Here is a 57,671-nt window from a genome sequence, read left to right as displayed (position 1 = left end):
TTTAGGTGCGGAAGTATCCGCGACAACACTTAAATTGTAAGAAACAGAAACAGTCTTGCCAAAAGTATCGGTGATAGCAACTTGCACCGGCCCCGTCGTACCGACATCAGTTGCTTGAGGCATCCAACTAATGCGGCCGAATTCATCAACAGTCATTCCAGACGGCGACTGTATCAGAGAATAAGCAAGCAAATCCCCCTCAGCATCAGTCGCCCTTAAATCGTAACGATAGGTAGAACCAACAACCGCCGACTGAACAACAGGAACAGCAGGAACAATCGGTGTAGAATTTGCCCTTGCAGTTAATGTAAAACCTTGCGCCGCCCCCAAACCTCCAGCATCCGCAGCGCCTACAACTATTTGATGGTTTCCAGCAGTCGGGTTATCCCAAGTTAGCAATCCAGTTGCGGCATTTATTGCCATCCCCACTGGTGCTTTTAATAACTGATAAGTTAAACTACCACCCTCGGGGTCAGTTGCTTGTACCCGATAGCTGTACTGAGAACCCAAAGATGCTGCAAATACAGGAGTTGAAACTACTGTTGGAGGCAGGTTGACGGCAGCAGTTCCCACAGACACCGCAAACTTCTGATTTCCCACAGCCCCTTGAGTATCTGTTGCCAAAACTTCTACTTCATTGGAACCTACAGCATTAGTACCGGGAGTCCATTCAATTAAACCAGTCCGGGCATCAATCTTCATGCCTTCGGGTTTGGTGCCCAAACTGTAACGCAGGGCATCGTTTTCCGGGTCAGTTCCGAATACTTGATATTTGTAGGTGCCGTTGATTCCGGCAACAGTAACTGGAGTAGAGGCAATCTCCGGCGGCGTGTTAATCCCCGTCACCTTCAAACTAAATTCCTGACCCACATAGGAACCGAGGGCATCAGTCACTCGCACCGCAATAGTCTGTTCCCCAATTTGTTCCGGAGTAGGCTGCCAGCTAAGACTGCCTGTTTTAGCATCGATTACCATACCCTTGGGAGCATTATCCAAACTCCACAGCAAATAGTCTCCTTCGGGGTCGGTAGCAGCTAGCTGGTAGCGGTAAACCCGATCTAAATTAGTCACTGTATCCGGTGCCGAAGTAATGCTTGGAGGGCGGTTAACGGCCGAATTAGAGACATTAACAGTCCACGATTGGGTGTCGGTTCCCCCGAAGCCGTCGCTGACGGAATGTTAGAGGAGGGTGTAAAATAGTTAATATTGTTACGATCGGTCATTGCAAGCGGATGCCATCGAACTCTTGAATAAACCAACAACTAGATTAGAATATAAATTGCGATCGCATCTTTTCCTAAAGTAATTGAGCCAAAAGATTCAGGTACGATCCTGAAAATCCACAGCTATTAAAAACTGACAAGAAAATTGTGTTAAAATGTAAAGGTGTGAGGGCATGATTCCCGAATTTGATGAGAACGGCAACTTGCCGCCAGGAGTGTATTGGGCAGAGTGGGAAGAGTTCAAAGAGCGATTGGGAACAACTCCCCTTCGCAGTCGATCGAGAATAATTTGGCAGCCAAGCATTTAGCATCATCAACCTTGGTACTCTATGATGTATCGAGCAGCCCCAATGAAGGCAAAACTTGCCCCCTAGCTCGATACGGTTACAATCGAGATGGCAAGAGAGGTAAATTGCAGATTGTATTTGGGTTAATCTGCGATGCAGAAGGCTGCCCGATCGCCATTGAAGTATTTGAGGGCAATACAGCAGATCCGACAACCCTCACCAATCAAATTGCGAAACTTAAAGAAAGATTTGGGATTGCCAAAATCATTTTCCCACTTTCCATAACGTTCTGGCAAGTCTCGCCACGGAGCACCAGTTCGCTCGTATCCAGAGAATGCCATTCACCACTTGTCGGTGGTCGTGATTGGGTTTACCTGTTCGGGGTTTGAGTGGTGGAAGTAGCGGTTTTAACATCTCCCACTGTTCGTTACTTAAGTCTCCAAGGGTTCATGAGCGTTAAGAGCTTGCGCTCGACATATTTTCAAGGATACAACGAGTTTGAAAACATGCCCTAGGGGCAAATCGTAGCGGTAACTCCTGCCCAACGGGTCGATAACTTCAGTTAAAAAGGGTGGCTTCTCGTCAGTAGTCAAAGCATAGTTACCATCAAAATTTAGCATCGGTTTACTATTCACCAACACGCAATATACCTAAGCTCTCCAAAAACTCTGCCCACCAATACATTCGAGATAGTGCACCATGCTGTTTCAGTAATTCAATTGTGTCTAAAGAATTGGCAAAGTACAGCGGTGTCCAGCCTAAAAATCCAAACCTAGCATTGAGGTTTGCACCGTTGACAATCAGCAATTCTGCTACAGAGGTATTGCCGTTAGCCGCTGCTCTTTGTAATGGAGTCATGCCCGATCTGTCCCCCAGATTAACATCAGCTCCACTGACAATCAACAACTGTGCCGTCTCTGTATAACCCGCTTCTGCTGCTCTGTATAAAGGCGTTCCTCCGTTGCTCATAGCATGAATATCAGCTCCATTTTCAATCAATAATTGTGTTAAATCTGCACGACCACGCGCGACTGCTAAGTGCAAGGGAGTTGTGAAATCCTTTGCTTTTACATTGACCTGCGCTCTGTTTGCTAACAAAGTCTCGGCAGCACTCAGATAACCGGATGATGCCGCAAAGTGGAGTGGAGTCCAACCCAAAAAATTTTCTTTTGCATTGACCTCAATACCACGCTCGATTAGCAATTGAACTATAGGTTTGTGTCCTCCAAAACTTGTTGCCAAATGTAATAAATTCTCTCCATTTATCACATTAGCAATACTATTTTGCCTCATGTACTCTTCAAAAAAATCAATGTCTCCTAACAAAGCAGCGGCCGGTAACTCCATTGCAGCACCATTGGCAACTAATATTTCTGTTATCGTCTTAGCTCCCCGTATAGCTGCCGCATTCAGCGGAGTTTGTTCGTATTTATTTTTGATGTTAACATCAGCACCATTAGCAATTAGCATTTCTACCACATTTTTTTTTCCTCGATCTGCTGCCCAGTACAACGGAGTTTTGCCGAATTCATCACGGATATTGACATCAATTCCTTGGTCTAAATGTAGCCTTACAGTATCGATGTCGCCATCGCAAGCAGCCATATGTATTCCTTTTAGCGAAGAAGATGCACCACAACTAATGACTTTATCTATCATATTAACCAATGGAGAAATTACGAAGACAAAGACTGCTACAATCGCCACTGCGAGCCAGATATCATGTTTGAACATCTCTCTTTAACCTCTTATTTTTAGCCAAAATGGGCGTCCATAGTTGACCAATTGCTCAACGAATAGTTTTCAGAACAATCCTGCTCATAACCAACATTATACAAATAAATTTTAGCAGGATAAAACTAAGGTTCTGGAGTTGGGTTGCCAAATTCTGTCCGAACGGAGCCATACTGTAATAACGAAAATCCACCACTTATAGAAGCGGCGATAGCAGGTATTGCTGAAGGAGGCGAGACAATGGTTGCAACCGCAACACCCATGAGGAAACTTTCAACGCTACCACCACTAACGCCATCAATAGAATTACTGAACCTCAATCTTGCAGTAAACGGCGTTAATAGATTTGGGTTTGCTCCAAGTTCAGCTTTTGTGTATGCTCTGAATTTACCTCCTGATAGTGGAAACGATATGCTGGGAGCGTAACTGCTACCAGGACTACTAGCTGTCAGTCCCATGCCTAGAGTACCCACAGTCCACTTCGCAGACGTTCTGTGCCAACGACCTAAACCAAATAGGCCCAGAAATAGCGAAGCTGTCACCTGGCGCAAAGTAGCAATTAAAATCTTTGCTCCATAAGGCTTACAGCCATTTTGTCACATCACCGAGCGTGCGATCGCCCCCACTCCAACAAACTGAAACTCAGTTACCCACGGCAGAGTACAGTCAATACTCTGCCACAGCCAACCCGCAGGCTCAAAAAATATATGATTCGTACAGCCTAAATCTAGTCGAACGCTCGCTCTTCTTACTCGGCTGAAGTTAAAAACTTTAAAGCTTTTTGTGCCACTTCTTGAGCCCTGAAAGAAGTCACCTTTTGATATCTTAATGTAGTCTGAATGTTTTCATGCCCCATCAAAGCTCGCAGCTCTTCAACAGACATCAAGCCAACTCTTTCCGTAGCAAAAGTATGCCTCAAGTCGTGAAGGCGGGCACCTTTTAAGAGGAGACTATTTTCGATCGCCTCGCACCAATTAGTATAAATTCGGCGGTAAGACAAGCGCGTCACCTCCCGAGTAAAAGGGTTTTGTGCAGTAAATAATGCAGCAGAACTTGCATGTCGGTAATACCTAACATACTTATCCAAAACAAGCGCCGCATCCTCACTATAAAAGCACCACCGCCGTTTGTTCCCCTTACCGACCACCTGAAATTTACGCTCGACAGTATCTACTTGTTCTAAATCCATCGCCAAAAGTTCGCCAATTCTCGCCCCGGTGCGGTGCAACAACCGGACAACAGCATGCAGGCGCGCATCTTTACAGACAAGCCCGTACAACTCTCCAAGCTGCTCTTCATTCAAATAGCGTACCACTTCATCAGTACCGTGTTCTCCTTTCTCCAAGTTAGGCTTGCGGCGTTTTTTGCCAGCAATTGGATTGCGTTTGAGATAGCCAGCAGCCACCGCATAATTGAACAGCGCTTGGATAATTGCTTGATGTCGGTGGTGGGTAGCAATCGATAAATTTTCTAAGCCTTCCAAATAATCTGATATAACCTGGTGGCTAATAATTTCCACTGGCAAACGACCGCATTCAACAAGCAACGGCAGTAACGCTACCTCATAGGAGCGCCGCGTACTTTGAGCCAAACCGGGACGTTCTAAAAACTCTGCAGCTAATCGAGCCAAAGTAACAGCCAAAAAACAAACTTTCCTGAAATCACACTTCAACTAATGCCTTTCTCTCTTACGCACTTTACTTCAGGAAAAATTGACAGTTTTCTATGTATACTTTTGACCAGCAAACCGTTCCCCAACCCCAAGAATCGCTCCACAGCTACATCAAAAGACTGCGAAACCATTTCTCTCTGGAGCCAGCAGCAGCTAGCGACAGCAGCAGGCATACACCTCCAAAGTCTGGGAAAACTAGAGCGAGGTAAAACAACCCGACTCAATGAAAAAACCAAGAAGGGTTTAGCAGTTGCCCTGAATATCCCTGAAGAATACCTGGATGCAGTTGTTTCAGGACGAACTGTAGAAGGCTTGCAGCAGAAACGATATTGTCCCTGCTGCTTTCGGGCAAATGCGAACCCAGAACCAGCATGGACGCTGCCCAGGGCTAAATATTGTTTGCTCTGCGGCACCCAACTTCTGAGCAATTGCATTAGCTGTTTTGAACCGATCGCATCATTTAAACATAAATTTTGCCCCCACTGCGGCACTCCTTACTCCCAGTCGGGTCAAAAACGCTCTGCTGGTTAAGTTTTGTTGTAAAACTAGAATTCTATCGGTTTGGGGAGGAATCTGCGTGAAACGCCATTGGGAACCAGAAGAATTAATCGAACATTTTACCCTGCTTGAGGGAGAAAGGACGCTGCTGGTAAATAAAACTGGAGCCACTCGCCTCGGTTTCGCCGTTTTGCTGAAATGTTTTGGTAAAGATGCTCGGTTTCCAGTTAAAAAGCAAGACATTCCCAAATCAGTTGTCTCGTACATTGCTCTTCAAGTAGAAGTATTGCCCGCTCAATGGCAATTTTACAAGTGGAGCGGGCGTACAATGGAATATCACCGAGCGCAGATTCGTGCCTATTTCGGATTTCGAGAACCTACAGTTGCCGACGGGCAAGCTTTGAGTGAATGGTTGGTCGAACAAGTGCTGGTCCGCGACCTCAACGAACAGCATTTAACGGAAATTGCCTATCGACGACTGCGAGAATTAAAAATTGAACCGCCTACCAGCAGGCGAATTAGCAGATTAATTAAGTCGGCAATTCATACAAGCGAACAAAACTTTTGTGCTGCCATAGCAGCTCAAATTTCACCAGAAAGCGCAGCTAAAATTGATGCGATTTTAAATTGCGATCGAGGATTGGAATCGCCTACTCCTGAATCTGGGGTTAGCGATTTCAACAACCTGAAATCCGACCCGGGTCGCGTGGGTCTTGATAGCTTGCTCAAAGAAATTGACAAATTGCAAGCTATCAGACAATTAGAATTACCAGAAAACTTATTCGCTAATGTTGCTCCGAAGATTTTACATCATTACCGGCAGCGCGCTTCGGCCGAACCGCCCAGGGAGTTGCGCCGCCATCCAGAACCCATACGTTACGCGCTAGTTGCAGCTTTCTGCTGGCAAAGAAGTCAAGAGATTACAGATAATTTAGTCGAATTATTAATTCAAATTGTTCACAGGATTGGCATCCGCGCCGAACGCAAGGTAGATAAGGAGTTAATTGCCGATTTCAAGCGAGTCAGCGGCAAGAATCACATTTTATTTCGCATGGCAACTGCTTCTTTAGAGCAGCCAGAGTCAGCGGTCAAAGATGCTATTTATCCCGTAGTTAGCCCATCTACTTTAAGCAATTTAGTAAAAGAATTTAAGTCGAGCGGTCCTACCTATCGAGAGCGGGTTTACACCGTAATGCGAGCTTCTTACCTGCACCATTATCGCCGAATGGTGCCACAAATCCTCTCTTGTTTGGAATTTCGCTCGAATAACGAACTTTACCAACCCGCAATCGAGGCGCTAAAGTTGATCGAGAAGTATACGGGCAGTTCCCAACATTATTATGCGCCAGAAGATGAAGTGTGCGTCGATGGGGTGCTGAAAAATAGTTGGCGGGACATTGTAGTGGAAGTGGATGAAGAGGGTTGTGAAAAAATCAACCGCGTCAATTATGAAATTAGCGTTCTGCAAACGTTAAGGGAGCAACTGCGTTCTAAAGAAATTTGGGTTGTTGGTGCCAAACGTTATGGCAATCCAGAAGAAGACCTACCCAAGGATTTTGAGGCGCAACGACAGGTTTATTATCAAGCTCTAGGTCAGCCAACTGATGTGTCAGATTTTATTAGTAACTTGCAGCAAAAAATGGCAGCAGCTTTAGAGCAATTAGATGCTCAATTGCCCAAAAATCCCCGCGTAAAAATCCTCACAAGGGATAATGGATGGATTTCAGTTTCTCCTTCCGAATCCCAGCCGGAACCGTTAAACTTGCAGCGCCTCAAGATAGAATTGAGTTCGCGCTGGCCGATGACCAGTTTATTGGACGTTTTGAAAGAAACCGATTTGCGAGTGGGATTTACGGAACAGTTTCACAGCGTAGCATCTCGCGAGACTTTGGATAAGAAAATTTTGCAAAGACGGCTATTGCTCTGTTTGTTCGGATTGGGAACTAATACAGGCGTGAAGCGGATTAGTAGTGGAGGAACTGGGGAGAATTACCCCGATTTGCTTTATGTCAAACGGCGTTACATTCACAAAGAAAACTTGAGAAATGCTATTGCACAGGTAGTTAATGCAATTTTTCAGGTAAGGATGCCGCATATTTGGGGTGAAGGAACGACTGCTTGTGCTTCTGATTCTAAAAAATTCGGTTCTTGGGATCAGAATTTGATGACTGAGTGGCACATCCGCTATGGGGGACGCGGGGTGATGATTTACTGGCACGTTGAGAAGAAGTCTGTTTGTATCTATTCTCAGTTGAAGACTTGTTCTTCTTCCGAGGTGGCGGCTATGATTGAGGGTTTGTTGCGCCACTTTACGGATATGAAGGTGGAAAAGAATTATGTTGATACTCACGGACAAAGTGAGGTGGCTTTTGCTTTCTGTCACTTATTGGGGTTTCAGTTGTTGCCTCGTTTTAAAAGAATTCACGTAACTGCTCACCGCAACTGCGTTGCAGTATCGCAAATGGAGCCACAAATGGTGATGGAAAAATTTGCGCGTTTTGTAGAAACGGGAAATTTCCCAAGCTCAAAATGCAGGCTGCCACTGAAAATAGCTACCGTCACAAGCCCACAATTAAGTTCAACTGAACTGTAAACCCGGAGGACTACGACCTGCTAAACAAAGTAACTGATAAAGTTGCGCGATCGCTTCATGTCCTTGCAACCGAACTGTTTCGAGAAAGCTGAACATTTGAGCCACCAGTTGAGCGCCCCAATCGCTGCGCGCCCCGCCAGTTACTTTCCGATGTACAACTACTGGACGTAAAGCTCTTTCGGCATCATTGTTATCAGGTTTCACTTGTGGATAATCTAAAAAGGTGAACCACTCTGTCCAATGACGTTGCATTCGGTTGGTTAATCGTTGGGCATCGGCAGGCCATCCCGTAACTGGTGGATTGTGCAAAACTGCTTGCAGTTGAGCTTCAATTACCGAACGATTGCCAGCGAGTTGAAGGCAACTCAATTTCCCAGCATGATAGTCCCTGTGCAAAGTTCTGGCAGTGGTTAAAATCTCACCCACGCCTTGGGCAAACAAACGATTAGCTTCAAATCGACTGAGCTTGAGTGCTTCTAAATCTCGTTCCAGATGTGTTAAACATTTCTGTTTCGCCGCTGCTGATTGTCGGTTGTAAGCACTGAAACAATCGCTGCTGAGAATGCCTTCAAAGTTTTGTCCCAATAACTGCTGAAGTTCGGCACTACTCCGAGTCGGAGCTAATAATAGTACACAAACTCGATCGCTGGTGGCTACCCACAACCAATACTTGATGCCATCAATACAGTAAGTTGTTTCATCTACGCAGCGCACTCCCGGCTGTTGCACGTAGGTGAGCCATTGTTGATAAATTGGCTGCAAACTTTGCTGAAAGTAGCGCTGCATTTTGGCTAAACTTCCTTGAGAGATGGGTACTCCTAAGACGTGTTCCACAAAATATTCTTGTTTTCTCCAGGGTAAGTTACCACCATATCCCAGCCAACCCACCACGCTACATAACCTGCTACCATAGCTAAACCCTTCGATGACGGAGGGTGGTAGTTGAGAGTATCCCGACCAGCCACAATCAACACACTGACATAATGGGCGACGGTATTCTCTGATTTCTACTGGTTGCTCTACCAATTCGGCTACTTGTTGCACTTTGGTTGGTGTTGTTGTGATCGCCTCAACTCCTGCCTGACAAACTGGACATCGCTCGGGTTGTAACTCAATGATGTGGTCGGGTTCGCCAAATCCATTTCGTGTCTTGCCCGGATGGTCGTATTTTGGACCGCGTTTTTTTCCTTTTTTTCGCTTGCTTTTGTCGCTAGGTTTTTTAATTTGGTCGGCTGATGGAGGGATAGAACTGTTTGATGAGGAGCGGTTTTTCAGCTTGGATAATGCTTCTTTTAACTGTTCGATTTCCTGTTGTTGTTCTTCGATAAGCTGCTGTTTTTCTGCCAGTTTTCGCTGTTGCTGTTTGAGTTGCTGTTGTTGCTTGAGCAGCCATTCTCCTAATGACAGCATTGTCTGTGCCATCTGCTCTACTGCGATGGCTATCTCTGGTGGTTCGCTGGTCAGTGCTGGTGTTTTAAGCATGAAAGCTACTATACTCTATTTTCGTCGGCTTTGGCTCAACCCCTTACTACACTTGCAACAGATGCAACAGAGGCCAGCTCGATTGCCATCATTAGCAATACCGCAACGCAGTTGCGGTGAGCAGTTACGAATTCACAAGCAAAAATTGTATCGGGATGCTGCGGGTCAAAGTAATACTTATCCTAATTTGCTACCCGTGCTGACAAGACCAATAAATTGGGATTTAATTCGCAATCAGTACGACCAAATGGTTAAGTATGCTACAGCTTTGAGGTTGGGTACGGCGGAGACAGAGGTTATTTTAAAACGATTCAGTCGCTCTAATTTGGTGCATCCTACTTATCAAGCTCTGGCTGAGTTGGGTAAAGTTGTGAAGACGATTTTTCTGTGTGAATACCTTCAGAAGGAGGAGTTGCGTCAGGAAATTCATGAAGGGTTGAATGTGGTTGAACGGTGGAATAGTGCTAATAGTTTTATTTTTTATGGCAAGAGTAGTGAAATTGCGACGAATCGATTGGAAGACCAGGAGATAGCGGTGCTGTCGCTGCATTTGTTGCAAGTCAGTTTAGTTTATATCAATACTTTGATGATGCAGCGGATTTTATCGGAGAAAGAGTGGTTGAAGCTGATGCAAAAAGATGACTTGCGGGCGCTGACGCCGCTAGCTTGGGGACATATTAATCCTTATGGAACTTTCCGGTTGGATTTGGACGAGCGATTGTTGATAGATGGCGCGGCTTCTTGATGCGGGACGGTGTTAGGCGCTCAAACCCTTATCTAGCAAGGGTTTTACTTGCTACTTTGCGCCAGGTGACAGCTTCGCTATTTCTGGGCCTAGCTGAATTAATAGTCATTCCCGGAGGAGATTGCAGTAACTGGTACTGCGAGATAGTACCGTCGGCATCAGTTGCTTGTACCTGATATGTATAAGGGCGTCCTGGCGATGCTGTAAATACAGGTGTGGAAGTAATTGCTGGGGGAAGGTTGATAGCAGTTTGAGAAATGGTTAGCGCGTATTGCTGTGAAGCTGTAGCCCCGCTTGAGTCAGAAACCAACACCCCCACGTTCTGCACGCCCACCTGTGATAAAGAAGGAGTCCACTGAATCAACCCGGTTTTAGGGTTAATTGTCATTCCGTTTGGTGGCGAAACCAAAGAGAAAGTTAGGGGGTCGTTTTCGGCATCTCGTGCCACTATCTGGTACTTGTATGCTTTGTCAGCAGCAGCTAGGGTTGGGGGACTGGAAATAATACCCGGAGGGGCGTTAACTCCCCGCACGTTGAGGGTGAAGGCTTGACCGACATAAGCCCCCGATGAATCCATGACCCGCACGGCTACTTCTTCCTAGTCCTGTTGTAGCTCCTGAAAGTGTTCCAATAAGAGTTCCTAATATTAATACCCAACATTCCGAGTAACACCACCCTCATTATTGGTTTAACTCCCAAAACAGTCGCATTATTAGCATTAATATACTGCTTGGCAACAACACTATTCTTGTCATATTAATCAGAATTATGTTTTTTCTGAAGGCTATCAATCCATAAGTCAACTCTTTCTATTCCTGTCTTAACAAATTCACTTGCGATAGCTGCATCGATTTCTTCCTCCACTTCTGCAAAATCTTCTTCAACAAAATATCTGTCAATTCCCCACCATTTATCAAAAATTTCCAAAGAAACGTGATTGTCTTCAAAAAATATTTGATATAAATTAGCGCCTAAATAGAGAGACTTAATATTAGCTAAAAATAATAATTTTATTTCAGCTATATCTCCTTCAGATTCGATAGGACTTACTCGATTGTGTTCCCATAATTGAATTTGAGATATACTTTCTAGTAAGTCAGGCTCAAGGTCTAACATCGTTAATTTATTTTTAAAAGCCTCGCTTGGTTTAATTACATAGTATCCACACGTCATGAACATTTTGTTTCTCCTCACTGATTTTACTATTAACTAATGCCAGATTTCTCGATAAGTTTGGCTTGCACCAAATCGCTAGAGAAATACCCACTAGGGTCAGTATTGTTGCTGGCAATTAAATTAATTTGATCGGACGATAGCCCATTTTTGTTATGAGCGATCGACCAACAGTTTCTGAGAAAGTTTTAGCGATCGCATGAGGAGCCTACAACTTCCTAAGACAAGAGTAAAAAATCCAGTGTGTCAGCTAAAGCGATAAGTTTTCTAACTGAGTAATAACCTGTTCGGCATGATAGCGCTCAGTAAAAAACTTTGGTGCGACTTTGGTTAGACTATTACAAATAATAGAAGAGTCTTCTGCAATAATTAGAGGAGTTTTGCGGTCTGCCAAATCTCCCAAAATATTAAGAATAACTTCAACTAAATGTTCATCAGCATTTTCTAGTAATTCTAGCAATGGATATAAAGCATTTTGCTTACCTAATCGGTACTGTGCAGCTAAAATTTCAGCTTTTGTGTCTAGAGACTCCTCTGATTCAAAATAGTTTTGAAGTTTCGGAATAATCTTCGGTGTTCCTAAGATGCCAAGAGTGCAAGCTGCATAAGCTCTGACTGGCTCAATGGGATCGCTTAAAGCTTGCTCAAGTCCTTCTAAAATTTTTAAATCTCCTACCTCAGCTAAATCGGCAAGTGCTTCTGCTGCTGATACTCTAACGAGCCACTCTGGGTCTTTAGTAAGCGCAGACAAAACTTCTTCAATTGCTGGTTTATATTGCAATCTAGCGAGCCCATCTAACGCATCAGCCCGAACGCGCTCTTCTGAATCAGCAAGCATCCTCACAAGTACAGGACCAACAGTCTCCTTTTTTTCTTCGCCCAGCCATCCTAATGCTTCTACTGCAAGTCCTCGGATATTTTCTTCTGGCGAAGTGAGCAACTCAATCAAAATCGGAACAGCTTTATGCACTTTTAAATCTTGGAGCTTCATAATTGCTAATGTTTGTTTACAAGAATCGCCAGAACGACAGTCTTCTAACAATTCTCTTACAAGAAGATCGTCCATAAAAAACCTCTCAATTAACTTCCTGAATTGATGATATAGTAATCCTAAATGATTTGCAAGATCATAGGCGAGCAAGATGCTCACACTACAATGATTCTGGTCTCGATCGATTTTGCGACTGATTTAGGACTGCTATAGATTATCAATATTCGTTTCTTTTGCTCTTGTTTCTGTTTTTAATGGCTTTTTGTGTTTTCTCAATGCGTTTAATTTTTGCATTATCTTTGTTTTTCTTGGCTTCCCTCATTAACTCAGTAAGCGCTTCCTCCATTGTTTGAATTATTTTTCCATTAGAACCCGTTTCGCCTATCAGTCCTCTAGCCTCCTCTAAAATTCCTGTGTCGCCCTGATTACCTTGATGACCCCGTTGTGAGGCAAAGTAAGGAACATATAAGTCCAGAAAATTATTGATTGATTCTTCTGTTGCCAGCTTAATTGTGGGTGCGGCCCAATAAATCGCAACTAGAGCACTGATAGCTGCTATCAGCGAGGTAAGGTCACCTATCGTCGTCGTAGATAATCCAGACGGATCGATGTAATTAACTGGATTGGCATGAGCGTAAAGATACTTATGCAGTGACATCGGATCTTCCAAGGTGCCCTCATAAGTATCCCGCCGAGTAAATCTTCCAGTCTCAGTATCGTAATACCGCTGTCTGAGATAATAATCCCCTAAATTCGGATCGAACTGCTCTCCAGCAAAGCGGTAATTATTAGCAGTAGCGCCAGCAGATGCAATTAAATTGCCAAACGCATCATAACTGTAAGTATCAGTGACAACCCCACTAGCATCAGTCAACCCCCTCGTACTGCCCAACCCATCAACCAAATAATACGAATCAACATTCCCCCGTTCTTGAGAAATCAAATCTAACCCGTGCACGTAACTAGCGATCGCACTATCATTAACCAACTCCTCCAACACTTGAGCATAAGGCAAATTCTTATCAACCAAAAACTCAGTAGTCACCCCATTAACAGTCTTGCTTGCCCTCACCCCATCCGCATCGTAAGCATAGCTAATACTCTCACCCGTCGGAGTTTGAACGCCAACCAAACGTTTTTCCTGATTCCAAGTATAAACCGTCTCTTGAGTACCGTTCTCAATCTTGCGAGTAGTATTCCCATTCGCATCGTAACGATACTCAGTCGCCTTCACTAAAACGCCATTCTGCCGCAATTCCTCCCTCAACAACCTATCATTATCATCATAACTATAAGTCGTCACCCCACCAACAGAATCAGTCTTCGTCAGCCGATTTCCCACGGCATCGTAGCCATAACTAATCGTGCGGTTCCCATTAACCGGATCGGTAATTGTTTCCTTTGTCAAACGGTACAAATCGTCATACTCGTACTCAACCTTGCGCCCGTTTTGTTCGGTAACAACCTTGCGGTGGCCGACCGGATCTAAGGAATGAAAAATTAATAACTTGATTGCTTAGTGATTTGAGGTACGGCTCGATAGTTCCATTTTGGTAAATATTCATCAAAAACAATTTTCAGATTTTTCTTGAAATCATCACTCACCTTTCGACCAATTTCATAGATTTTATCGACCACATTTACAACTACACATAGACCCTGATTAGTGTGAGTTTTTTCCATGAGATTTTTGACTAAATTTAGGCTTGTAAAAATCACTCCTTGACAAGCTCTGGTAATATGAGGAAAGAGTCGATGTTCAATGGGATTATACTTAGATGTATAGGGAGGATAATGAGCAATTCTGATCTCAATTCCAATTTCATCGACTAATTTTTGTAAATCTTGTTTAAAAATATAATGATTAGCATTATTGCTGCCGCCGCCATCACACTTAGCTAAAATCGAATTGGCATTAGGATAAGCAGCTTTTCCATAATTATTCCACCAGTTTTTAATAGACTCACAAGCAAATTCACTGGTATCTTTACTGTTCCCTAATGTTACATACCCTCTATTTTTTTGGCAATCGTAAATTCCATGTGGAATCACTTTCCCGCAACCTAAACTCCAAAAATCATGATCCAAAGTAATAAGAGGTTCGGTTGTATAAATTGGAGTTTAGACTAAGCAGGTCAAAAAGTACGATCGCTGTGAGACTAGCGAACAGTTCTCAAGAACGGCAACGGTTGCTGGCGCTCAGCTATCAGGTTCAACAATAAGATAGATGCCAGCGACCGTTGACGTTCTCGGAGACTTGCAATTTGAAAAAAAACTGCCTGCGATAGTTTCAACAGACAGCATCAGGGTAGAAGATTGAGTATTCAGCTAAAAATCTCAAATCTACCTGCCATGAAGTTAGAACAATTACAGGAATTTCGTCAACTAGCTTATGAATGCCTCGGCCAGGCAAAAGATGCCACCTTTGAGCTGGCAGATGCAGCGATGACGACCCGCCACGTCTCATGTTTAGGAGATTTTGCCCTCAGTCCTTTATTTCGACGTGAATGGTCAAGCGTCTACGAAGCCCTGCAAGATTGCAGCCCAGACCGAGAAAAGTTGATGCAACTGTATAGTCATTTCAAATAAGTATGAGACACTCTTTCTGCACAATAAGCACGAATAACTTCATCAAGAGATGTGCCAGGAGACGCATACATTTTAGCTCTCTTTAATGCACTAAAATCATGCTCAATATCATTTAAGTCAGGAGAGTATTTTGGTAAAAAAAGTATCTGATGGCCTGCTTCCTCCACCAGGAGCCTAATTGCTGTCTTACGATGAATCGGTGCATTATCCATGATTAATATTGATGGTATTGTTAAAGATGGCAATAAATATAAAGCTAACCACCCTTCAAAACTTTCTGCATTCAAGCTCCCTGTAAAGACCATAGGTGCAATCAAGTCCTTGTTGCCTTTTCTTCTTCCTGCTACTAAATTTTCTCTTTTTCCGCGTTTTCCTTGTCTCTCCCCATATACTTTTCTCCCTTTTTTTGACCACGCATAAACACAAGCATGAAACTCTTCAAACCCTGACTCATCAATAAATACAAGGCTTTTACTCCCATGAACTTTAATTAAAGTTCTCAGTGTTTGGTAGTATTGTATTCTTTCTTCTCTATTCCTTTCTCTATAACGAAATTCTTTTTTTTTATCGTAATTTTCATTTTCTTTAAGGCATAGCATATGGCACTCGCTCTCACCCCGAATTTCCTTGCTCTTTCTATTAATCTTGCTTCGGGATTTTCTTCTACATCTTTTCTGAGCATTTCCCAGTCTATCTTTCGCTCACGGTGTTCTACCTTAGTGGCTCGAAGGTCTTCCCTCCCTAGCCATCTGTATATTGTTGCTCTTCCTACTTTAAACAGGGCGGCGGCTTTGGTTATACCCCCTCCATTTTCCACATAATCCACTACTCTTTTTCTTAAATCTAGACTGTATGCCATTTTTCGGCTCCGAGTTAACAATTTTTCTTGATTTTACATCATCTTGCATTTGTCTCACATTTATTTGAAATGACTATACATCCAACAGATGTCACAAGTAGAACGTCCAGTATTGGCGATCGATCATACAGCGTGGTTAAGACCCCATGCACGTACCCTCAAAGAACGCACCTATGAACATCAACCCACGGCCTTACCTCACGGCATACCTGTCGGCATCGGTCAAGGATATAGTACGATTGCCTGGATACCTGAAAGTAGTGGCAGTTGGGCGCTGCCCTTGAGACACGAACGTATTACGAGTTGGGACAACCCAATCGATAAAGGCGCTCAACAATTGGCGCAACTGTGCCAATATCTTCAGAATAGACCGATTGTTTTATTTGACAGTGAGTATGGGTGTGCGCCTCTAGTTAAAGCAACCGCAGCCATCGCCGCCGATCAAGTGATGCGTATTCGTTCTAATCGTTGTTTGTGGTCAGCACCTCTATCTTATAGTGGTAAAGGAAGACCAAGAATTCATGGGAACCAGTTTAAACTTAACGACCCTCAAAGCTGGTGGGAACCAGAACAAACTCTGGAATGTGTTGAGCCAAAACTCGGAAAAATTCGGTTAAGAAAATGGGATGACTTGCACTTTCGAGGCAGTCCCAAACATCCAATGACTCTAATTTTAGTCGAACGTTTAGAAACTGTAACGGGTCGATTAAATAGTCAACCTTTATGGTTAGTGTGGGTTGGTATCCAAATGCCATCTCTGGCTGAAATTTGGCAACTATATCTGCGTCGTTTTACCATCGAGCATTGGTATCGGTTAGTTAAACAAACCTTACATTGGACTGTGCCGAAGTTGAGTACCCCAGAACAGTGCGAACGATGGAGTGATTTGATGCCTTTACTAACCTGGCAATTATGGTTAGCTAAAGATGTCGTCAGAGAAATTCGTTTGCCCACAGCAATTGGCTCTGCCGGAATTGACCCCTGGAAGGGTTGCACAATCAATGCTTCCACTTTTAATTAAGATTGGGACTCCCACTGTTGCTCCCAAACGTCGAGGAAACTCGGATGGATGGCAAACGGGAAAACCTCGCACCCGAAGATGCCGATATCCTGTGGTCAAAAAGGGTAAAGGTCGGTTCCAAAAATCCACAAAATTCGTAAGTTAACCTTGAGAACCTCTCGCTAATTAACCATTTTTTCCACTCAGCTCATGCTGAGTCAATTTGTGCTTAGTCTAAACTCCAATGGAAACAAATTTGGTAAAATGGAGGTAACATTTTCTATAGATGGGGTTGTTTAACGATATTGACCCCATCTTTTTTTACCATAAATCGGTCAAACCTTTGTTAGCTATGGGTTTTAACGGGGTTGTCACCCCGTCAGAGAAGTTACTTTAATCTCGTCGCATATAATTTAAGTTCGATCGATCGCTCTCATTCTCGCGTCGCAGCTCTTCTTCCTCCTTAAGTATTTCAGAGTCATACCAACCCTTACCCTCGATATAAGTTTCGTAAGCCAAAAGAAACATTCTACGATCTTCAGCAGCAGCACTAATTACAGACCAATTATTCCTATTAAAATTCATCGAATAAAGCTGCTTGAGGTCGATTTCCCACGCGGGAATAGGCAGAGGCGGCCTATAAGAGGGAGGTTGCAGTAGCCACTCTTTCCTTGTAGCAAAAAGCTCTCTGCCCTTCTCGCCCAGACGGTTTTGATGAAGGGATGCTAGATCGAGTGCTTGCATAGCTTCATCGAACCGTTCAAAGGCTCGCAGCACAACCGCAAGTTGATAGAGCATTACTGGGTCAGTCGGATCGTACTTGAGGGCTTCTTGATAAATTGGTAGAACAAGGTGATAGCGTCCTTCCTTAAACCAGAAATGATTGGCTTTCTCAAATAGCTGTCTGGCGGACGGTCGCATATTGTTTAACATTGCTCGATCTCTGTGATTATTAAGTCGCGCATTTTCCCCTTCCCAAGTCTTTTGAGACTCAGAAAAGGGCAGGCTCCGATCGTAGGCAATTGCCGCCAAAAGAAACATTCTCCTCTCACTAGCAGCAATAGCAATTTCTAGCCACTCATTACAATGGAAACTCTCTGAGAGAAATTGTTTCAGGTCGATTTCTATTGCTGGTATGGGCAAAGGCGGTATGTTATAAAGATGTTTCAGCAACCATTTTTTTCTTCTATCAAACTGTTTTCTGCCTATTTTGTTTAGAAGGATTTGGTGAAGGGATGCCACATCAAGTGCAAGAGCTGCCTCATCGAACCGTTCAAACGCCCGCAGGACGACAGCAAGTTGATAGAGCATCACCGGGTCAGTGGAGTCGTACTTGAGGGCCTCCAGATAAAGCGGTAGCACTTGGCAATAGCATCCTTCTTCAAACCAGAAATGATTGCCTTGCTCAAACAGCCGTCTGGCTTCCACTGGGTTGACTGCTTTTACGTCCAGTAGCGGGAAGGAAAATTCAGTCATGGTAATAGGATTGGCTTGGGGTTGAAACGTTTTATGGGAGGTTTTGATGGTAGTTGATTAGGTAGGTATCCAATATTGGTTGAACCATCTCTCTAACACCGCGATTAATCGTTGATTTAGCTGAATTTAATAATTCATCCAGCCTATCAGCTTGGTTTTGATTGGGTTTCAATAAGCCATCTGAAGTTTCTTCAAGCTGTGCTGCAAGTGTTCTTAATTCAGCAGCTATTTGCTCAGGTGTTTTATTCACCTCGCCTCCTACTCCCGGTAGAAGACTATCGATAATGTCTGCAACGTTATTGAGCATTGCTTCAGCATCATATGTTCTAAGGATTCGAGTAGGTACATCTTGAGTAGTCAAAGCAGATAGAATCGCTTCCATGACAGCAACTTGCTGGTTAACTTGTGCTTGTAGGGTGCTGAAAACAGGTGTGATAGCCTCCATCGCTTCCATGTTACCAAGAGCCATGAAATAGTTAAATGCGCGTTTTGCCGCCTTGAGATATTTGCCATCGGGCTTATAGCCTGATTGCGGGTTTTCTTTGTTATTGAGTACCAGATCGAGTACCTCTTTACGCATTGTACTGGCATACCAACCCAGTTTTTCCTTTGGAAATGTTTCGGGCTGTTTAAGGATAAAGGCAGTCTGAAACTCCGCTCCCCCCGGTCGAGTTTCCAAAGGAAGATTTGTAATGCTTGTATCTTCTTCGATTAGGTAAAATTCTGCATCCTCAGAGAAAGGCTGGGTAGAGAAAAGCATCTCTCCCGTCGTTGCGTGTTTAGCGGAGATGCCTAAAACCTTAGTAATGCCGATAAAACGGTCTCCATCGACCTTCGCCCGCCAGAAGGTATTGATAAAATCCCGATCGGTTCCATTTAATCCTTGTAACGCCTCCGAAATTGTACTGCGATTATTTACAAGTTCGCTGAGACTCTTATATACTAAGCGATCTCCTTCGGAATTTCTGATTATAATCTTGTCAAATTCAACTCTTGGGTTTGTTTGATTGCGTGTTACAAACTCAATAAGAGTATCGACAATAGCCTTCGCTGCATTTTGAGCATTGGGAGCGGATACGTCAAACGTTTCCACATAATCGATATCGCCTGGGTAAGGTTGAACAAGCCCTTGAGCGGTAGTTCCGCCAAAACCCAACATGGTCTTGAGCTTAGTACCTGCCGGTAAATTTACTCGTTGGGAAGCAAGCTCTCTACCAATATCGAATACAGCTCGTTTTTCGAGCGGTGCGATATTCCATGCAACAGAGCTACTACCATAAAAAGTTTGAAAAAGATTTTCGTAGTTGATTTCAAAGATTAATCTGCCTCCCTCCAGCTCAACGGGACTAACATTCACTTCATCTCCATATTTATCTCTTTGAACCTCAACTGAGATTTTTCTTAACAGTCCATCCCGTTGTCTAATAGGTCTTTCAAGAAGTTTGTCCACGTCGTTGGGATTGTCTGCTGTATCGCGCATTTCGACCAGCTCTGCGAGCCTCTGGCTTAGCTCCTGCAACCTTTCCTTCTCATCTTCTTGGATACTCAAGCTTGCTGCCATTCCCCAAGGGCTTCCAGCCGTTGCGATCGGACTGTGCTTGCTATCAAACACACCGTATAAAAACTGGTTGGCAGGCCAATTCCCCGTAACAATCCCATAGTCAGCAGCGATACTAATTGCTGGGTTAATATCGTCAATTGGAACGCTCTGGAAGTTACTAAAGCTGACCGGACGGCTCGCAGCAGGATTGGAGTTGAAGTAAGGCGATTTGACACCTCTGTCGAGGTTGTCGATTCTAAAATCTCCTGGATTTTCCAAAGTTCTGATAATTTCCTCGACATCAAAGACATACACGCCCCCGCCGCCGCTCTCGCTGGGATAGGAAGCATAGAGGTATTTGTTATCGTTAGAAAGTACCAAATCAGTGGTTGCCCCTTTTGGTATCGGTCGAGTTGCCGCCACCAGTTTCGGAGTGGGTCCAAACGGGTCTTTAATGATGCCGATATTGCTTCCTGCTTGCACCCCGTCTATGCTTTCTACTCCGGTTTGCAAACTGTCGTTTTTCGCGGCCACAAACGCATAGGACCCATCGCGCATCACCGTGACAGCCACCGCCCGATTGACATCAAAGTAATCTAGGGAACCGCCCATTAGGGGGTCACCCAAACTTAGCGCCACATAATCGTTGGCAGTAGCGACAAAGCTAGTGGGATCGTCGTTGGTAATTGTTAATACGCCAAAGCCCTTACTATCATTACCGGTGTTAGTAAACGTCATCCGATTCGGATAGACGGTAGCAGCCATTCCCTGCACCCCAGCAAAAGTATTTACCACACCAATCTCCTGATGCCACTTGCGGGGGTTCTGGCTTGGATCGAGGGGTTGGTCTTCAGGATCGATATTCACCGCGAAAATCTGGTTAGTTAGGGGGCTTGGTGCAGCGGCGAAGAGCTTGCGTCCGTCACTGCTAATAGCTATTTCATTCAACCCACCCGTTACTGAGCTTAGGGAGATAGTCTGGATGACCTGATGGTATTCTTCGGAGAAGGGGTCGATGTCCAGGACATAAATGTTTCCTAGCTTCCTATCAGATATATAGGCGTATTGGTTGCGGGGGTCGATCGCAATTGACCGAGGCGTTGCACCGCTAGGCAAATCGATCGGGTTGATGCCGGGAGTATCTGGTTTGGTGTCCACCTGTTGCAAAACCATCGGATCGACCAATGCCACACGACCAGACTCCTCCAGGATTACGTAAACGCGGGTTCCGTCACTCGTCACAGCTAAGTCTCGCGGGCTGTCGCTCTTCTCATCTCCCACAGGAATGGTAGAAAGCAGTAAATTAGAACTGCTAGAAGCTGCCACAACTGACTCGGGATCGGTACCGTCTAAAACTGCGACAGCATCAGCACCTTTTAGCGCTGCAAAAACATACTCAGTTCCAGTGTCCAGCCAAATGGGATTGCTGTTGTATTCGATCTCCTCATACACTGGTTCCGTCAGGTTCTGATCGACCAGTTGATTCTGCCGTCTGGATAAGGAAATGTAAGACTCGCCCAAAACTACAGTATTAGGTACTTTAACTGCCACTTCAAACTGGTTGTCTCCCAAAGTTGCGCTAAGGTTGGGCAATACTGCCTGCTCGTAAACGCGATCGCCAACGTAGAATTTAACAACTAAGTCTTCGATCCGGCTGCCCAAAGGATCGCCCAAATTGTTCGCCAGAACGTTACTGGCTTTGAGGAAAAGAATCGGTTCGTTACCCTCAAAGGGTTGATTGTTTTCGTCTTTGAACTTCAGAGAGGCTGCTTGAAGTTTAGGTGCGGCTGCGGAATTGGAAGCTGCTGGTGTTGGTATATTTAGGGCTTGCTGAATCAGTGTCAAAAGGTTACACCAAAAGGGTTAAGAGAGGGTACAAGCGAGTTAGGTGCAAGATAAACAGGTAAAATAGCACAAAACCCTTGCATCACCATTTGCGCTTGTGTACAGAAAAGCTGAGCTTGCTCCAAGCCCCCCATCCGAGTTTGAACTGCCCTTCGGAGGAAGGTTGTCAGCAGACAACCGTTGGGTAAAAATGGCCGAACTAATTCCTTGGTCAGAATTTGAATCAGAATATGCTGAAAATTTCCCGACAGAAATGGGCGCACCAGCTAAATCCTTTCGGATGGCATTGGGGGCATTGATCATTAAAGAAAAACTCGGAATTAGCGATCGGGAAACAGTAGAACAAATTCGCGAAAACCCATATCTACAATACTTTATCGGTCAATCAACCTACAGTAATGAACTACCCTTTGACCCATCACTATTAGTTCACTTTCGGCAACGAATCAGTGCGAACTTAATTAACAAAGTGAACGAAAAAATGGTCAAGAAAATGCTTGAAACCACCTCAGTTAAAACCGAAAAAAAAAAGGATTCGGACGCAAAAAATGAGTTACCCAATCAAGGAAAATTAATCATAGATGCAACCTGTACCCCAGCCGACATTAGCTATCCGACCGACTTAGGACTATTAAATCGAGCCAGAGTTCATACCGAAAAAATCATCGACATTCTCTATAAGTCTCTCAAAGTAAAAATCAAGAACAAACCCAGAACCTACCGAAAAATAGCCAGAAAAGACTACTTAGCAGTAGCGAAACAAAAACGTCCCACCCGGAACAAAAAAAGACAAGCAATTAAGAAACAACTGCAATATATCAAAAGAAACATAGCTCATATTGAACAGCTAATCGAGTCAGGTGCTACCCTAGAAAATCTGAATAAAAAGCAATATAAAACCTTGTTAGTGGTAGCTGAAGTTTATAGGCAACAGCTCTGGTTATTTGAAAATAACAAACAGAGCATAGAGGATAGAATAGTAAGTTTAAGCCAACCCCATATCCGTCCCATTATCAGAGGAAAAGCGGGGAAACCAGTAGAGTTTGGAGCTAAAATATCAGCGAGTTGCTTTGAAGGATATGTATTTTTAGACCGGATGAGTTGGGATAACTTTAACGAATCGGGAGACTTAAAAGCCCAAATAGAAGCGTATTATGCTTTCACAGGATACTATCCAGAATCAGTCCATGCAGATCGCATTTATCGAAATCGAGAAAACCGAGCATGGTGTAAAGAAAGAGGAATTAGAATTAGTGGACCGCCTTTAGGAAGACCTCCAGCTAATGTGAGCAAAGAAACAAAAAAACAAGCCTTAGAAGATGAAAGAATTAGAAATGCGATTGAAGGAAAATTTGGGACTTGCGAAAACGAAGATTCAGCTTGAATCGGGTCATGGCAAAACTTGATAATACTTCTCAAACAGCTATTGCTATTACTTTTTTAGTAATGAACCTTTCTACCTGGTTAAGACGGGTTTTTTGTATCTTTTTCTGCCGATTTCTGAAAACAATGCCTGGTTACGGTTCAATGATTATCAAAAATTATATCTTGGTAAGTTACAAAAACAAAAAATTATGTTTCGCCGAACTTGAATCACCCATCAATTGCGATCGTGATTTTTCTTAACTTATTCAGCAAGCCCTATTTAGGTTGGCTTCCAAAGTCGCAACGCCGTTTGAGTTTCGTTGGACGCCCAACTCAGTAACTATTGGCAATCCGACTTTAGGGATCGCGATTACTTTGACTGAAGAGATGTCGTCAGAAACTGTAAACCCAAAATTGGTGACAAAGTTGCTTGAATCTATTAACTGACCGATACCCCCCAAGGGGTCAATGATGCCAAAAAATGCTAGGGGGAAATCATAGTTAATGGTTAGCTTGCCTTTAACTAATGTGGCACTGCCAGTTGGACTTGAATAGACAACCATATATTCGCCTGGCCTGACAACCCCTGGATAGGGTGGCGAAGAGGTACGAATCGTGCCGTCATCCCCAACTACACCAGATTCTTCTTGAAGCCAGATTGGTTTCCAGACACCAGTTTCATCCGGTAACGCACCCTTCCGCATGAAGTAGACCTCAGTTCCCGCAGGTAAGCCCTCTGGTGCTGGCACCGCTAATTGAACGGGCTGTTCCAGAGAGTTATCGCCAAAGTTCAAATTAAAAGCCCCGGCAAACTCAAATCCAGTCGGGACTGGCAGCGATAACTCGGAACGATTTTTTGAGGCAATGCTGACATTTGTATCGCTGTTCAAAGCGCCGGGAGGCATCATCACCATAAGTTCTCCGTCGCTTGAGAGGACGACGCCGCCAGCAGCCCCCACGGTTGCAGGCCCGCTTCGCGGCGCTTCTACTCGCACTGGAATTGTTGCTTCTGCTGCACCGTAAATCGCAGTCACCGCAGCATCGCCAACGCCGACTGCTGTAATAGTGCCGTCGGGACTGACCCTCAAGATGTTGCTGTTGTTGCTAAAATAGCGCGTACCCGTACTGGCTGCGGTTAAGTTGACCTCGCTCAACCCAGGGTTCAAGCCGAGGGAGAGTTTTCGGGTTGCACCAACAGATAGGGAGACGGCATCTGGGTATGGGTCTAGTCCGTATAGTTCGGCTAGTATCTGATGCAATTGAGCGTCTGTTGTGGGTGCTGGCATCGTCCCAATCCGAATTGGGGTGACAGCTTGCAGGTTGTTGCGACTTGCGCTCAAAATTGAAGTACCGTTGGTTAAACCTGTCACTTTCCCGGCTGCGTCTATTGGTGCTACTTCTGGATTTATTGAAGTGTAAGTTAGATAAGAATCTGGCAGCACTACACCTTTTTGGTCGGCAAAGTCTCCGAGCACAATCAATTCCGTATTTTCTCCTGCATTGAGGCTCGGATTTCGCTTCACAAAATCTAGATTCAGCAGGGGAACGTCGCTGACATTGACTGTGACTCGCGCGGGAGTTGAACTCCCAAAAGCGTCGCTGGCAAGGAAATCAAAGCTGGCAATTCCAGAGAAACCAGTTGCTGGTTTAAAGGATGCTTTGTTAGTTAAGGGATTGAAAATTACTGTGCCGTTTACTGGACCCTGGACGCTAATTGTGAGAGGGTCGCCCTCTGCATCTGTGGCAAGATTGTCTAATGAAATAGTTGTCTCTAATTCTGTATAAGTCCGAGTGCTTGTTGGTGAAACAACGGGCGGATTGTTGTCAGAATTCGGGGGATTGGCTTCGGCGAGCAATTGCTGTCCTAGAGTCGTATTGCGCCATTCTCTGTCAGGATTGATGACTGTATCTAGCAGCGGTGCGTTTCCGGTTGCGCCACTAATTTTAAAGATTAGGTCATTGTAATCTCTGTCCGAGTTAGGAGGCGACATATCTTCCAGGGCGAAGGTGTTGCCGGTGCCGGTAATGTCGGCTATTTGTAGCAGATGAGCGGTATCGTTGGGATTGGCTGTGGCGATACTGAATAAGGGACGGTGTGAGGGGAACCAATTTCCCGAATACGAGGATTGGAGGGATGATTGTATTGTAGCGTTGGGGACTAACATCACGGCAAAGGTATCTCCAGGTGTCATGTTGAAGGTTTTTATACCCTGATATTCGCCGCTGCCCCAATCCCCGTCGAACGGCATCGCACCGGTGAATTTTGCGGATTCTGTACTGTCGCTGATGACAATATGTCCGTCGGTGGAATTGCTTAAAACTCTACGGGATGCTTCGGCGATGAATTCTGGAGTTCCGGGTGTGAATGCGGACATTCCGGCTAGGCTGAAAATTCCGACTTCGCCAGTAAAGTAGCCGCCGTCAAACTGATAGTCAAATCTGACTTGTCCTTGGTTATCTACAAGGAAAGTGCCGGGGCTTGGTAAATTGGCTGTTGTTGTTATTGAGAGATTTGTTGGGGTATTGATATTGCTTTGGAAGTGGCCTGCACCCTGTGTTGAATAAGGTTGACTGTTGGCAATTTCGTCTAACAATCGAGCCGATTCTTCTGCCTCTAACGGCAGCAAACCGCTCGATATATCTGCGGGTTTGGGCGCAATTTCGGTATCAGAATATGTGGGCTGGGCGACGGTAGTTTCTGTGGGAGTTGAATTGCTATTATAAGTGTTTGAAATTGCTTCTGGTGTGGATTTAAGAGTAGAGGGTGAAACGTTTGTTTCGACTGAGGCTATCTGTGCTGTACCTGCTGCTGTTTCTGATGGAGTTGAGAAAAGTGCCGGTATGGGAGAATCGGTTTGTACGCTAGAGTTTGAGTGGGAAATTAGCGGGTCGGGAGCGAGAGAATTAACGACAATTGCCGGGGGTTTTTCATTACTGCCGGAGTCAGTGGAGCTTCTTGCATTTGCAGCAAAGCTTCGGCAACGCTTAAATTGAGTTCTCCCCGTTCCAGAGAATACACTAAATTAACCGCAGCTTTGACCGGAGCTTTCCCCACATCAAACCACGTTCCTTTTCTACTTTCATTCAGTTGAGGTGTTAAAGTATGACTGATATAACTGCCGAGCATTTGCTAAGTAGCTATGCTGCCGGAAAAAGGTATTTTAGTAGAGCTAACTTGAGCGGGATTGATTTGAGCGGAGCTAACTTACCTGGAATTGACTTCGAGTGTAGTAATTTGAGTGGTGCTAATTTGAGTGGTGCTAATTTGAGCGGGGCTAGTTTGAGAGAGAGCATCCTTCACGAAGTTAACTTGGAAAGAGCTAATTTGTCTGATGCCAAGTTGATACGTGTTGAGTCTCACAATGCCAACTGGAGGAGAGTGTATTTGGATGGTGCTAACCTGCAAAATGCTTACTTAAAATCTGTCGATTTGGAAGGCGCTACTTTCCGAGGTGCTCAACTAAATCGCATAACTTTTTCCGAGTGTAACATGAGAAATATTAATCTGGAGGGAGCGATATGGAATGATTCTAACGGTGGGGGTATATGGAATGTTGATTTGACGGGAGCCATCGGTTTCGATCCAGACGATATTGCTGGAAACAATGTCATCCTTCCTGATGGAGAGTTCCTCAAAGATGCTTGGGAATTCATTAAGCGAAACGGAAAGTTAGATCGTCCCCGACGGCTCAACCAGCCATCGGATTTTGATTAGTAGTGTGGGTTCGCGGACGCAGGCTCTTGCGGACGCACATTCCACACTACTAACAGTTTTTGTTAGGGTAATCGATCGTCCAGGAGATTAAGAGGAGAAAAATAACAGGCTAGTTTCAGTCTCACATTAGGGAGATGGATTGAGGAAAAAGTTGGTGTTGCGGTCTTCCTCAATAGCATCCTGAAGTTCTTGAGGAAGTCCGGAGAAGAAGTTATAACCCGTTAGATGCTCTACATCGCGGACTGTTACCGCGTAAGTTTCCCACACACCCGGTCTGGAAAGATCTAATGTTGTGTCATTTCCCAATATTAGTTGGTTATCTGGGAACTTTCTTGCGTCTATATTAGGCATGATGACAGCAATAGGTTGTGTATCTTCATTAAGATCCGCTATTCCCTGACCAGGGCGCAAGGGGACGACAACCTTCCAGAAAAACTCCGGAATTCCAATTTGTTTTGGGTTAGTCAGCCATTGAAAGTTTATTCCCTCATTACCGCCATTTCTTGTACGAATCCTGCCCAAAGGGTCTCGATCGAAGATTAATTCTCCGTTCTGTTCCCTTAGTGAAACTAAATTTTTTACTACTCCGGGAAGCGGATCTGGATGACTCTGGAATGGATGTTCTGTTGGATAAGGGTCAGGAAGTTTTCTGTCAAGGTTGTATCCAGTCGCGCCAGCAATAATATAAAGCTCTGCGTTGTTGCCTTGGACAAATTTGTTACTTTCTTCCTCAAAATTCTTCCAAGGAGTTTTGTTTACATAATGCTGGAAGGGAAGTAAATTTGAGGTCATGTATGTTGATAAAGCGTCTTTGAAAGTTCTGGTGCGATCTTCAATTGGCGCTAGGTGTCCCTTTTCATATCTTCTATCTGCAAACTGCACAAACCCGCCCGGTACATACAACGTATTATTCCGATAGTCACCTCCCTGAGTTCGCACCCAATTAGCAGGTAGCAACCCATCGGGTACCCAAGGATAAACTACTACATTACCATTATTTATGTCATAAGGGCTGAAAGTAGCATCAACTGGTCGAACCTGGTCAGGACTTTGGGGAAAATTACTATCTAACCCTCCATCGTCAAAGCCAGGGGGATAATTTCTTCCATAGCTATTTCCGTAGCTTACAATCGGAACTTGTTCCACGTATGGATGATCTGGGTTGTTAGGTTCCCCGGTAATGCGCTGGCGTCGAACATCTCCCAGCCATGCTTTATTTAATTGCCAGCTAACCCAGTTAGCACCTTTAGTTTCGTTGTTGTAAGACAAGGAATATTGCGGTCTTTCAATGAGATAGTTGTTGGTATTTTTTGAGGCATCAGGTCGAGCATTATCTGGATTGTCGAGCTTCAAATGAGCGCTTTTAAAAAATACATCATCCAGATAAACCAGGCTATTTCCTTCTAATTCAAACTTCAGTAAAGCTGGCTTACCGCGCAGATGATTTGGCACATCTAAATGAAAAGTTTCAAAACCTTCTCTGGCATATGAAAGTTTATAACTGTACGGATCGCTATATTGACCGTCTTTAAAATCATAGTAGCCAATTGCATTCTTGCGTACATACTGATTATTGTCATTGGGATTGAGCGTATGCGGATCGTCAGCTAGGCTTAAATCAACAGAATTTAATTCTGTCCATCCATCGGCGTTAGCTTCTTTGATAAATACTTTTAGTTTGCCATTACCCGGATTGGGTACGTGCAGGTCAAAGCGCAAGACTCCCCAGTCAGGTACCACAAAACGGTTATGTGTAATACTTTCATCAGAGCCGAGTTCTAACGCATAATTAGGTCGAGAACCATCGTAACCCAACTTTTCACGATGTTTTTGTAAAGAGCCAACTTGACGCCAATCAACTAAGTTTTCTACCGTCAATAAATTGCTTGTAGAACCTTGAGTAACTTGTGGCGAATTATTATGAAAAGACCAGCCGGGTAGGACCTGAGAAATAGCATTTCGACCGAAATCTTCAGCCACACTCTTATTCGGAATAAACTGGTCAAAATTGCCATTAAACAGAGTAGGAACCGCGTAATCTCCCCGCATACCAGCAGAAAGAGTATTATCAAAACTCACCGGAACGCGCCCAGTAGGGCTATACTGACGCTGCTCTTTACCTCCACCCAAAACAGAATAAAACCAACCCTCACCAACCCCTTCACCATTGCCATTATCATACCAAGGTTTAGCTGCCGGGAAATTCGGATCGAACATTTCGGGTAAACCCATTTTACCCAACATATCGTTAACTGCTTGAGGATTCTCAGAGGCCTCCACATGAGGATACTGAAGTAAAACTTCCTCCAGGTCTAAATCAACCGTCCCAGCATACCATCCAAATGCTCGCTTGTGCGTCCCTCCAATACTATCATCCTTAGTAAACCCAATCCGACTATTTATCCGATCTGGTTCCCCATTACGAGTACCGAGTAAAATCTCTCGGTCTGCCTTCCCTAAAGTATCGCCCGACGCTTTAGGAAAATTCAGTCCAGCAGGTTTGGGATTCTTATCCAACTCCTCTTGTGGAAGTTGACTCAAAGAACGACCGTTAGGAGTAGCAGTACCACCATTCGGGTCAGCCACAGTCTGATAATAGTTATCAGCAAACGTAACATTATTCCAAACCTGAATTTTGGGTTCGTAGAAATCGCTGAAATTTGTTTCTATAAAGCCCGGCAATCGTAAATTCAAACTAGGTTGGTAGAAATCGTGCGGGTCGATTGTTGTCATCTGGAGGTCTCGGTTAGCCATAGATGTTCCACCAGCTTGGGGGAAGAAAGTTCCCAAACGCTGTACGATTTCGCTATTGACAACCGTCCCCCGACTGAAGCCCATGAAGTGCATGGGCGAATTGAACAAATCCCCCTGCTGGCGAATCAGGTTTCCTTGGCTGTCGTACAACCGCTGGAGTTGATTGTTTTCGTACTCTCCAACCTTACCCCCTAATGCCAAATCCAACTGCACCATAGAAGCAAACAAAGCATCAGCCGCGCCCTCAGAAAAGCCAACGTCAGGAATGACAGATTCTCTGTCCAACGACCATTCTGTCAGCAACACTAACGGTTTGTTATTGTTGAGGTATTTAATCTCCTTTCCATCTATAAATACCCCGGCTTTTAAGTTATTTGCCAAAGTTGATAAATAAGCTGTTTCGCTGGTCTTAAGCCCCTCGGTCAAATCAGTTATCACCCGTCCCTGTAAATCTATAGGAATCCAGTTGCCTGTAGGCTTGTCGTAGCGCATAATTAACCCGCTGTTTTCCGGTGTATTGCCGCTAACAGTGGCAATTTTGTTGGCCATTTGGAAAAAGGAATCAGGAATCCCAGACTGGTTAGGCAAAAGTGTAAAACCATGAGTCAACACACTCACGCTGCTGAAAGGACTGTTGCTAACAGGAGGTAGGGTTTTAAACTGCCCAAAATCTTTGGTCACAGCGCCGCTATTACTCACAGATTCAACAGCAAAATTGTAGTTCTGCCCCGCAGTAAGACTCTGAGGTAGCGTGAAGTTAGTGCTAGTATTTGCGGGGTCATTTAAAGGTTGGTCGAGAGGCGTAATCCCGTCATGGCCGTACCACTTGTTAGTATCTTTCTTCCAAGTCGCTGTCAGAATCCGGTTGGGATTGAAATCGTCATAACCGTTCCAAGGCTTAGAGAGAAGTTCGCGCTTTTGTGTTTCCGAGAATCCGGGAAGGAGTGCCGAATCCGATAAATCGACAACTTTATCCCAGGGCAATAAACCCTTCCCTTGCTCGAAGGTACTGACAAAAAGATTGACCTCTTTCACATCCTCCCAACCCGGAGCAAACTGCCATTGAAAAGTAGGAGTCAGGTCAGAGGATGATTGTACTATAATTGAGAAGTGAAACTCATTGACTAGATAATTTATGAACGCTGAAGAATTGCTCAGACGGTATGCCAGTGGGGATAGAGACTTTGCTGAGGTTGACTTGAGTAATGTCGATTTGAACAAGGCAAATCTCCTTGATATCAATCTCGCCAATGCCAATCTGATTAATGCTAACTTGAGTTATGCTGACTTGAGTGGTGCTGACTTGAGCAATGCTAACTCGACCAATGCTAACTTGCGTTGTATTGACTTGATTAATGCTAACTTGAGCAATGCTAACTTGAGCGAGGCTAACTTGGATGGTGCTCAGTTGATTAATGCTAACTTCAGTGATGCTAACTTGAAAGGAGCTTGGTTGGAAGGGGCTGACTTGAGTGGAGCCAATCTAAGTAATGCCTGCTTAGAAAATGCAACTTTGCACTATGCTGACGCGACTGATGCCAACCTCAGTGGAGCTAATTTGAAAAATGGTTTTTTATCTCGCCTCAACTGTGAAAACACAAATCTCACTGGAGCCGACCTCAGCGATGCAGACCTCGGTGAAGCTGGTTTTTATGAAGCGACTCTAATTGGCACAAACCTAAGTAACACCATGCTACATCAAACAGGGTTTGAAAATTCCGATCTTACTGGAGCTAACTTTAGTGGTGCAATTATGGATGAAACATCGTTTGATGGTTCAAATCTCAGTCACGCTAATCTGATGGGGGTTCAGCCAGAACCTAGTCTGATGGCAAAGAAGGTTAGGCTCATGGGGAAAGGGTTTGAAGAAGCTATCTTATGTAAAACTATCATGCCTGATGGTAGCGTTCGCAATGATAATTGTACAGCTTGATGAATGCTAAACATTGCTGAAAACAGATATACCCTCCGTTTGAATATCCATCATATTTCTGTTTCGTTCGGAGTCAGGTCAGAGGATGATTGTACTATAATTCAGAAGTTAAATTAATTGAATAGATAATTTATGAACGCTGAAGAATTGCTCCGACGGTATGCTGCTGGAGAAAGAGATTTTGCGGGCGTTGATTTGAGTGGTGTCGATTTGAACAAGGCTCATCTCATTGATATCGATCTCAGCAATGCCAATCTGATTAATGCTAACTTTAGTTATGCTGACTTGATTAATGCTAACTTTAGTGGTGCTAACTTGAGCAATGCTAATTTAAATTGTATTGACTTGAGCGATGCTAACTTGAACAATGCTAACTTAAGCGATGCTAACTTGGGTGGCGCTCAGTTGATTAATGCTAATTTGAGTGGTGCAAACTTGAGAGAAGCTTTCTTTGGAGGGGCTGACTTGAGTAAAGCTAATCTAAGTAGTGCCTGCTTACAAAACGCAAATTTGGACTCCGCTGACTTAACTGATGCCAACCTCAGTGGAGCTAATTTGAAAAATGGTTGTTTATGTGGGATCCACTGTGAAAACACTAACCTCAACGGAGCCGACCTCAGTAATTCAGATATCACTGAAGCTGGTTTTTATGAAGCGACTCTAATTGGCACAAACCTAAGTAACACCATGCTACATCAAACAGGGTTTGAAAATTCCGATCTTACTGGAGCTAACTTTAGTGGTGCAATTATGGATGAAACATCGTTTGATGGTTCAAATCTCAGTCACGCTAATCTGATGGGGGTTCAGCCAGAACCTAGTCTGATGGCAAAGAAGGTTAGGCTCATGGGGAAAGGGTTTGAAGAAGCTATCTTATGTAAGACTATCATGCCTGATGGTAGCATCCGTAATGATAATTGTATGCCTGAACAATCCAATGAGCTAATATAAAAGTTTTCAGTTCCAGACAATACAAAGTGGGGATAAAAAACCAGGCTTCTTGGAGAAGCCTGGTTTTTTGCTACACTCATCGGAAAACCTCTATCAATTATTCACTCTCAGATTCCTCTTCTGGATCTGTAGGGTCTTCTGGAGGTGGGGGTGGATTTGATTTCCAAGGAAGGCTACCCCAAGTCTTTTCAATAGATTTTCGACTGGGAAAGATGTATTTGACATCTTTGATCTCTTGTTTTATTTCTTGAGGAAGAAGAGGGAATAAATTGTAACCGATCTGGTTTTCTATTTCTTCAAGAGACCAGATGGGACGTTGAGTGCGATCCTCTATCTTACTCCAATCCTTATTTCTCCACTTTGTGGCAACGTTACCAGGGTCTTGATTTGGATAATAAAAACCAACCGCATATGCGGGAGTTGTGCTGGGGTCTGCATCAGGCTTATCCAAAACCAGCATTACTTTCCATAAATTAGCAGGAATTTGAATAGCTTTACCGCCCGCATCAAAACTATCCTTGATTCCATCAATGCCATTAATGACATAGACTTCTTTACCGTTTAGTGCAAAATCTTGCCCGTAGTTTTCAAATTTCTCCCACAAGTTTGTGCTATTATGCTCCTTTTGTTGTGGAACGATATTAGTCATCAGATTGACAGCTCTCTTGTCTTTTATCGTAATGCTGCGAGCTGCTAGAGGTGTTTGATGACCTTGAACGTAACCCAAGGGGACTGCGCTATCGTAATCATTACTACTTACCCGATTAAAATTGGGTGGAAGGCTTTTGTCTATAATAAAAGATCGCTCAGTAGGATTAGGCTCACCTGGCAAATATATCGATGATTTATCGATCTGGAAACTAGCCCAGTTAGGTATGTTTCCAGTACCGTTGTAAGACAGAGATTAAAGTCAGTGAAGGAGTCGCCTCCTCCACTGCTCTCCAAAACGGAACGTGATAGTTTCCCATCATTCCGCTCCTCAATAAAACGGCTGTTGTCATCAGTACGTCATTACCAACATATCGTTTTCCCAAGCCCAAAGGCTTGGTTCCACTGGTGGCTTAGGTTTAGCACTTTTGCAGCTAGATTTGTTACCAAGACTGCCATCATTGGCAGTCTTTGTGTCGTGGCAATGTCGATGGAGTAGCTGCCAATTATCATACGATTCCTTTCCACCTTTCGATTTGGGGGCGATGTGGTCAACCTCTATCGAATCTCCATCTTTGAAGTAGTTATCGCAGTGAGCGCATTTCCCTTTTTGTCGCTTGAGTAGTTTGGCTACTCTTACGGGTATTTCTGGGTGTACTCCCATTCTTGAACTCCAATATATCCAGTCACCGTCATAGGGTGATGCCATCCCTTTTACTTTTACATAGCGCTTTATTTCAGTGGAACTATGTTGTATGAGCTTTAGAGGATTGTTACCCTCTCCGGTTGCGAACACCCAGTTATTGCCTTCTACGGTTTTGAAGTATTTAAGGCGTGTCCATCCTCTGCCCTTGTTCCTATGACGATGGCGACCCCATTTGAGAAGCTTCCAAACCACTAAGTGCCACAGCCTATCAAATATTTTCTTGCTGACGACTGTTGAGAAGTAGTTACACCAACCCCTAATGATAGGATTGAGATTTTTTATTAAAGTCGCTTGGTTTAACCCACGCGATTTATTTATTACTTCCGCAACTTTTCTGTAGTGCCTTTTCTGACTTTCCTTGCTAGGGCTGATAATAGTTTTAAAGCCCAATAAAGTGCCTCTAGTTCCCTTACTTGAGTTGTGTTTTCCTACTGGAAACTGCCTGATGTTGAATCCTAGAAAGTTAAATCCAGGTTTTTCATCATCTAGTTTATTCAGGGTGTGGGCTAATCTTGTTTTACTCGGCTTTAATTCTAACCCAATGTCACTTAACCACTTCTCTATCTCAACCTTACACAGCTTCACAACTTCTACATCCTCATGGAGAACTACGAAATCGTCCGCATATCGTATCAGTGAAATCGATTTGATTTTGTCTCGTAATCCATAAGTATGACCACGAGAGTCTCTCATCTCGAATTTTGGGGCTAAACCCATAATCAATTCCTCAATCCCATGTAAGGCGACATTGGCAAGTAGAGGTGAAATCACCCCGCCCTGTGGTGTCCCTTCATCAGTTGGGAACAGCTTGTTTCCATCCATAACACCAGCTTTTAACCAAGCCCGGATTTGTCTCCGTAGGGTAGGATAGGTATTTAATTTTGAGAGAAGTACATCATGGTTAATGCGGTCGAAGCATTTACTGATATCGGCATCCAGCACATATTTTGATTTCTGACTTACCGCACTGAATATTGCTCCTATTGCATCGTGGCACGAGCGTCCTGGTCTGAACCCGTATGAGTTAGGTTCAAATCGCGCTTCCCATTCTGGTTCTAACACCAGTTTGACTAACGCTTGCAAGGCTCGGTCTTCCATTGTCGGTATGCCTAACGGTCTTTCCTCATCTGTCCCTGGTTTGGGTATCCAAACTCGGCGTGTTGGCTTAACCTTTGAACCCAATGATATTTTATCTATCAGTGCGAGACGTTGCTTTGGGGTCAGCGATTTAACACCGTCCACGCCTGCCGTCTTCTTTCCTTGATTATCTTGTGTTACCCGACGAACCGATAATGCTTTTGCTGCCCAAGAACTTATCAACAGTTTCTGGAGTCTGCGTACTAGCTTGACATCACCACGATTAGACGCTTGATATATCCGCTTTTGCAATTTAAAAACGTTACGCTCTAGCTTTCGCCAGTTGATATCGTTCCATTCATACATCGGTTTTCTACCGTGTTCATAACATATTCATTGCTACTTGTAGCTATACCATCCGTATTACCGTAAGTCCGTTAGCATATCCTCACCATTGCAGTGAGGCGTTGGCTTTTGACTCAATCTCTACCACCTGTTACCTGGAAGTCCAGATGTTTCGTCTTAGCTGACTGCTCGAAGTATTCGACCTCTTCGAGAGTAATCAGGTGGGTTACTTCGTTCCTCATAACCATTGGTCTGTTCCGTTAGGATGTCACCTCTTCACCGAGTTTTTGGGTAACGTAGGTATGTCGGGCAAAATTCTCATACCACCCTGTACTAATGCCCTTTTGGGACTACCAGCGCATAAAGCCTTATTTCGCTGGTTCGCCGTAACGGTGATTCAGGCAGTGACTTCGCATTTGCTATCCGTAGGAACTTGCTCACGGGATACCACTTTTAGGCTAGTGGCTCTTTCCGCTTTTATCTCCGCTTCACCGATTGATGGCTAGTCTCTACAGTGGGAGATATGCTTTCACCTCTACGTCTGAGGGGCAGGACTTATCGTTTTCTAGGATACTAACGCTCACCTGCAAGGTTATGAAGTTGTCATCTACAAGGGATTAAAGTGCGAACTCAATCCTCATGGATTACCCTGTAGAAGCCAGTCATCCCCCAATTTCTCGGTTTCGACTGAACGAATCGCACTATACTGCGGTTTTTCAATCAGCAAATTGTCTTTATAGAGATTCCCATCATAAGCAGCACCGCTATACCTTGCTGGACTGCTGCCATCCTTTGGTGTCGGTTCCCCAAACCTGAGAGAACTACTCTTGAAGAAGACATCATCCAAGTAAACCGCTTCGCTACCTTCCAATTCAAACTTGAGCATTGCTGTTTTACCTCGGAACTTATCTAATTCTTTTTGTTGGCTTGACCCTTCATAGAAAGTGTCAAATACATTAAAAGTCTCAAACCCTCTAGTCGCATAACCTAGTTTTCGGGCAGCATCCTTTGCAAGGTCATTGTTGTAAAAAGAGTCTGATGTTCCTGTTGTGAAATTAGCTTCATTCAGAAGAATACTTTCAGTTATTTCTTCACCCGAAGCCGTATCGGTGAGAGTAACTTTCAGCCTATTACCTCGGTCTGCTGCTTCTTTGGGAACATGAATGTTGAACCGCAATGCACCCCAATCGGGTACAACAAAGCGGTTGTGGGTAATGCTGTCACCACCCTTTAATTCCAGAGCATAGTTAGAGAAATCAGGATCGCTATTGATGCCCATGCGCTCCAAAAACGAGGTTCCTGGTACTTGCTTTCCATTGGGATAAGTGTAGGGAATATTCAACGAAGCGATGGCTTTCCAATCTACTAAATGCTTCGTGGGGTCTGCCAACTTTGATGTGGCACTATTGTGGAAAGACCACCCAGGAATTTCCTGAGAGATAGTATTCCGACCCAAATTTTCAGCATCACTCTTATTAGGAATAAACTGGTCAAAATTCCCATTAAACAGAGTAGGAACCGCATAATCCCCCCGCATACCAGCAGAAAGAGTATTATCAAAACTCACCGGCACGCGCCCAACAGAACTAAACGTCCGTTGCTCTTTACCTCCACCCAAAACAGAATAAAACCAACCCTCACCAACCCCTTCACCATTGCCATTATCATACCAAGGTTTAGCTGCCGGGAAATTCGGATCGAACATTTCGGGTAAACCCATTTTACCCAACATATCGTTAACTGCTTGAGGATTCTCAGAGGCCTCCACATGAGGATACTGAAGTAAAACTTCCTCCAGGTCTAAATCAACCGTCCCAGCATACCATCCAAATGCTCGCTTGTGTGTCCCCCCAATACCATCATCCTTAGTAAACCCAATCCGACTATTTATCCGACCTGGTTCCCCCTCACGAGTACCGAGTAAAATCTCTCGGTCTGCTTTCCCTAAAGTATCGCCATTAGTAGCTTTAGGAAAATTCAGTCCAGCAGGTTTCGGATTCTTATTCAACTCCTCTTGTGGAAGTTGACTCAAAGAACGACCGTTAGGAGTAGCAGTACCACCATTCGGGTCAGCCACAGTCTGATAATAATTATCAGCCCATGTCACATTATTCCAAACCTGAACTTTGGGTTCGTAGAAATCGCTGAAATTTGTGCTGATAAAGTTCGGTAATTGTAAATTCAAACTAGGTTGATAAAAATCGTGCGGGTCGATTGTTGTCATTTGGAGGTCTCGGTCAGCCATAGATTTGCCGCCCGCTTGGGGGAAGAAAGTCCCTAAACGCTGTACGATTTCGCTATTGACAACAGTACCCCGACTGAAGCCCATGAAGTGCATGGGCGAATTGAACAAATCCCCCTGCTGGCGAATCAGCTTCCCTTGGCTGTCGTACAACCGCTGGAGTTGATTGTTTTCATACTCTCCAACCTTACCCCCTAATGCCAAATCCAACTGCACCATAGAAGCAAACAAAGCATCAGCCGCGCCCTCAGAAAAGCCAACGTCAGGAATGACAGATTCTCTGTCCAACGACCATTCTGTCAGCAACACTAACGGTTTGTTATTGTTGAGGTATTTAATCTCCTTTCCATCTATAAATACCCCGGCTTTTAAGTTATTTGCCAAAGTTGATAAATAAGCTGTTTCGCTGGTCTTAAGCCCCTCGGTCAAATCAGTTATCACCCGTCCCTGTAAATCTATAGGAATCCAGTTGCCTGTAGGCTTGTCGTAGCGCATAATTAACCCGCTGTTTTCCGGTGTATTGCCGCTAACAGTGGCAATTTTGTTGGCCATTTGGAAAAAGGAATCAGGAATCCCAGACTGGTTAGGCAAAAGTGTAAAACCATGAGTCAACACACTCACGCTGCTGAAAGGACTGTTGCTAACAGGAGGTATGGTTTGAAACTGCCCCAAATCTTTGGTCACAGCGCCGCTATTACTCACAGCTTCAACAGCAAAATTGTAGTTCTGCCCCGCAGTAAGACTCCTCGGTAGCGTGAAGTTAGTGCTAGTATTTGCGGGGTCATTTAAAGGTTGGTCAAGAGGCGTAATCCCGTCATGGCCGTACCACTTGCCAGTATCTTTCTTCCAAGTCGCAGTCAGAATCCGGTTTGGATTGAAATCGTCATAACCGTTCCAAGGCTTAGAAAGAAGTTGACGCTTTTGTGTTTCCGAGAATCCGGGAAGGAGTGCCGAATCTGATAAATCGACAACCTTATCCCAGGGCAATAAACCCTCCCCTTTATCGAAGGTACTGACAAAAAGATTAACTTCTTTCACATCCTCCCAACCCGGAGCAAACTGCCATTGAAAAGTCGGAGTCAGGTCACTTGTCGTTGCACCAGGCCCCTTCAAATCCAGCCAGTCAGTCGGTGCAGAACTCAAATCCCGTAAATTGCCTCCAGTACCGACTGGTGCGCGTGTTGTACCCAACGGCACCCCATAAGTAAACTGATTAGCAGGTCGATTCTCCTGAAGAATCCCATAGTCAGCAGCAATACTAATAGCCGGATTTATATCATCAATAGGAACCCTTGTGAAATCAACCGCAGTCACAGACCTCGCCGTAGTAGCATTGAAGAAAGGAGACTTAACACCCCTGTCAAGACTATCAATTTTGAATTGACCGGGATTGTCCAGAGTTTTAATCATTTCCTCAACATCGAAAGCATAAACGCTCCCGCTACCAGTCAGAGAAGGATAAGAGCCATAAAGGTATTTGTTGTCATTAGAAAGCACTAAATCGTTAGTAAGAGCCTCTGGAATCGGTCTGGTAGCACCGATTAATTGAGGATTCGGGCCCAAGGGGTCTTTAATAATCCCAATATTTCCCCCAGAACGCACATCTGCATTAGGGCCAAGACTTCCAGAATTGCGACCAGCCACAAACCCATACCGCCCATCCCGCGTTACAGTGACAGATACCCCCTCATTCACATCAAAATAATCAGTAGGAAAACCCAAACTTAAAGGGGCATAACTCACAGAAGCAGTAAAGTTAAGAGGGTCGTCCGAAGTAATTTCCAACACCCCAAAACCAGGCCCGTCATTCTGGTCAGTATTAATCAGATTCAATCCGTTCGTGAACACCATTTTCGTCGGCTCATTCGTAGCTGCTATTCCCTCGGTCTCCGAAATAGTAGGAATAACTCCAATTTGTTGATGCCACTTACGAGGATTAGAATCTTCATCCTTCGGTCGGTCCTTAGAGTCAATATTGATTGCATAAATCCGACGATTAGGCACTTGCTCATTATTATCAGAACCCGTGCCGAACAGCCGCCGCCCATCACTACTAATTGCCAACTGACTCAATCCTAATGGTGAAGTGACGTTAATAGTCTCAACTACTTTGTGATAAGTTGCCGAGTTAGGGTTGATGTCAAGGACGTAAATTTTCGCTTGATTCAAGTCGCCAATGTAAGCATAATCGTCTCTAGGACTGATGACTATTGACTTGGGTCTAGCGCCCGCCGGCAGGACCATGGGATTGACGCCTGGGGTATTTAGCTGAGTATCTACCTGTCGCAGTACCATTGGATCGACCAATGCCACTTGACCTGAATTCCTCAAGGTTGCGTAAACGCGATTTCCGTCGCTAGTCACGGCTGTTGATTCTGCCCAATCTGTGACACCGCTAGTCCCCACAGGAATTTGAGCCAACAGCAAGTCCTTGCTGTTTGTAGTATCAACCACTGATTCGGGGTTTTTACCGTTGAGAACCGCTACTCGGTCAGAACCGCCCAAGGCTGCAAAGACGTACTCTGCCCCCTGTGGCAGCCGAATTGGATTGCTGTTGTACTGGATTTCTTTGTATACTGGTGTAACGCCTTTTTGCTCGACGATCTGGTTCTGCTTCCTCTCCAGCACGACGCCTGAAGCGCCCAGGGGTAATGTATCAGGCACTTTAACTGCTACTTCATACTGATTGCCTCCAAGAGAGCGGCTGCGTGTCGGTACTACAGTCCCCTCATACATAGAGTTACCAAAAGAGAACTTAACTGTCAAATCTTCAAACTTACTGCCTTTGGAGTCGCTGGCGTTGTTGACCAGAATGTTGCCCCCTGTCAGAAATAAGAGGGGCTCATTGTTCTCAAATGGTTGACCGGAATCATCCTTGAATTTCAATTCAGCTTTTTGGAGGACAGGAGGTGTTGTGGGGTCAGAGGTAGTTGGGGCTGGCATATTCAAAGCTGCCTTGAAAGTGGCGGTGCCGTCGTCGTTTCGCTGCACGCCCACCTCTGTTACCACGGGCAGTCCCACCTTGGGGATTGCTACGACCTGCACTGAAGATATGTCGCGAGTTACGGTAAAGGCTGGAGTGGTAACGAATTTGTCCGGGTTGATTAACTGACCGAGATTTCCCTGGGGGTCAATGATGCCAAAAAATGCTAGGGGGAAGTTGTAGTTGAGGGTAAGCTGACCTTTGACTAAGGTGGCGCTGCCTGTCGGACTGGCGTAAACTACTGCGTATTCGCCCGGTCTGACCACACCTGGATAGGGAGGAGACTGGGTGCGAATGTTGCCGTCATCCCCGACTATGCCTGATTCTTCTTGCAGCCAAATCGGATTCCAAGTGCCGGTCGCGTCAGGAATTGCTCCTTTTCGGAGGAAGTATGCTTGAGTTCCTGGTGCTAATCCTTCGGGTGCTGGTACTGCTAACTGGGCGGGTATATTCAGGGAGTTATCGCTAAAGTTTAAGTTGAAGGCCCCTGCAAATTCAAATCCCGGTGGTAGCGGTAGGGACAAGTTTTGTTGGTTGACTGGGGCAATGCTGACGGTTGTATTCTGTTCTAGAGCACCCGGAGGTATCATTACTGCTAGGGTTCCGTCGTTTGAGTTGATGATGCCACCGTCGGTTCCCAAGGCAGTTGTGCCGATTTGCGGTGCTTCGACTCGAACTGGAATGATGGCGGATGCGGTTCCGTGAATGGCTGTGACGGTGCCATCGCCAATGCCGACTGCTGTAATGGTGCCGTCGGGACTGACGTTGAGGATGTTGCTGTTGTTGCTAAAGTAGCGCGTACCTGTGCTGGCTGCGGTTAGGTTGGCTTCGGTGAAGTTGGAGTTTAAGCCGAGGGACAGTTTCCTTGTTGCACCAACAGATAGGGAGACGGCATCTGGGTATGGGTCTAGTCCGTATAGTTCGGCTAGTATCTGATGCAATTGAGCGTCTGTTGTGGGTGCTGGCATCGTCCCAATCCGAATTGGGGTGACAGCTTGCAGGTTGTTGCGACTTGCGCTCAAAATTGAAGTACCGTTGGTTAAACCTGTCACTTTCCCGGCTGCGTCTATTGGTGCTACTTCTGGATTTATTGAAGTGTAAGTTAGATAAGAATCTGGCAGCACTACACCTTTTTGGTCGGCAAAGTCTCCGAGCACAATCAATTCCGTATTTTCTCCTGCATTGAGGCTCGGATTTCGCTTCACAAAATCTAGATTCAGCAGGGGAACGTCGCTGACATTGACTGTGACTCGCGCGGGAGTTGAACTCCCAAAAGCGTCGCTGGCAAGGAAATCAAAGCTGGCAATTCCAGAGAAACCAGTTGCTGGTTTAAAGGATGCTTTGTTAGTTAAGGGATTGAAAATTACTGTGCCGTTTACTGGACCCTGGACGCTAATTGTGAGAGGGTCGCCCTCTGCATCTGTGGCAAGATTGTCTAATGAAATAGTTGTCTCTAATTCTGTATAAGTCCGAGTGCTTGTTGGTGAAACAACGGGCGGATTGTTGTCAGAATTCGGGGGATTGGCTTCGGCGAGCAATTGCTGTCCTAGAGTCGTATTGCGCCATTCTCTGTCAGGATTGATGACTGTATCTAGCAGCGGTGCGTTTCCGGTTGCGCCACTAATTTTAAAGATTAGGTCATTGTAATCTCTGTCCGAGTTAGGAGGCGACATATCTTCCAGGGCGAAGGTGTTGCCGGTGCCCGTAACGTCGGCTATTTGTAGCAGATGAGCGGTATCGTTGGGATTGGCTGTGGCGATACTGAATAAGGGACGGTGTGAGGGGAACCAATTTCCCGAATACGAGGATTGGAGGGATGATTGTATTGTAGCGTTGGGGACTAACATCACGGCAAAGGTATCTCCAGGTGTCATGTTGAAGGTTTTTATACCCTGATATTCGCCGCTGCCCCAATCCCCGTCGAAGGGCATCGCACCGGTGAATTTTGCCCCTTCTATGCTGTCGCTAATTACAATGTGGCCGTCGGTGGAATTGCTTAAAACTCTACGGGATGCTTCGGCAATGAATTCTGGAGTTCCGGGTATAAATGCGGACATTCCTGCCAGGCTGAAAATACCGAGTTCGCCTTCGTAGCCGCCGCCGTCAAATACATAGTCGAATCTGACTTTTCCTTGGTTATCTACAAGAAAAGTCCCGGGGATTGGTGAGTTGGCTGCTGATGTTATGGATAGATTTATCTGGGGATTGGTATTGGTTTGGAAGTTGCCGGTACTCTGTGTGGAATTGGGTTGAGTGTCTGCAATATTATCTGAAAGTTGAGCAGATTTTTCTGCCTCTAACGGCAGCAAACCGCTTGTTATATCTGCTCTTTGGGGCGCAATTTTGGCATCAGAATCTGCAGGTAGAACAGCGACAGTTTCTATTGGATTTGAATTGCTATTATAATTGTTTGAAGTTGGTTCGGGTGGGGATTTAAGAGTTGAGGGTGCAACGGTTGTTTCGACTTCGGCTATCAGTGCCGTACCTGCTGTTGTTTCTGATGGATTTGAGAATAGTGCTGGTATTGAATTATCGGTTTGTATGTGTTGATTCGAGTTGGAAATTAGCGAGTCTGATTCGAGAGAATTAACAGTAATAGCTGGGGTTTGATCGGTTTCAAGTTTTGCTATGAAGGCAACAGTAATATCCAGTTTTATTGTACCAGCAGTGAATTCTGCGGGAGCTAGCGAATCTGTTTTTGTTGGGAATTGTTCGGTTTCTAATTCTGCTGTTATTTCAGCGACAGGGATATTATGTTCAACCGTATCATCCGCTTCGGGTACGGCAATAATTGACTCGTTTTTTGTGGGCAGTTGTTCGGTTTCAAGTTCTCCTGTTATTTGAGCGACAGGGATGTCCAGAACCACCGTACCAGAATTGATTTCTGCGGTAATAATCGACTTGTTTTTTGTTGGTAATTCTTCGGATGCGGTAGAAACATTGGAGTGGGTTTCTTTTGGTGATTGTTCGCCAACATTAGAGACAAGCGAGTCTGTTTTGGCAGGAGATTGTGACGCAAGTGGAGCGATAACTGACTCTGTTTCTGCGGGGGGTTGAGAAATGCTTGCAGTTGCAGTTTGGTCGGTTTTTATTGATTCAGCATCTGCTGATTGATTGACAATAGATTCTGTTTGAACTGGCTGTTTAAGTTCCGAAACTGAGTCAGTATTGTTCGGAGATTTTTCTGGGGTTTGAACTGCTGTCGCTGTCGTCACCGCTACATTTTCACTGGCTGCTGTTTTTGGTATTGCAGCAGGTTCGGTTTTTAATGGGTCAACTTTTTCTGAATCATTCTGTTTGTCAGTTAAAGCTTGACTGGCAGTTTGTACTGGGTTTGTGGAATCGGTTGAGTTGACTTCTGGGTTGATATTAGTGTCAGGTAAAACAGGGTTAGATGCGGGTGGAATTAATGGGGCTGTTGGGGGCTGTGTTGTCAGCGGTTCTTGAGAATTTGAACTGGGTTTTTCGGTCGGTATTGCATCGACTGTTGGGGATTTTTTGTCTGAGTCTATCAGGGTGCTAGCTTCGGCAAGTGGAAGCTGTTTGTCTGAGTTTTTTGTTTCTGAAGTTGAAGGAATTGGAGCTGTTTTATCGGAGTCTATTTTGTCGGAAACTTCGGCAGTACGAGATGGTTCGCCTGAGTTGGTTTTCTCCACAATTGTGGAGTTTTGAGATTGCTTGTCTGAGTCTATCTTGTCGTCAGCTTTGGCAACTGGGGACTGTTTGTCTGTAGAGGTTTTATCGGTTGAGGGTATGTTTGGGCTAGCCGCAATAGTTTCGGTTAAATTTGTTACTGCAATAGTTTCGGATTTTTCTGATGAAGTTGTACTGCGATCTGGTATTATGTTTGATGCAGTTGCAGGTGATGTTTTGTTGGGTTCTGATTCGCTTTTGAGTGTAGCCTCTGACGATAAGGGTGTTTTTATATCTTCGGGTTTTGAACTTGTTTCAGGGGTTGCGGGTAATTGTGTTTTGGGAGAAGCTTTTTCGCTCGTTGTGGATGTAGTTATAACGGGTGAGGTTATTGGATTCGGGTTGGTCAGGGAATCTCCTGAGTCTGAGTCGAATTTGCCAATTAGGGGGTCAATTTCAGAATTTGCTGCATCTCTGGGGTTGCTGTTAGTTCTGAGCTCGCTGATGGTAGCAGAAGATATGCTGTGAATATCGGAGGCTTTGTTAGTAATAAAAGCATCGGTTTCGGCTCGACTGAATTCGGATTGTGGCGGCTTTGCGGTTTCTATTAAGTTAGGTTGTTCGGAGTTTTCAGAAGAGCCGGGAGTTTGATATAATAAGGTTTTGTGAGTCGGAATTCCCGGCAGTTGTGGGGCGAAAGTTGGGGCAAGTCCGGGAATTAAGGATTCCACTTCTATTAAAGGTTCTCCAATCGGGTCTGTTAAAGGCACTCGCTTGCACTCCTGATTTGAGGGTTAAATAATAGTTTTGGTAAGCTTGGATGCGTCACTTATCTTTTTGAGGAGATGCGAGTTGCAATTATGTTACCCGCTTTGGTCGAGTCGCCTGTTTGAATGGAGTTATAAGGCGAATCCGTACTCCTTAAACGACTGTAGCCCGCCTTCGCTATTGTTACTCGCTTTCGCTATTTATTGAGTCCTAGACTCAATTTATTCAGTCTTAGGCTCAATTTATTCAGTCCTAGACTCAATTTATTGAGTCCTAAACTCAATTTATTCAGGACTCGATTCAACGGGTCAATTTTGACACTATTTGTAGTGGTAAGGCGGGGAGCGGCGCATCATACAAGTAGAGTCTATGCGTCCAGGACTATTATTATTGATTGTTTGCTTGATGTTCGAGTTCTCAAACTGCCTGTTGTAGGGTTGACAGTCAAGGTAGGGGTTGCAAAACTTGTATTTTTGCTACTTTTTTGGGGAAAAGGCAATCGGAACGGCTTTGTTAAAGTCATGGCTGCACCCTTGATTTTTAATTGATTGATTTGGCGTTGAGCAAGTTCGAGGAATCTTTACTTACGCTTATTCCTACGACTGCGCTCGACTTGTTGCTCGTCCTTATTATCGGCTAGACTCGATTATAAATATATTAGTTACAATACTGAACTTTATAGTTTTTGCTGCTGCGAGTCAGAAAATAATTCTGTATATTTACTGAGAGTTGTTTGACTTATGTTAAGTCTTTATAAAAGTAACTGTTTTCCTGCGCGAAAATACTTAAATCAGGCCGGAAAATACTTAAATTAACTTTTCCACTCCAAGCTTCCTCTAGCTCGTTTCCTCTCGCTCGGCAGCACCGCTTGGAAAGTCATTCACTGCTCGGACACCCGACTCGACTCCGGGCAAGTCCAGCAGTGGCGGCGGTGTCAGCAACCTGACTCTCAACTAGAGCGAATTTTCTACCCGGGAGCGATAGCTCAAGAAGAGGCATCCTCGGTTCGTGGAGAGCGGGTGTCGGAAGAATGCAGCATACCGAACGGCGCTCTACGATCTCTAGCTACAAACACTTTCCTCAGAGAGCGGTATTTGGGAAATTTGGCTATCGCTATTTTTGGGGAGCGATAGCAGCGTACTTCCCCGAACAACTGATGGGGCGTTAACAGATGTTGAAGAGCAATACAGTAATGCAGTTTGAACCGGGCAAATTCTGCCGCGCCGACAACCGCCACCACATCGGCTGTTGTGACAGTTGTCGGCGTCGATCGCCTCCACAAAAGTCGCCACAACAACTGCCTGAGCAATGTGAGCGATCGGTACAGCCGAAGAGCGGGTAAAAATTAAGCGCCTTGACATCTAGGATGCCCCATTCATAAAGGTGCATTATTTTTTGTCAACACGAATTAGTCAGGGTTTGCGATCGCAAAAACATTGCTTGCTACCGAGAGAGAACAGCCATAACCAGTCCCAACAGGTCACGACACGAACAGCACAAAAAAGCAGTAATTTGACCGAAAATTTCAGGCATTTGCAGGATATTTGCAGGTAAATGCAGGTAAAGTGCAGTTCCTGCAAATACCTGCTTTCCGCCTGACTTTATACTGCACTTGCCTGACTTTATACTGCACTTGCCTGACTTTAGCGCTCCGCAACAATTAGCTAATTTTTTAGCGTTTTTAACAACAAGTGGATTGACTTAATAGTCAAGTTGTGGTGTCAGAATTGAATTAAAAATCAAGTTGAGCAAGTGTGAGAAAATTGGCAGGCAGCTAAAATTTATGAAGCGATTTTGTAGCGTAGTACCCACTATGCCAGCAATAAAGTTGCGGCTGGACTATCTGGTTTTTGCGCTCGCCCGCCGAGCTGTTCGCGAGTGTAAGGCTTACCTCGATCGAGTGGGAGCTGCCATCTATTGCTAGCAGTCAACTACTACACTACTATCGCCAGCCTTTCAATTCTTTGCAAGAGCAAGCGAGTGCGACCTGAATTTTTAGCAGCGGACGAGAGGAAAGCAGGCGCGATTTCGCACAGATTTTCCAGCTCGGCTCGAAACCATCCTGATAAAAATGCTTTCACTTCATAGTCAGCTTGTTGCACTTCCTCGAACAAACTAGAACGCCCGTCAAGCAGTGCCACAATGTCTTCAATATCGGAACTAAAATAAAAGTTACCCCCACCCCTACCAATGAAAGCTTCTATTTTGGAAGCTAGAAGGTAAGGCGTTGAAAAAATTAGGATTTGCCTACCACTTGGAAGTTGGTAGCGAATAGAGTTAGCAATGCCCGGCCTGTACCAGCGATTGGAAAACCCTAATACAGAGGAGTCGCACGGCATGACATCAATTGAAATTTCCTCATAGTGCCAGCGACACAGCGGTGCGCCTGATTCTGTACTCTCTAGAAGCCCGATAGTTTTCAGCAATTCTGAGAGTTGGTAGTATTCAGCCCTGGATGCAATGGAGACAACGCAATCAACATCATCGGTGGGTCGAATGTCGGGGGCCGCAGCTTCATCGAGGTAAAGCGATATTGTTGCCCCTCCTGTGAAGACGATGGTAGTGCGTACTTGAGAGAGTACCCTGGCAACTATTTCCAGCATGAATATCTGCTGATTCATAGAGCGACGATCCTCTTTTCAAGTTCGCTAGCGGCTAAACGTTGCTCCCGCACCCGACCAACTCGAATAGCGTCAATCAAGCTGAGCAAGGCATAAAGTTTTGGATCGTTACTGGCAGCTTGGGGGACTGAACGGTACAGAGGCGCGATTGCCTGCCCTCTCACGACACCTTGAGGGTCAGGCCAGACGTAAACCTCAGACGGTGAGGCAACCAGCTTGCTTTTCAACGGCTCAGCAGAATGTGCAGTTGGCAGTCCCCGCGAGAGGGGGCCTGGCTGGGCGTAGAATACATAGCGCAACCCGTGAACCAAGAATTCCAACACCGCTTGCTTCAAAATTTTCCGCTCGGAGCCATAATACAGACCGGCAGCTTCAGAACGCTCAAGGGCAGCATGAACTTCTGATGCGCTCATGCCCAAGCTTTGAGCGAGAGAACTGTACGTCCAGTTCGTTGAATCCCAACTGTGGACTTTGAGTATTGCAAGGATATCTTGGGGTTTTAGCATAGCGGATGAGCAAGCGCATTGTTTCCTTGTTTCCTTTATTCTACATTCGCGAATAGCGAATAATCTAGGTATGGCGACTTTAATTGACTGCGAGGCGCTCGTTGAAGGGCAATCGCCATGAGTTGCGAATACAGCGCTTGCCCCGGCTGCTTGAAGCCGTTGTAGGTAGGAGCGAGCGCATTATAAGTTTCAGAAAACTTAGCCGGAACTTTCCTTTATCGGTATCGGTATAAATATATCTCCCAACATTGCTATTGCTACGACTGTTCCTAACTTTTTTTCCTAGCTTCCTATCTTGCATAAAATTTAGTTTTTCTGAGTTTTCCTGCGATTTTTGTTGCTAAAACGCCCCAAATTCAGCTATTGCATATCAATGTATCGGAACAATGGCGGTAGCCGTTTTATAGCAAGAGTTGCAGTTCAGTTGGCTTGGCTTTATTGAATGAGCGTGCTACCGCACTTTTGTACAAAAAAGCGAGATGTCTCAGTAAATTTTTGGGCTGCCAGAATGCTCTAACCGTTACGAAGGCAAGCAAGTAAAATTTGTAGTCAGAGATCCTGTCGGGAAACTTGTTAAACTAGGCACTTTGAAGGCAGTGACAATTGCAGGGGCGTTGGTACGGTTGTACTTGATTTCTGTCAAGCGCGCTCGCTACCCAGGTGTGACGGCAGCAATTGATGCCAGTGCTGCTACGAAGTTGTCACAACAGTAGGAGCAATTTGAACCATCAGCACAGTCTCAGATCGGGCAAAATTCAAGCCCTTTGGCACACTGGGCTAACATAGCATCGATGGCATTTATCGGAACAGTTGAATATCGGGCAAAATTCAAGCCCTTTGACACCCCCATTCCCCCTGTTTTTAGGTGTTTGTGGCGATACCTACTATTACTAGACTAGCCTTTGCATTGTGCTTTCAAAGAATTGTCTTGACCTTAAAAGTTGCAACTCGCGACTCGGCTACCGTTACTCGAAATCCGAATAAGCCTGCAATTCGCTATCACTGGCTCCCCATTGACCCTATCAATCCGAGTGTATCTTGACCAAACCAATGCAGGAAAATCGATATGACTGATCCAAAAAAATTAGCTAAAAATTGGGAGGAAAAAAGAGGAAAAAACAGCACATTTTTTACTCATTACACCTACAATTTCCTACTTTTAGCCTCATTTTAAGTATAAATGTTTATCACTTTTTGTAAATAATTGTTGTTTTTGGCGTGATTTTCTGTACTCCGACACCTCTTGAATCCTCCTCAATCCTCCTCATTAGTGCGCCAGTCGCATAGCAAGCCATGTCAAATAGACGTAAGAGGGGGGGTAAAAATGAGCAATTTATGGTTTTTATGGTTTTTGCAAGAGTGCCATAGGAATTCTTGGGAGTTGAAGTTAGCGATCGGTCACTTTCGACAGCCAAGGCTCGAAAGTTGGGCTCTTGACTGTTTGGACTTTGATAGAACTGTGCTTGACGCGAGCGTGAGTCGATATTGAAGCCAGGAGCGAGCCTGTTGGTGTACAGGACAGCCGCCTTTACGATGGAGCCAAGCATCGCACGACGTATTCGAGTTGATGCTGTTGAGTATCGACGGAGGACGCCCAACGCGATCGCGCCTTGCCCTCCTGTTTGCAAGCGAAGCAGCCTGCTGATGTCGATGATGGCGAGGGAATCGTTCGTCCGATAGCCAGCAAGAGCGCGATCGCCTTGCACTTAGGATTACCGCATTCATGAGGTGCATTGTTTTTGTTTCTGCGCGTAAAAGTCAGGTTTGCGATCGCAAAACCATTGCTTGCTACCGAGAGAGAACAGCCATAACCAGCCTCAACAAGCAAAGGCAGTCTCTGCACAAAAAAGCAGTAATTTGACCGAAAAAGTCAGGCATTTGCAGGATATTTTCAGGTAAATGCAGGTAAAGTGCAGCCCCTGCAAATACCTGCTTTCCGCCTGACTTTATACTGCAAATCCCTGACTTTATACTGCAAATCCCTGACTTTAGGGCGCACAACAATTAGTGATTTTTTAGCGTTTTTAACAAAAAATGAATTGATTTAATAGTCAAGTTGCTGCATCTAAATTGAATTAATAGTCAAGTTGCTGCATCTAAATTGAATTAATAGTCAAGTTGCTGCATCTGAATTGAATTAATAGTCAAGTTGCTGCATCTGGATTGAATTACAGCAAGCGTATCTTTTCGCTTGGTCACTCAACTCAAAACCTTGACGCACCTTTGCTTTCAATCTGCTTGCTACCCCGTCAACACCCCCCCCAGGTGGATTCCACCTGATTATTGATTCGGTACTGAGACTCAGAATCACGCCTTCAACGAATTCTTTGACTCGCTCGCAGCAGCCGCTTCTCGCGTTTAGAGGGTGTAATTTCAGGAAGTTGATAGGCGGCCACCAGTCGCTGCGACGGGCGGTCAATTCCTCCCGCAACTCCCCCACATCGGGCGGTTCCTGTTCCTACTCAGCTCTTCTTTGGAACACTATCCGCGAAGATTCTAAATTTTCAAGTTTTCGGTTTGCGGTGGCGATTGCGAGTTTCGCCTGCGATATTTGATGCTCGCGGTTGTTCATGATGCGATTGATGGCGGCTTCTCTCGACGGTGCGAGTCGCGAACAGATAAGTCTGCTGGAATTCGACAAATGTTTTCATGGGAATAACTCACTTACTTGGAGTGAAGCTGACTAAGAGCAAATATCGATACAGAAAGACGAAAGCCTAGACTGGACAAGGCTCACAGTGTGTTCTTGGATTAAGCCCAATCTTCAGATTCGGGCGAAAATCTCCTGTCGGAGTCTGAAAGCGGCTTGAAATCTGGCAGCAAATCAAGCTGATGCGCTTCAGTATCTGCTGTGAAGATTGGCAACTCCGGTTCTGGCTCTGATTCCAATGGGGCGTGAGGCACAAATGACTGTTCTGGCGTCGGCGTCAGTATTGGCTCTCCTTGGGTCACTGGTTCTGTTGTCGGCTGTTCCCACTCCCGCTTCGAGAGTTCGATTGGGGCAGATAGAGTTTTTGGCTCGGACTCTCCAAGGGCGGGGGTGTGAGGTAACTGTTTCGGCTGAGGCTGAGCTTCTAACTTAGCTAGTAGCGCTTTAAATACAGTTCGCTCACTCACCGTCAACGCGAACCAAACTTTTTTTCGGTTAGCGAAACCTTTGTCGCAAGTTTCCGTGAGACATTTTTTCACGGTATCGGTAACTAGGGGGTCTGATTGTGTAACCGCGAACCGCATCAGGTTAACGAGTTCTAGTTCCTCTTCGTTGAGATTTGAGTCGGTCGCGGACTCTGAAACTAAGTAACGCCCGTTAAGGTTGAATTGCTTGGTAGGTTTACCTCCAATGACTGAAATCTCGCGGTCAAGCTCAATCCGGCATAGCCCATCGCTCCACACCTTAACTACGGTGGCCCGCTCGTCTATATATTCTTGAGCTCCAGGATACTGGGTCGAAACTTTTACTCGCTCGCCGACATTCCAATTCACCATCGGGACGCTCGGCGGCTCTGTTGGTTCGGTTGGCTCTGTTGGTTTGGATTCCTCCGGGGCGATCGTCCCTGGCTCGGATAGCTGAGGGTTGTTACAAGTTTTTGAGCTGTTACAGGATTGTGCTGAGGACTCAAAAGTGGGTGTAACAGTTGTGGTTACAGGAGTTACATCAGTTAAGGATTCACCTTCAGCCGTGTTATTAAGATCATCTGTGATCTCGTATGATGAGGTCTTTTCATACTGGCTACTTTTCTCCTGTAACGCTGTAACGTCTGTAACCATGCGGGTTGTAGGGTTTTTAGATGTTGTAACAATTTCAGAATTGCTTGTAACGTCTGTAACCACAACGGTTTGAGCTATTTGAGAATGTGCTGGAATTTCTGCAATCGCTGAAATGTGCGTAACCGTGCGGGTTTGAGCTAATTCTTGCAATCCGCCATCAGCACAAATAGTTTTGATGCAAGCCCAGTTCGGGATATGGGGGCGGTTGCTGCCACCTTCATCCTCCGCGACTGCTACATCAACAAAGCACGGTAAAATCTGAAGTCCCCGCCACTGAGCGGGAATGCGCTTGATTTTGTCGCCTTCTCGCACAACCTCGGAAGCTTTCCAATGATTTGACAATACTCGCTGCAAGTGGTGAACGAATTTGTTGTAACCGCTTGGCGAGAGATTGTGGGCTTTGCAATATGCCGCGTACCAACTGTGCAGATCACTACCGACGTAACTATCGCCACCCGATCTCAAACAGCGATCTACAAAAGAGCGAACGCTATCCCCTAGAATTGCGCCGTCTTGTTTGAGCGCGACAATTGACGGGTTGGTTGACGGTACGAGCAAAATGCGGTCGCGTTCTGTCTTGTCCATTGATAGAGCCCAACCAGCGATCTCACCCAGCTCTGCCGATAGTTTGCGGCCTAGCTCCGGATCTTCGATGCTTGCCGTTCGGGCGCGGGTTTGCAACGGAATGCAGCGCCTGTCCCAACCATCGCCACTGTTCTCCGTTTGGATGTGTTCGACGGAGGCGATCGCAAATCGCACGTTCCATTTTTTTTGGTAAGCCGATGCCGAAAATAGAGCGCGTCCCGAAATGCCGCCATTGTCCACCAATTCGTAAAAAGCTTTGAGCCCGCTCAGAAATCCGCCAGCATCGGGGATGTAAAACAAGGATTTACCAGTTAATAATTGATGCCGACCTTCAGGTTTTGTCAGCTCGGTCAAGCTATTGGAACTGACGCTGTTTTCTTCGCCAAGTAAGTTTGCCCAAGTCCGCAGCATCACGCCTTTCCCGCTACCGCTATCCCCAATCAAGTAAGCAAACTTCCCGTAAGGTGCGGTTGGGTCTAAGTACATCGAAGTTACGGCCCTGATGACTTCTATCTGTTCGACACCGTAGGCAGAAAGTATGAATTGCTTAAATTCGGCTGGACATTCTGACCCTGGCACATAATCGCAGGGGGAACAAGAAAGCAGGTAATGTTTCTTGTCGTGTGGGAACAGTTCGCCAGTTCTCAAATCTACAGTGCCGTTGGAGAACGATTTGAGGTGGTTGCGAGAAGTGTCAACCTTCTGGTGCAGCACCTTCCGGCAATATTTAAAAGCCGAATCTAAGAATTTGTTAGTGCCGAACTTAAACTTTTTGCCGACTTCTGCTGTTTCGTAGCAATTCTCGGTAAAGTCGCCGATGAGTTTGTTTACGTCCGCTTCATCTTGGAACTGCCAATAGCGCCCGTTCCATTGGTAGAAAGCATCATTGACAACTATCCAATCATCTCCGAATAAATTCTTGAGGCAGTGTACCTCAAACGTTGTGGACTTGGGGACTAAGTATCTGTCTCTAGTTCCACCACTGCCACCGTCGCCTCCAAAGGTTTTTGATTCCCAGTCCTTAAAAGTAACGGACGTGGCCAGCACTTTTCTAAAAGCTTCAATGCTCTTTCGTTGAATCAAATCGTCCATGCCTTTGGTTTCGCCTTCGGTACCCGCATCCCAACCTCCAGTTGCACTGTAGACCGGAACGTCGAACTTGAGCAACTGTAGACCGAGTTTCCTCTGTTCCCAGGTGACGTTTGGGTTGGTGGCGGCGTCGGCATCGAAGGCAAAGATAAACCCGAAGCCGGCACGGGCGTACTTTTCTAAAGTTTCGACCAAGTAGCGCTTGCCTTGAATGTCTCCTTTTTTAGAGGTTAGACCCATTGAAACGCCCAGCAGTGCAATAGTTGGGATGTCGTTAGCGCACCCGGCGATTCCTTTGAACGGGCCTTCAGTGAGGACAATGCACGGATGGTCGTTGATGCGGTAGCAGTGCTGTTTGAGATTTTCGGTATCCCAGTAGTTTTTGTCGGTGGGATGCTGGGGCAAGAATGCGTCGTATTCACCCACGGGTGTGCGATATTTGGGCGCTTTCTTGCAGCTTTCTGATTTCCAAGGCTTGTCCGGTCTGAATTGAAATTGTGTGGTTTTTCCCACAAATAGGATGCCGCTAGACTTCGCCGTATAACCCAAATATACCGATGCCTCATCCGCAGATACGGTGCGGCAGTTGGCGTAACTCCAATTATTCAACAGCCCCCGGCTCTCAATGTGGCTCTTGTGTTTGGGGCAAAGATAAGTGGTAGTTGATAAAAATTGATTTGCAACAACGTTCATAGATGCCTCTCTCGCTACTCATAGCGGTGCTAACTGGTTTTTATTGCAAAAACCCGCTAAATGTAGAAGAGACGGCTCTGCTGTAACTACCGTTGATGTGCAAAGGTGCAAATTTTGCGGTAATGGCAGAAATAGACTATGATGAATCTAAAGTTTTATTTTTTTGTTTGTCTGCCGTCTCTTCTAAAGACGCGGACTTTTTTTTGTCGGGTCTAATCGATGCGGGCGGTCGCTTGTTGACAACAGCCTTTTCAAATTCTATACGCGGACGTATTGCTTAGACTGTTGACTGGCAAAAAATTGTTGATAAGCTTCCTTATCGCCGCCAAAGGAATCCACCGAAACCTGGCTAACAATCTCATAAGTCATTGCTTCAGCTTCCTCTGGTGTCAAAGGCTGGCGCTCGCAGTAAGCAATCTGTACGTCCCGAAATTCTGGCATCTCCCCTTCAACCTCTGATAGGTCGGCTTCGTACCGAAATACTCTGACCACTACCCAGTCCGAAGGAGTGACAAGGTAAGCTTTCCAAGGGCTACCCTCTTTTTTAACGTGGTAAGTGAGTCGCTCTCCAAGCTTGACCTTACGCTTCAGCAGGGGGCGGGAATCGTGAGAAAGCTGCAACAGTCGAGTCAACTGTTTCCCGATCACCAATTCTTTGCTCTCGATCGGAACCCATTTTTCTCCTTCTTTGACCAGGTAGAGGCTAAGGGTAGACTTGCTTGCTAGCGGGTCGTAAAGTTCGAGTTCTTCTGTTGGCACCATCTGCTCGAGTGAAGTCATAGCCTATTCTTCCTTATAATCTTGGTGGTCTACCCACATATCCCAGAAGCTAGTTTGCTTCCCTTTGAAAACGCAATCGACTCCAGAATCTGAATCGCCGTCGTGATGCTCGACTCTTTTGAGTTCCCATCCATACTTCTTTTGCATTGCTTTGCAATCTTCTTCGGATGAAGCCCAATGCCTATTTTCCTCATCCGAGCCATCATCTTCGCTTTTGCTAAACGGCCATCCAATCATTTTTGTTACTCCTTTAAATGGATGTGTTTTGAAACGCCGTCCGTTTTTTGAGCGATAGGTTGTCAGCACAAAAACCCATACTTGCGTCAAAATCGCCGACGTATAACTTTTTGCTCGACAAAGTTTTGGGGGCCGGGCTGGCAAAACCGTCAGGCTTTTCACAGCGAGTCAATTCCCCAATCCCTTTGGATGATACAAGCCATCGCCCCCAGTCCTTCTAGCTCGGCTCGGTTGGAGGCAGACCGGCTCGAAAAATCAACTCGGCAGTTAACCTCAACTCTGGGAACGCCAGCGACTCAACTGTGTCTGAGCCTCTAAACTGTTTAACCTGGTACTCCCCATCTACCAACTGGCAAACTGAGAGAGTGGGTTGTTTGGGAGTGCCGATGAACTTGCGGCCTCCCAAACCGAGGTAGTCTACGATCCAGTATTCGGGGATGCCCATTTCTTCGTAGTCGGCGAATTTGAGATGGTAATCGTCCCGCCAGTTCGTGCTGACGACCTCTACAGCCAGTCGTACCGAAGACCCCATCGTGATGATTGATTCTTTTTCCCAGCGCGGCTCGGAAGCAAATGCAGTTTGGTTTAGGACGATGGTATCTGGCTGGTAGCCAGCTTCGTTGCGGATGGGCTTGAGCAGGCAGTCACCGGGGATGGAGTAAGGCAATTGCAGTCGCCTGATTTCAAAATTGATTTCGCCCCAGATAAAGCCTGTAACGTTGGAATGGTTGCCGGTTCCTAAAGGCATTTCAACAATAACTCCGTGGTGTAGTTCGTAGCGGCGAATAGAGTTCTCTGGATACCAGGCTGCGAACTCATCAAATGTGACTGTTTTTGGGATTGTTTGGGGGATTGTTTGGGTTTGGATCATGATTCTCCTGTGCCTCAAGTCTTCTAGTTCAGTCCGGTTTTCCGCAAGGGCCTCAAGGGACTCCCGATAAGTCAGACCAAAGAACCCTCGCTTTTCATCTGATGTCTGCTGTTGTACTTCAAAAGCATCCCTGAACCGAGAGTCCAGTCCTTTTTGGGCAAATGTCTCTTGAAGTACGATCGCTCGTTTGTTACCTTGCACCGCCTCAACCATTATTAGTGCAGTGAGGTCTTTGAGGTTGATAGTTTGAACCTGCGAGGCCTCTCTAGTCCCCGGTTCTTTGGGGATGACAACAATGTCACCCGTAAAACCTAGGTCTTGTAGAGCTTTTAGCTTATGTGAAGCCCCAGAACGTAACCTGCTAAACCAGTGTTTTGCGTGGCCTAATAACACTAACGCGCTGGCTATCTCAGCTTGAATTTATCCATCTGGCATCATGTACACGTCAATTGACAAGGTGTCGCTTAACTGGATGGTGGTGTTTATGGCTATAGCTGATTGAGTCACTAAGTTTTACTCTCCTGCTAACGGTAGCGCGTTAATCCTTGCTTGTCCTCTAAGTTGTTCTCCCGCTGGTTCTATCTCAGAAATCTGAGGAGTATAACCGTCGCCCGCTAAAGCTTTGAATGCCTTAGAGCGCAAAAATCTGAGACGTTCTGAACTTTCAAGCCAACACATTCGGCCGCCTGTGTTTGGCTCATTCGATAGGAGCCATTCGGCAACATGAACCCATCGACTGCGAGGGAGCCTATCTGCACAAGGGCGCGGACAGCTCTAACTGATGATTCGGTCACTGAGTTTTACTCCAATGCTTGACATTAACTAGACAGTTGTCTATTTCATTGGTCTTCCACCCTACTTACCGATGGTTGTGCAACCTGTTAAACATCCGGGCTGCAAGGCTTATAGCCTATGGAGGGCAAGAGAGTGCAACCTGTTAAACCAACCGTTTTCGTAGCTCCAATTTTGAAATGCCTTCAGTCTCTCCCAGTAAGCGTTTGAGGGTCTTTGAATCCAAAAAGTTTGAAACGCCGGATCGTACCTAAAACCTTTGTCAGCTAAAGCTTTTAGCTTATTTGTTGGTTTTGAGGGTAGTGCCAAAGTTTTTCTATTGCTAGACAACGATTAGACATCAACTAGCTCCCTTGCTTCCTTTACCCTGCTTGCTTTTGGTAGCTGAAAAGGGGGAAACTTCGACAGGCAATTCCTCAACCACTACTGTTGAACGTATTACTCTCTGCCGTTTTTGGGATATAAACCTCCTGTTCTTGCTGATCTTTCAACTCAAAATACTCATGTATCAAGTCTTCTAGACCTTGGCTGTTGTCCACACCACGTTCAAGGCAAAACATTTTAAACCGTTTATATAGGCTTTTTGGTATGTGACCCCGAAGGGCGGCGTAACCTGGGTCTTCTTTTTTTGCTGGCACAGTAGCTAAAACTAAACTTCGCAACTTCTCTCTCCATTGTTTCATAAGGCTCCGACGCGGTTTGGGTTGCTACTTATTAATAGTACGAAGTTGCTACTTCACAACTTATAGATTATACTAACACTCATAGACGCACGCAGAGCTAGCCAAGAGCGTAAAACGGTCATCCGTAAACTCTCGCAAGGGAATGTCAGCGCACTAACTCAAAAGCGCCTTAAACTTAGTGCCTGCAACACTTTTACAGGTTAGCGTTCGCGGGCATAC

Annotated in this window: 38 protein-coding genes and 7 pseudogenes (1 of these 45 running past the window's edge); 14 read left to right on the top strand and 31 right to left on the bottom strand. The window is 45.2% G+C overall.

Annotated features, from left to right (window positions below):
• Positions 1 to 1,071 carry the start of a putative Ig domain-containing protein gene (locus tag OSC7112_RS40535; protein WP_015179834.1) on the bottom strand. 5,157 nt of this gene lie to the left of the window's left edge, so only the first 1,071 of its 6,228 coding nucleotides appear in the window; its start codon is at positions 1,069 to 1,071; its stop codon lies off the left edge, out of view.
• A 325-nt stretch (positions 1,072 to 1,396) separates the two neighbouring features.
• Between OSC7112_RS40535 and OSC7112_RS42065 the strand changes: the two are divergent.
• Positions 1,397 to 1,501: pseudogene (locus tag OSC7112_RS42065) on the top strand (DUF6932 family protein); the annotation flags it as partial.
• Positions 1,495 to 1,776, top strand: a pseudogene (locus tag OSC7112_RS41505) (IS1634 family transposase); the annotation flags it as partial. The pseudogenes OSC7112_RS42065 and OSC7112_RS41505, both read left to right, overlap by 7 nt.
• Here OSC7112_RS41505 and OSC7112_RS36715 read toward each other — a convergent pair.
• Both OSC7112_RS36715 and OSC7112_RS33460 read right to left on the bottom strand, forming a co-directional pair.
• Positions 1,777 to 1,924: pseudogene (locus OSC7112_RS36715) on the bottom strand (transposase); the annotation flags it as partial.
• Between the two features lie 213 nt (positions 1,925 to 2,137).
• Positions 2,138 to 3,244 carry an ankyrin repeat domain-containing protein gene (locus tag OSC7112_RS33460; protein WP_015179832.1) on the bottom strand — a complete coding sequence of 369 codons (1,107 nt, stop codon included), beginning with the start codon at positions 3,242 to 3,244 and terminating at the stop codon, positions 2,138 to 2,140.
• A 240-nt stretch (positions 3,245 to 3,484) separates the two neighbouring features.
• Between OSC7112_RS33460 and OSC7112_RS37600 the strand changes: the two genes are divergently transcribed.
• Together OSC7112_RS37600 and OSC7112_RS40530 are read left to right on the top strand one after the other, a co-directional pair.
• Entirely contained in the window at positions 3,485 to 3,670 is a 186-nt protein-coding gene (locus tag OSC7112_RS37600) for a hypothetical protein (protein ID WP_015179831.1), read from the top strand.
• 142 nt (positions 3,671 to 3,812) lie between these two features.
• The gene (locus OSC7112_RS40530; RefSeq protein ID WP_190274484.1) at positions 3,813 to 4,004 is read left to right on the top strand and encodes a hypothetical protein; all 192 of its coding nucleotides are present in this window, start codon (positions 3,813 to 3,815) and stop codon (positions 4,002 to 4,004) included.
• Here the strand turns inward: OSC7112_RS40530 and OSC7112_RS33455 are convergent.
• Positions 3,993 to 4,886 carry a tyrosine-type recombinase/integrase gene (locus OSC7112_RS33455; protein ID WP_015179830.1) on the bottom strand — a complete coding sequence of 298 codons (894 nt, stop codon included), beginning with the start codon at positions 4,884 to 4,886 and terminating at the stop codon, positions 3,993 to 3,995. The two genes, OSC7112_RS40530 and OSC7112_RS33455, sit on opposite strands and share 12 nt — an antisense overlap.
• A 93-nt stretch (positions 4,887 to 4,979) precedes the next feature.
• Between OSC7112_RS33455 and OSC7112_RS33450 the strand changes: the two genes are divergently transcribed.
• Together OSC7112_RS33450 and OSC7112_RS33445 are read left to right on the top strand one after the other, a co-directional pair.
• Positions 4,980 to 5,447 (top strand): helix-turn-helix domain-containing protein, encoded by a 468-nt coding sequence (locus OSC7112_RS33450; RefSeq protein ID WP_317623973.1) that lies wholly within the window; start codon positions 4,980 to 4,982, stop codon positions 5,445 to 5,447.
• Between the two features lie 46 nt (positions 5,448 to 5,493).
• Positions 5,494 to 7,842 (top strand): annotated as a pseudogene (locus OSC7112_RS33445) (Tn3 family transposase); the annotation flags it as partial.
• 150 nt (positions 7,843 to 7,992) lie between these two features.
• Here OSC7112_RS33445 and tnpC read toward each other — a convergent pair.
• Positions 7,993 to 9,489 carry an IS66 family transposase gene (gene tnpC, locus OSC7112_RS33440; protein WP_015176254.1) on the bottom strand — a complete coding sequence of 499 codons (1,497 nt, stop codon included), beginning with the start codon at positions 9,487 to 9,489 and terminating at the stop codon, positions 7,993 to 7,995.
• A gap of 127 nt (positions 9,490 to 9,616) precedes the next feature.
• On the opposite strand from tnpC, the pseudogene OSC7112_RS33435 reads away from it, so the two are divergent.
• A pseudogene (locus OSC7112_RS33435) lies at positions 9,617 to 10,234 on the top strand (Tn3 family transposase); the annotation flags it as partial.
• A 28-nt stretch (positions 10,235 to 10,262) separates the two neighbouring features.
• Here OSC7112_RS33435 and OSC7112_RS33430 read toward each other — a convergent pair.
• The 5 genes from OSC7112_RS33430 to OSC7112_RS33410 all read right to left on the bottom strand — a co-directional run bounded on the left by OSC7112_RS33430 (position 10,263) and on the right by OSC7112_RS33410 (position 14,513).
• A complete protein-coding gene (locus OSC7112_RS33430; RefSeq protein WP_015179827.1) occupies positions 10,263 to 10,811 on the bottom strand; it encodes an Ig domain-containing protein in 549 nt (182 codons plus the stop codon).
• Between the two features lie 179 nt (positions 10,812 to 10,990).
• On the bottom strand, positions 10,991 to 11,413 hold the full coding sequence (locus tag OSC7112_RS33425; protein WP_015179826.1) for a hypothetical protein: 423 nt from the start codon (positions 11,411 to 11,413) through the stop codon (positions 10,991 to 10,993).
• A 244-nt stretch (positions 11,414 to 11,657) separates the two neighbouring features.
• Positions 11,658 to 12,473 (bottom strand): HEAT repeat domain-containing protein, encoded by an 816-nt coding sequence (locus OSC7112_RS33420; RefSeq protein ID WP_015179825.1) that lies wholly within the window; start codon positions 12,471 to 12,473, stop codon positions 11,658 to 11,660.
• A gap of 142 nt (positions 12,474 to 12,615) precedes the next feature.
• Positions 12,616 to 13,899 carry an RHS repeat-associated core domain-containing protein gene (locus OSC7112_RS33415; RefSeq protein ID WP_479687541.1) on the bottom strand — a complete coding sequence of 428 codons (1,284 nt, stop codon included), beginning with the start codon at positions 13,897 to 13,899 and terminating at the stop codon, positions 12,616 to 12,618.
• A complete protein-coding gene (locus OSC7112_RS33410; RefSeq protein ID WP_263053645.1) occupies positions 13,899 to 14,513 on the bottom strand; it encodes an ISAzo13 family transposase in 615 nt (204 codons plus the stop codon). The genes OSC7112_RS33415 and OSC7112_RS33410 overlap by 1 nt, the downstream gene beginning before the upstream one ends.
• Before the next feature lie 237 nt (positions 14,514 to 14,750).
• On the opposite strand from OSC7112_RS33410, the pseudogene OSC7112_RS33405 reads away from it, so the two are divergent.
• A pseudogene (locus OSC7112_RS33405) lies at positions 14,751 to 14,972 on the top strand (hypothetical protein); the annotation flags it as partial.
• Between the two features lie 2 nt (positions 14,973 to 14,974).
• Here OSC7112_RS33405 and OSC7112_RS37595 read toward each other — a convergent pair.
• A complete protein-coding gene (locus OSC7112_RS37595; protein WP_223300650.1) occupies positions 14,975 to 15,586 on the bottom strand; it encodes a transposase in 612 nt (203 codons plus the stop codon).
• The gene (locus OSC7112_RS41500; RefSeq protein WP_041622479.1) at positions 15,487 to 15,846 is read right to left on the bottom strand and encodes an IS630 transposase-related protein; all 360 of its coding nucleotides are present in this window, start codon (positions 15,844 to 15,846) and stop codon (positions 15,487 to 15,489) included. Before OSC7112_RS41500 ends, OSC7112_RS37595 begins: the two co-directional genes overlap by 100 nt.
• Positions 15,847 to 15,919: 73 nt before the next feature.
• On the opposite strand from OSC7112_RS41500, the pseudogene OSC7112_RS33390 reads away from it, so the two are divergent.
• Positions 15,920 to 17,012, top strand: a pseudogene (locus OSC7112_RS33390) (transposase); the annotation flags it as partial.
• 227 nt (positions 17,013 to 17,239) lie between these two features.
• Here the strand turns inward: OSC7112_RS33390 and OSC7112_RS33385 are convergent.
• Positions 17,240 to 18,322: a tetratricopeptide repeat protein gene (locus tag OSC7112_RS33385; RefSeq protein ID WP_015179823.1), complete on the bottom strand. Its 1,083-nt coding sequence runs from the start codon at positions 18,320 to 18,322 to the stop codon at positions 17,240 to 17,242.
• 31 nt (positions 18,323 to 18,353) lie between these two features.
• Positions 18,354 to 21,707 carry a YncE family protein gene (locus OSC7112_RS33380; protein ID WP_015179822.1) on the bottom strand — a complete coding sequence of 1,118 codons (3,354 nt, stop codon included), beginning with the start codon at positions 21,705 to 21,707 and terminating at the stop codon, positions 18,354 to 18,356.
• Between the two features lie 97 nt (positions 21,708 to 21,804).
• On the opposite strand from OSC7112_RS33380, the gene OSC7112_RS33375 reads away from it, so the two are divergent.
• Positions 21,805 to 23,333, top strand: a protein-coding gene (locus OSC7112_RS33375) for an IS5 family transposase (protein ID WP_223300950.1) whose coding sequence is annotated in 2 segments (ribosomal slippage) — positions 21,805 to 23,070 and positions 23,073 to 23,333 — 1,527 coding nt in all. Because the reading frame shifts where the segments join, the coding sequence is not laid out codon by codon here.
• A 5-nt stretch (positions 23,334 to 23,338) separates the two neighbouring features.
• Here OSC7112_RS33375 and OSC7112_RS33370 read toward each other — a convergent pair.
• Positions 23,339 to 25,666, bottom strand: a complete 2,328-nt coding sequence (locus OSC7112_RS33370; protein ID WP_223300949.1) for a DUF4114 domain-containing protein — start codon at positions 25,664 to 25,666, stop codon at positions 23,339 to 23,341.
• Here OSC7112_RS33370 and OSC7112_RS41495 point away from each other — a divergent pair.
• Complete coding sequence (locus OSC7112_RS41495; RefSeq protein ID WP_223300948.1) at positions 25,647 to 25,796, top strand: hypothetical protein; 150 nt, start codon at positions 25,647 to 25,649, stop codon at positions 25,794 to 25,796. The genes OSC7112_RS33370 and OSC7112_RS41495 overlap by 20 nt on opposite strands.
• Positions 25,797 to 25,953: 157 nt before the next feature.
• On the opposite strand, the gene OSC7112_RS33365 is transcribed toward OSC7112_RS41495, so the two are convergent.
• Positions 25,954 to 26,199: a hypothetical protein gene (locus OSC7112_RS33365; RefSeq protein ID WP_041623948.1), complete on the bottom strand. Its 246-nt coding sequence runs from the start codon at positions 26,197 to 26,199 to the stop codon at positions 25,954 to 25,956.
• Here OSC7112_RS33365 and OSC7112_RS33360 point away from each other — a divergent pair.
• Positions 26,176 to 26,787 (top strand): pentapeptide repeat-containing protein, encoded by a 612-nt coding sequence (locus OSC7112_RS33360; RefSeq protein WP_015179820.1) that lies wholly within the window; start codon positions 26,176 to 26,178, stop codon positions 26,785 to 26,787. The genes OSC7112_RS33365 and OSC7112_RS33360 overlap by 24 nt on opposite strands.
• Positions 26,788 to 26,913: 126 nt before the next feature.
• Here OSC7112_RS33360 and OSC7112_RS33355 read toward each other — a convergent pair whose 3' ends face one another.
• Complete coding sequence (locus tag OSC7112_RS33355) at positions 26,914 to 30,576, bottom strand: DNA/RNA non-specific endonuclease (RefSeq protein WP_015179819.1); 3,663 nt, start codon at positions 30,574 to 30,576, stop codon at positions 26,914 to 26,916.
• Between the two features lie 100 nt (positions 30,577 to 30,676).
• Here OSC7112_RS33355 and OSC7112_RS33350 point away from each other — a divergent pair, with 100 nt between their 5' ends.
• Positions 30,677 to 31,474, top strand: a complete 798-nt coding sequence (locus tag OSC7112_RS33350) for a pentapeptide repeat-containing protein (RefSeq protein ID WP_015179818.1) — start codon at positions 30,677 to 30,679, stop codon at positions 31,472 to 31,474.
• 132 nt (positions 31,475 to 31,606) lie between these two features.
• Complete coding sequence (locus tag OSC7112_RS33345) at positions 31,607 to 32,425, top strand: pentapeptide repeat-containing protein (protein WP_015179817.1); 819 nt, start codon at positions 31,607 to 31,609, stop codon at positions 32,423 to 32,425.
• Between the two features lie 97 nt (positions 32,426 to 32,522).
• On the opposite strand, the gene OSC7112_RS35005 is transcribed toward OSC7112_RS33345, so the two are convergent.
• The 14 genes from OSC7112_RS35005 to OSC7112_RS33275 form a co-directional block, all read right to left on the bottom strand.
• Positions 32,523 to 33,278 carry a DNA/RNA non-specific endonuclease gene (locus OSC7112_RS35005; RefSeq protein ID WP_397319841.1) on the bottom strand — a complete coding sequence of 252 codons (756 nt, stop codon included), beginning with the start codon at positions 33,276 to 33,278 and terminating at the stop codon, positions 32,523 to 32,525.
• A gap of 147 nt (positions 33,279 to 33,425) precedes the next feature.
• Positions 33,426 to 35,222, bottom strand: a complete 1,797-nt coding sequence (gene ltrA / locus OSC7112_RS33335; RefSeq protein ID WP_015179816.1) for a group II intron reverse transcriptase/maturase — start codon at positions 35,220 to 35,222, stop codon at positions 33,426 to 33,428.
• Between the two features lie 616 nt (positions 35,223 to 35,838).
• A complete protein-coding gene (locus OSC7112_RS40525) occupies positions 35,839 to 44,829 on the bottom strand; it encodes a DUF4114 domain-containing protein (protein WP_015179815.1) in 8,991 nt (2,996 codons plus the stop codon).
• 1,059 nt (positions 44,830 to 45,888) lie between these two features.
• The gene (locus OSC7112_RS33320; protein ID WP_015179814.1) at positions 45,889 to 46,188 is read right to left on the bottom strand and encodes a hypothetical protein; all 300 of its coding nucleotides are present in this window, start codon (positions 46,186 to 46,188) and stop codon (positions 45,889 to 45,891) included.
• Between the two features lie 573 nt (positions 46,189 to 46,761).
• The gene (locus tag OSC7112_RS33315; RefSeq protein WP_015179813.1) at positions 46,762 to 47,448 is read right to left on the bottom strand and encodes a nucleotidyl transferase AbiEii/AbiGii toxin family protein; all 687 of its coding nucleotides are present in this window, start codon (positions 47,446 to 47,448) and stop codon (positions 46,762 to 46,764) included.
• The gene (locus OSC7112_RS33310) at positions 47,445 to 47,954 is read right to left on the bottom strand and encodes a hypothetical protein (protein WP_015179812.1); all 510 of its coding nucleotides are present in this window, start codon (positions 47,952 to 47,954) and stop codon (positions 47,445 to 47,447) included. Before OSC7112_RS33310 ends, OSC7112_RS33315 begins: the two co-directional genes overlap by 4 nt.
• Positions 47,955 to 49,482: 1,528 nt before the next feature.
• Positions 49,483 to 49,797, bottom strand: coding sequence for a hypothetical protein (locus OSC7112_RS39065; RefSeq protein WP_190274483.1), 315 nt, complete (start codon positions 49,795 to 49,797; stop codon positions 49,483 to 49,485).
• 661 nt (positions 49,798 to 50,458) lie between these two features.
• The gene (locus OSC7112_RS40520) at positions 50,459 to 50,605 is read right to left on the bottom strand and encodes a hypothetical protein (protein ID WP_190274482.1); all 147 of its coding nucleotides are present in this window, start codon (positions 50,603 to 50,605) and stop codon (positions 50,459 to 50,461) included.
• A 100-nt stretch (positions 50,606 to 50,705) separates the two neighbouring features.
• Complete coding sequence (locus OSC7112_RS33300) at positions 50,706 to 54,089, bottom strand: DUF3854 domain-containing protein (protein ID WP_015179808.1); 3,384 nt, start codon at positions 54,087 to 54,089, stop codon at positions 50,706 to 50,708.
• A gap of 258 nt (positions 54,090 to 54,347) precedes the next feature.
• The gene (locus tag OSC7112_RS35000) at positions 54,348 to 54,869 is read right to left on the bottom strand and encodes a hypothetical protein (protein WP_015179807.1); all 522 of its coding nucleotides are present in this window, start codon (positions 54,867 to 54,869) and stop codon (positions 54,348 to 54,350) included.
• Positions 54,870 to 54,872: 3 nt separating this feature from the next.
• Complete coding sequence (locus tag OSC7112_RS33285) at positions 54,873 to 55,106, bottom strand: hypothetical protein (RefSeq protein ID WP_015179806.1); 234 nt, start codon at positions 55,104 to 55,106, stop codon at positions 54,873 to 54,875.
• Between the two features lie 217 nt (positions 55,107 to 55,323).
• Complete coding sequence (locus OSC7112_RS33280; protein WP_041623968.1) at positions 55,324 to 55,977, bottom strand: Uma2 family endonuclease; 654 nt, start codon at positions 55,975 to 55,977, stop codon at positions 55,324 to 55,326.
• A gap of 513 nt (positions 55,978 to 56,490) precedes the next feature.
• Positions 56,491 to 56,655: a hypothetical protein gene (locus tag OSC7112_RS40515; RefSeq protein ID WP_015179804.1), complete on the bottom strand. Its 165-nt coding sequence runs from the start codon at positions 56,653 to 56,655 to the stop codon at positions 56,491 to 56,493.
• 530 nt (positions 56,656 to 57,185) lie between these two features.
• Positions 57,186 to 57,452: a hypothetical protein gene (locus OSC7112_RS33275; protein ID WP_015179803.1), complete on the bottom strand. Its 267-nt coding sequence runs from the start codon at positions 57,450 to 57,452 to the stop codon at positions 57,186 to 57,188.
• Between the last annotated feature and the right edge of the window lie 219 nt (positions 57,453 to 57,671).

The organism is Oscillatoria nigro-viridis PCC 7112, assembly GCF_000317475.1.
GTDB lineage: Bacteria > Cyanobacteriota > Cyanobacteriia > Cyanobacteriales > Microcoleaceae > Microcoleus > Microcoleus nigroviridis.
This window is presented reverse-complemented; position numbering and strand designations above follow the sequence as displayed.

What these genes read in the sequence shown, in the direction of transcription:
- OSC7112_RS33460 (WP_015179832.1), bottom strand. Translation starts at nt 3,244, where the DNA reads ATGTTCAAACATGATATCTGGCTCGCAGTGGCGATTGTAGCAGTCTTT.
- OSC7112_RS37600 (WP_015179831.1), top strand. Translation starts at nt 3,485, where the DNA reads ATGGTTGCAACCGCAACACCCATGAGGAAACTTTCAACGCTACCACCA.
- tnpC (WP_015176254.1), bottom strand. Translation starts at nt 9,489, where the DNA reads ATGCTTAAAACACCAGCACTGACCAGCGAACCACCAGAGATAGCCATC.
- OSC7112_RS33430 (WP_015179827.1), bottom strand. Translation starts at nt 10,811, where the DNA reads ATGGATTCATCGGGGGCTTATGTCGGTCAAGCCTTCACCCTCAACGTG.
- OSC7112_RS33425 (WP_015179826.1), bottom strand. Translation starts at nt 11,413, where the DNA reads ATGTTCATGACGTGTGGATACTATGTAATTAAACCAAGCGAGGCTTTT.
- OSC7112_RS33420 (WP_015179825.1), bottom strand. Translation starts at nt 12,473, where the DNA reads ATGGACGATCTTCTTGTAAGAGAATTGTTAGAAGACTGTCGTTCTGGC.
- OSC7112_RS37595 (WP_223300650.1), bottom strand. Translation starts at nt 15,586, where the DNA reads ATGCTATGCCTTAAAGAAAATGAAAATTACGATAAAAAAAAAGAATTT.
- OSC7112_RS41500 (WP_041622479.1), bottom strand. Translation starts at nt 15,846, where the DNA reads ATGGCATACAGTCTAGATTTAAGAAAAAGAGTAGTGGATTATGTGGAA.
- OSC7112_RS33385 (WP_015179823.1), bottom strand. Translation starts at nt 18,322, where the DNA reads ATGACTGAATTTTCCTTCCCGCTACTGGACGTAAAAGCAGTCAACCCA.
- OSC7112_RS33360 (WP_015179820.1), top strand. Translation starts at nt 26,176, where the DNA reads ATGACTGATATAACTGCCGAGCATTTGCTAAGTAGCTATGCTGCCGGA.
- OSC7112_RS33365 (WP_041623948.1), bottom strand. Translation starts at nt 26,199, where the DNA reads ATGCTCGGCAGTTATATCAGTCATACTTTAACACCTCAACTGAATGAA.
- OSC7112_RS33350 (WP_015179818.1), top strand. Translation starts at nt 30,677, where the DNA reads ATGAACGCTGAAGAATTGCTCAGACGGTATGCCAGTGGGGATAGAGAC.
- OSC7112_RS33345 (WP_015179817.1), top strand. Translation starts at nt 31,607, where the DNA reads ATGAACGCTGAAGAATTGCTCCGACGGTATGCTGCTGGAGAAAGAGAT.
- ltrA (WP_015179816.1), bottom strand. Translation starts at nt 35,222, where the DNA reads ATGTATGAATGGAACGATATCAACTGGCGAAAGCTAGAGCGTAACGTT.
- OSC7112_RS33320 (WP_015179814.1), bottom strand. Translation starts at nt 46,188, where the DNA reads ATGTCAAGGCGCTTAATTTTTACCCGCTCTTCGGCTGTACCGATCGCT.
- OSC7112_RS33315 (WP_015179813.1), bottom strand. Translation starts at nt 47,448, where the DNA reads ATGAATCAGCAGATATTCATGCTGGAAATAGTTGCCAGGGTACTCTCT.
- OSC7112_RS33310 (WP_015179812.1), bottom strand. Translation starts at nt 47,954, where the DNA reads ATGCTAAAACCCCAAGATATCCTTGCAATACTCAAAGTCCACAGTTGG.
- OSC7112_RS40520 (WP_190274482.1), bottom strand. Translation starts at nt 50,605, where the DNA reads ATGAAAACATTTGTCGAATTCCAGCAGACTTATCTGTTCGCGACTCGC.
- OSC7112_RS33300 (WP_015179808.1), bottom strand. Translation starts at nt 54,089, where the DNA reads ATGAACGTTGTTGCAAATCAATTTTTATCAACTACCACTTATCTTTGC.
- OSC7112_RS35000 (WP_015179807.1), bottom strand. Translation starts at nt 54,869, where the DNA reads ATGACTTCACTCGAGCAGATGGTGCCAACAGAAGAACTCGAACTTTAC.
- OSC7112_RS33285 (WP_015179806.1), bottom strand. Translation starts at nt 55,106, where the DNA reads ATGATTGGATGGCCGTTTAGCAAAAGCGAAGATGATGGCTCGGATGAG.
- OSC7112_RS33280 (WP_041623968.1), bottom strand. Translation starts at nt 55,977, where the DNA reads ATGATCCAAACCCAAACAATCCCCCAAACAATCCCAAAAACAGTCACA.
- OSC7112_RS40515 (WP_015179804.1), bottom strand. Translation starts at nt 56,655, where the DNA reads ATGTGTTGGCTTGAAAGTTCAGAACGTCTCAGATTTTTGCGCTCTAAG.
- OSC7112_RS33275 (WP_015179803.1), bottom strand. Translation starts at nt 57,452, where the DNA reads ATGAAACAATGGAGAGAGAAGTTGCGAAGTTTAGTTTTAGCTACTGTG.